The sequence below is a fragment of the Pseudomonas sp. H1h genome (assembly GCF_000633255.1).
GTDB lineage: Bacteria > Pseudomonadota > Gammaproteobacteria > Pseudomonadales > Pseudomonadaceae > Aquipseudomonas.
Window position 1 is genome coordinate 55,328 of record NZ_AYMJ01000006.1, and the last position, 56,856, is coordinate 112,183.

Sequence of the window (56,856 nt, forward strand, 5' to 3'; positions counted from 1 at the left end):
AGACCGACGAGAGCATGGACGCCTTCGCCACGCGTCTGAAAGAACATTCGCCATTGCTGCGCAGCGGTGATTTCCGCCTGCTCGGCTGCATCCCGTTTCAGCCGGAACTCAATGCGCCGCGCACCCGTGACGTCGCCGACCTGATGGGCGCGCAAGTGCTCAACGCCGGTGACTACGAAACCCGGCGCATGACCAAAATCATTATTTGCGCGCGGACCATGCGCAACACCGTGGAGCTGCTCAAGCCCGGCGTGCTGGTGGTGACCCCGGGCGATCGCGACGACATCATCCTCGCGGTCAGCCTCGCGGCACTCAACGGCGTACCGCTGGCCGGCCTGTTGCTGACCAGCGACACCCTGCCCGACCCGCGCATCATGGACCTGTGTCGTGGCGCGCTACAGGCCGGTTTGCCGGTGCTTTCGGTGAGCACCGGTTCCTACGACACTGCCAACCTGCTCAATGGCCTGAACAAGGAAATCCCCATCGATGACCGCGAGCGCGCGGAGATCATCACCGATTTCGTCGCCAGTCATCTCGATGCCAAGTGGCTGCACCAGCGCTGTGGCACGCCACGAGAAATGCGCCTGTCGCCAGCGGTATTCCGCTATCAACTGATTCAACGGGCGCAGTCAGCGAACAAACGCATCGTCCTGCCCGAAGGCAGCGAGCCACTCACCGTGCAAGCGGCGGCGATCTGCCAGGAGCGCGGAATCGCCCGTTGCGTGTTGCTGGCCAAACCCGAGGACGTCGAAGCCGTGGCCCGCGCCCAGGGCATCGAGCTGCCGCCAGGCCTGGAGATTCTCGATCCGGACCTGATCCGCGAGCGCTATATCGAGCCGATGGTCGCCCTGCGCAAAAGCAAAAGCCTCAATGCGCCAATGGCCGAACAACAGCTGGAAGACACCGTGGTGATCGGCACCATGATGCTCGCGCTGGATGAAGTCGACGGGCTGGTTTCGGGCGTGATCAACACCACCGCCAACACCATCCGCCCGGCCCTGCAACTGATCAAGACCGCGCCGGGCTGCACCCTGGTGTCGTCGGTGTTCTTCATGTTGTTCCCGGAAGAAGTGCTGGTCTACGGCGACTGCGTGATGAACCCGCACCCAAGTGCCACGGAGCTGGCCGAGATTGCCCTGCAAAGCGCCGACTCCGCTGCGGCATTCGGCATTACCCCGCGGGTGGCGATGATCAGTTACTCCAGCGGCGAATCCGCCAGTGGTGAAGAAGTCGAGAAGGTGCGCGAGGCCACCCTGCTCGCCCACGAGCAACAGCACTCGCTGCTGATCGACGGCCCACTGCAATACGACGCCGCCGCCAACGCAGAAGTCGCCCGGCAACTGGCGCCGAACAGCCAGGTGGCCGGTCGCGCCACGGTGTTTGTGTTCCCTGACCTGAACACCGGCAACACCACCCACAAAGCCGTGCAGCGCAGCGCCGATTGCGTCAGCCTCGGGCCGATGCTGCAAGGCCTGCGCAAACCGGTGAACGATCTGCCGCGCGGCGCGCAGGTCGACGACATCGTCTACACCATCGCCCTCACCGCGATTCAAGCTGCCAACCGACCTATGGATGTGTAAATGCTGGATTTTCTCCCCGCACCGCTGCGCGGCGTGATCGCCTCACTGCTGTTGGCGCTCAATACGATTCTGCTGTGCTCGTTTCTGTTCTGTGTGGCGCTGATCAAAGTGCTGCCCTTCGACCTCGCCCGACGCGCCTCGCTGTGGCTGATGAGCCACACCCACGAGGCATGGATCAGCAACAACAAAGCCTGGATGAACCTGGTGCGGCGCACGCGCTGGCACATCAGCGGCCTGCAAGGGCTCGACTATCAGCACTCGTATCTGATCACCAGCAACCATCAGAGCTGGGTCGACATTCTGGTGTTGCAGTACGTGCTCAACCGGCGTATTCAACCGCTGAAATTCTTCCTCAAGCAGGAACTGATCTGGGTCCCGGTGATCGGTCTGGCGTGGTGGGCGCTGGGCTTTCCGTTCATGAAGCGTTACTCCAAGGCGTATCTGGAAAAGCATCCGGAGAAGAAAGGCAAAGACCTGGAAACCACCCGCAAGACCTGCGCAAAATTTCGCGATAACCCGGTAGGAATTTTCAACTTCGTCGAAGGCACGCGCTTCACCGAAGGCAAGCATGCGCAGCAGCAGTCGCCGTTCAAATACCTGCTCAAGCCCAAGGCTGGCGGCATTGCTTTTGTGCTGGATGCGATGGGTGAACAGCTGGAATCGATCGTCAACGTGACCATTCACTATCCAGGCGGCCGCCCGGGGTTCTGGGACCTGCTGTGCGGCAATGTGCGCGACGTGGTAGTGCACTTTGAAGAACTGAAAATCCCGCAGCAATTCATCGGCAAGAACTACGATCAGGACGGCGAATACCGCCTGCAGTTTCAGGGCTGGATCAATCAGCTGTGGCAGGACAAGGATGCGCTGCTGGAACAGATGCACCGCGAATACCCGGAGCGCCGCTGACTCGGGATGATCTGTGCTGAACACCCTTGTGTATTCAATAGAGACCCCATGTCTTGCTCGCGAAAACGGTGAATCAGCCGGCAACGATGCCGAACGACACACCGCCTTCGCGAGCAAGCCCGCTCCCACAGTTTTGACCAGGTTGGCCCGAAACAAAAAGCCCGCGGATGATTGCTCATCGGCGGGCTTTTGTTTTCAGCTAACGCTTAGATCGCGCCACGCTTGCGCAGTAGATCGAGCACTTGCTTGACGCTTTCTTCCAGCGACAGCGACTGGGTGTCGATCACCAGATCAGCATTCAGCGGCACGTCATACGGGAAGGATTCGCCCGGAATGTTATCGCCACCGGCAGCATACAGCCCTTGCGGATCACGCTCGGCACATACCGCAGGCGAAGCCTGCACGTAGACGGTCAGCAGACGATCCTTGCCGATCAGGTCCTTGGCCTGTTCACGACCTTCAGCACTCGGCGCGACGAACGCGGCCAGGGTCAGCAGACCGGCTTCGTTGAACTGACGCGCCACGTGCGCGGCACGACGCCAGTTCTCGGTACGGCCGGCACGATCCTGTGGCAGACCTTTGTTCAGGTCGTGACGCAGGTTCTGCCCGTCGAGCACAAACACCGCACGGCCCATGTCGAACAACTTGCGCTCGACGGCGTAGGCCAGCGTGCTCTTGCCCGCGCCTGACAGGCCGCTGAACAGCACGGTCGCCGGTTGCTGACCGAAACGCTGTGCACGTTCTTCGGTAGCCACATGGGCCAGCTTGCCGTGGTGCGTGGCAGTACCGTGGCTCACAGGCTGAGCGACGATCATGCCGGCGCCGACGGTGCCGTTGGTCAAGCGGTCGATGATGATGAACGCGCCGGTGGTGCGGTTGCTGTCGTAACCGTCGAGGGCGATCGGTGCGTCGAGCGCGATCTTCACCTTGCCGATTTCGTTGAGCTGCAACGCGCTCGCAGGACCTTCTTCCAACGTATTCACGTCGACCTTGTTGACGATGCTGGCGATGGAGCCCGGCACGTAACTGGTGGCGCGCTTGATGTCGTATTTCTTGCCCGGCAGCATCGGCTCTTCAGCCATCCACACCAGCATCGCTTCGAAGCTGTCGGTGACCGGCGGCACGTTGTCGGCGTGCACCAGCAGGTCGCCCCGGGAGATGTCGATTTCGTCTTCCATGGTCAGCGTCACCGCTTGACCAGGACCGGCGTGCTCCAGCTCGCCTTCGAAGGTGACGATGGATTTCACGCGGCTGCTCTTGCCCGACGGCAGAACAACCACTTCGTCGCCCTTCTTGACGATGCCGCTGGCGAGGGTGCCGGCGAAACCGCGGAAATTCAGGTTAGGACGGTTGACGTACTGCACCGGGAAACGCAGATCGGTGAAGTTGCGGTCGCCCGCCACTTCCACGGTCTCGAGAATTTCCATCAGCGACTGACCTTTGTACCAAGGCGAGCGCTCGGATTTGTTCACCACGTTGTCGCCCTTCAGCGCCGACATCGGCACGAAGTGCATGCTGGTCGGCTTCATCTTCAAGCCTTCGGCGAACTTCAGGTAGTCGGCCTTGATCGACTCGAACACGCCTTCGTCGAAGTCCTTGAGGTCCATCTTGTTGATGGCAACAACGATGTGCTTGATGCCGAGCAACGAGGCGATGAAGCTGTGGCGACGGGTCTGGGTCTGCACGCCGTAGCGGGCGTCGACCAGGATGATCGCCAGGTCACAGGTGGATGCACCGGTGGCCATGTTGCGGGTGTACTGCTCATGGCCGGGGGTGTCGGCGATGATGAATTTGCGCTTGGCGGTGGAGAAGTAGCGGTAGGCGACATCGATGGTGATGCCCTGCTCACGCTCGGCCTGCAGACCGTCGACCAGCAACGCCAGGTCGATGTCGTCACCGGTGGTGCCGACTTTCTTCGAATCGCGGGTGATGGCTTCCAGGTGATCTTCGTAGATCATCTTGGAGTCGTGCAGCAGGCGCCCGATCAGGGTGCTCTTGCCGTCATCGACGTTACCGCAGGTCAAAAAGCGCAGCAGCTCTTTACGTTCGTGCTGGCCCAGGTAGGCGAGGATGTCCTCGCTGATCAAATCAGATACGTGCGACATGACAACCCCTTAGAAATAGCCTTGACGTTTTTTGTCTTCCATGGAGCCAGCGCCATCGTGGTCGATGACCCGGCCCTGGCGCTCGGAAGTTCGCGTCAGGAGCATTTCCTGAATGATGTCCGTCAGCGTCTCGGCTTCGGACTCCACCGCGCCCGTCAACGGGTAGCAGCCAAGGGTACGGAAACGCACTTTCTTTTTGACGATGCGCGCCTTGTCTTCATCAGACAGGTGCTCGAGGATGCGCTCGTCGTCAATCATGATCAGCGTGCCGTTCTTCTCGATCACTTCACGCTCGGCGGCGAAGTACAGCGGCACAATCGGGATGCCTTCGAGGTAGATGTACTGCCAGATGTCCAGCTCGGTCCAGTTCGACAACGGGAACACACGAATGGATTCGCCCTTGTTGACCTTGCCGTTGTAGACGTTCCACAGCTCAGGGCGCTGGTTTTTCGGGTCCCAGCGGTGCTTGCTGTCGCGGAACGAATACACGCGCTCTTTCGCGCGGGATTTCTCTTCATCGCGACGGGCGCCGCCAAAGGCTGCGTCGAAACCATACTTGTCGAGTGCCTGCTTCAGGCCTTCGGTCTTCATGATGTCGGTGTGCTTGGCGCTGCCGTGGGTGAACGGGTTGATGTTCTGCGCCACGCCGTCCGGGTTGATGTGAGTGATCAGGTCCAGGCCCAGTTCTTCGACCATCTTGTCGCGGAACTTGTACATCTCCTGGAATTTCCAGCGGGTGTCGACGTGCATCACCGGAAACGGCAGTTTGCCCGGGAAGAACGCCTTGCGTGCCAGGTGCAGCATCACGGCGGAGTCTTTACCGATGGAGTACAGCATCACCGGGTTGTCGAACTCGGCGGCCACCTCGCGGATGATGTGGATGCTTTCCGCCTCCAGCTGTTTCAGATGCGTCAGTTTGTCGACCATGGCTACTCACGAAAGCTTTCTTATGAACGGCCAGCGGGCCGTGTTCGAGCGGGGAATCCTAGCACAGCGTCCTTCTTCTAATCAGGGCGCAAGCTAGAACGAAAGGGCATATGAATATGCCCGCTGGTTCGGCCGTGAAACGCTGTCCCTGTGGGAGCGGGCTTGCTCGCGAAGGCGGAGGATCAGTCGAAATCATTGTTGAATGACACACCGCTTTCGGGAGCAAGCCCCCTCCCACATTGGAGAGATGTTTAACTTCAGATCGGGTTCGGGATGTCGATGAACATGTGTTCGAGTGCAAAGCGCTTCGCCAGATAGTCACCCAACGCCTGCACGCCGTAGCGTTCGGTGGCGTGGTGGCCGGCAGCGATGAAGCTGATGTCGTTTTCTCGGGCGCTGTGGAAGGTCTGTTCGGAAGCTTCTCCGCTGAGGAACAGATCGACACCCGCCGCCACGCCCTGATCGATGTAGCCCTGGCCGCCTCCAGTGCACCAGCCGACCCGACGAATCATCGCGCTGCCTTCGACCAGCAGTGGCTCACGGCCCATGGCGTCTTTCACCTTGCGGGCGAAGTCACGCGGGGTCATGGGCTCGCTCAACGAACCGACCAGTCCGACAATCTTGAGGTTGTCCGGGTCCAGCGGCCCTTCGACGGTAATGTCCAGCTGACGCGCCAGCTGCACGTTGTTGCCGACCTCCGGGTGCAGGTCCAGCGGCAGGTGATAGGCGAGCAGACTGATGTCGTGCTTGAGAAGCGTTTTCAAGCGACGCTGCTTCATGCCGGTGATGCAGGGGCTCTCGCCTTTCCAGAAATAGCCGTGATGCACCAGGATCAGATCGGCCTCGGCCTCCACCGCGGCGTCGAGCAAGGCCTGACTGGCGGTGACGCCACTGACGATACGCATCACTTGTGGACGGCCCTCGACCTGCAGACCGTTGGGGCAATAATCGGCAATTTTTGCACTGCCAAGGTAACGGTCGGCTTCTTCGACCAGGGTGCTGAGGGCGACGGCCATGAAAGACTCCTGAAAATCCCGTTCAGAGGCGCGCGCGGCCTCGTATAATGCGCGACATTATGGGCGGTCTGACCCCGCCTGCAACTTTTCCAGGACGTGCTTAATGCTCAAGGCGCTGCGTTTTTTCGGCTGGCCGCTGTTGGCCGGCGTGCTTATCGCTCTGTTGATTATTCAGCGTTACCCGCAGTGGGTCGGGCTCCCGAGCCTCGACGTCAACCTGCAACAGGCCCCACAAACCACCAGCGTGCAACAGGGGCCCGTGTCCTATGCGGACGCCGTGGTCATCGCCGCACCGTCGGTGGTCAACCTCTACACCACGAAGGTGATTGCCAAACCGGCGCACCCGTTGTTTGAAGATCCGCAGTTCCGGCGCTTCTTCGGTGACAACTCGCCGAAGCAGAAGCGCATGGAATCAAGCCTCGGATCCGGTGTGATCATGAGCCCGGAAGGCTACATCCTGACCAACAACCACGTGACCACTGGCGCCGATCAGATCGTTGTCGCGCTCAAGGATGGTCGCGAAACCCTCGCACGAGTGATCGGCAGCGATCCGGAAACCGACCTCGCGGTCCTGAAGATCGACCTGAAAAACCTCCCGGCCATCACCGTCGGCCGCTCCGACAACATTCGCATCGGCGACGTCGCACTGGCCATCGGTAACCCGTTCGGCGTCGGCCAGACCGTGACCATGGGCATCATCAGCGCCACCGGGCGTAACCAGTTGGGCCTGAACAACTACGAAGACTTCATCCAGACCGACGCGGCAATCAACCCGGGCAACTCCGGCGGCGCGCTGGTCGATGCCAACGGCAACCTCACCGGCATCAACACAGCAATCTTCTCCAAGTCCGGCGGCTCGCAGGGCATCGGTTTTGCGATCCCGGTGAAACTGGCGATGGAAGTGATGAAGTCGATCATCGAGCACGGCCAGGTGATTCGTGGCTGGCTCGGCATTGAAGTACAACCGCTGACCCAGGAACTGGCCGAATCGTTTGGCTTGTCCGGGCGTCCGGGGATTGTCGTGGCGGGGATCTTCCGCGATGGCCCGGCGCAGAAGGCCGGCCTGCAGTTGGGTGACGTGATTCTGAGCATCGACGGCGAGCCGGCGGGCGATGGTCGTCGGTCGATGAACCAGGTGGCGCGGATCAAACCGACCGACAAGGTGACCATTCAGGTGATGCGCAACGGCAAAGAGCTGAAGCTGACCGCTGAAATCGGTCTGCGCCCGCCTCCGGCGCCAGTGAAAGAAGAAGAGTAAGCACAAAGCAGTGTGGGAGCGAGCCTGCTCGCGAAGAGGCCTCGACGTTCAACATGGATGTTGAATGAGAAAGCGCTTTCGCGAGCAGGCTCGCTCCCACAGGTTCAGCCGTGCTTCAGAGGTCGCCGAGGCCGTAGATCAATGCCTGATTCTGCTCCGGCGTACCGATCGAAATCCGCAGGAACTGCGCAATCCGCGCCTGCTTGAAGTGGCGCACGATCACGCCCTGCTCACGCAGCTTGGCCGCCAGCCCCGCCGCATCATGCTGCGGATGCCGGGCAAAGATGAAGTTCGCCGCCGAAGGCAGCACTTCAAAACCTTTGGCCTGCAACTGCGCAATCACCCAGTCGCGACTCTCGATGACCAGACGGCAGGTCTTGTCGAAGTACTCGCGATCTTCGAATGCAGCGGCAGCGCCGACGATCGCCAGACGATCCAGCGGGTACGAGTTGAAGCTGTTCTTGATCCGCTCCAGCGCTTCGATCAAATCCGGATGCCCTACCGCCAGACCAACGCGCAGGCCGGCCAGCGAGCGCGACTTGGACAGGGTCTGGGTCACCAGCAAGTTCGGGTAGCGGTCCACCAGGCTGATCGCCGTTTCGCCGCCAAAGTCGATGTACGCCTCATCCACCACCACTACCGAATCCGGGCTGGCCTTGAGGATCTGCTCGACTGCCTCCAGCGCCAACAGACAACCGGTCGGTGCATTCGGATTCGGGAAAATGATCCCGCCGTTGGGTTTGGCGTAGTCGTCCGGGTCGATCTGGAACTGCGAGTTCAGCGGCACCGCGTCGAATTTTATGCCGTACAGACCGCAGTAAACCGGGTAGAAGCTGTAGCTGATGTCCGGGAACAGCAGCGGCTGATCGTGCTGTAGCAGACCGTGGAAAATGTGCGCCAGCACTTCATCCGAACCGTTGCCGAGGAACACTTGATTGTTTTGCACGCCGTAGTATTTCGCGACGGCCGTTTTCAGCAGATCACTGTTCGGGTCCGGGTACAAACGCAGGTTGTCGTTGAGTTCGACCTGCATCGCGGCCAAGGCCTTTGGTGAAGGGCCATACGGATTTTCGTTGGTGTTGAGCTTGACCAGTTTGGTCAGCTTCGGTTGTTCGCCCGGCACGTAAGGCACCAGATCCTTGACGAACGGGCTCCAGAATTTACTCATGTTCAGTTCCCCTTCTGTTCGTCTTTGATGCGGTATTCGGCGCTGCGTGCGTGCGCGCTCAGCGATTCGCCACGGGCCAGCACCGACGCAGTCTTGCCCAGCTCGGAAGCACCGGCTTCGGAGCAGAAGATGATCGACGAACGCTTCTGGAAGTCATACACGCCCAGCGGTGAGGAGAAACGCGCGGTGCCGGACGTCGGCAACACGTGGTTCGGGCCGGCGCAGTAATCGCCCAGCGCCTCAGAGGTATGACGTCCCATGAAGATCGCGCCGGCGTGGCGGATCTGTGGCAGCCAGGCTTGTGGGTCAGCGACCGACAACTCCAGGTGTTCCGGGGCGATGCGGTTGGCAACTTCGATGGCTTGCGCCATGTCTTTCACGTGAATCAGTGCACCACGGCCATTGATCGAGGTTTCGATGATGGTCGCGCGATCCATGGTCGGCAGCAGTTTGTCGATGCTCGCCGCAACCTTGTCGAGGAACTCGGCGTCCGGGCTGACCAGAATCGCCTGCGCGTCTTCGTCGTGCTCGGCCTGGGAGAACAGGTCCATGGCGATCCAGTCCGGATCGGTCTGGCCGTCGCACACCACGAGGATTTCCGAGGGGCCTGCAATCATGTCGATGCCGACCTGACCGAACACGTGGCGCTTGGCGGTGGCGACATAGATGTTGCCCGGGCCAACCACTTTATCGACTTGCGGCACGCTTTCGGTGCCGTAAGCCAGAGCGGCAACCGCTTGTGCGCCACCGATGGTGAACACCCGGTCAACGCCGGCGATGCACGCGGCCGCCAGCACCAGTTCGTTGATCTCACTGCGTGGAGTCGGCACAACCATGACCACTTCGGTCACACCCGCCACCTTGGCCGGAATCGCATTCATCAACACCGACGACGGATACGACGCCTTACCGCCGGGTACGTACAGGCCTGCGCGATCCAGTGGCGTGACCTTCTGGCCGAGGACAGTGCCGTCAGCCTCGGTGTAGCTCCAGGAATCCTGCTTCTGTTTTTCGTGGTAGCTGCGCACGCGGGCGGCGGCTGTCTCCAGCGCTTCGCGTTGCGCCACGGTGATGCGGGTCAGGGCCAGTTCCAGACGCTCGCGCGGCAGGATCAGGTCAGCCATCGAAGCGACTTCGAGGCCGTCGAACTTCTGGGTGAACTCGACCAGCGCCGCGTCACCGCGCTCGCGCACAGCCTTGATGATGTCCAGCACCCGCTGATTGACCGAGTCGTCAGACACACTTTCCCAGCTCAGCAGATGATCCAGATGATGCGCGAAATCCGGGTCAGCAGCGTTGAGTCGGCGAATTGCAGTCGGTGCGGTCATAGCGAGAGCCTCATAGGAATGGCAAAAACTCAGGCGCCCTAACTTAGCAGTCGTTTCCGCTTGGGCACCTGAGATTCTGGCTATGAGGCGGATAGACGGGCGCGACTCAAGGTCGCGCAGGTACATCAGCCGCGGTGTCGAGACTCCACTGCCTTGCGCAGGGTGTCGATCAACGCCTGGATTCGGGCGTGTTGCATTTTCATCGAAGCTTTATTGACCACCAGACGCGAGCTGATCGTGGCGATCAGTTCCTGAGGTTCCAGGCCGTTGGCGCGCAGGGTGTTGCCGGTGTCGACCACGTCGATGATCTTGTCAGCCAGACCAATCAGCGGCGCCAGCTCCATCGAGCCGTAGAGCTTGATGATGTCGACCTGACGGCCCTGTTCGGCGTAGTAACGCTTGGCCACGTTGACGAACTTGGTCGCCACACGCAGACGGCCCTTGGGCTCGGCAGCGCCGATCTTGCCGGCGGTCATCAGCTTGCACTGGGCAATCTGCAAATCCAGTGGCTCGTACAGGCCCTGACCGGTGTATTCCATCAGCACGTCTTTACCGGCGACGCCGAGGTCGGCCGCGCCATGCTCGACATAAGTCGGCACGTCGGTGGCACGCACGATCAACAGACGTACGTCATCCTGAGTGGTAGGGATGATCAGCTTGCGGCTCTTGTCCGGATTCTCGGTCGGCACGATGCCTGCTTCAGCGAGAAGCGGCAGGGTGTCGTCAAGGATGCGGCCCTTGGACAGTGCGATGGTCAACATGGGAAACGTCAGTCCTTATCAAGGTACTCATGTCCGGTCGCAATCGGCGCCAGACACACATCGAGCCGGAAACCGGCTCGACTCATAATCTCAGTGGACACGTCCCTGTGTCCCAATGCAGTGATTAGCCCGGAACGCGACGGATCTTGGCGCCCAGCATCTGCAGTTTTTCTTCGATGCACTCGTAACCACGGTCGATGTGGTAGATGCGGTCGATCAGCGTGTCGCCTTCGGCAACCAGTGCCGAGATCACCAGGCTGGCCGAAGCTCGCAGGTCGGTGGCCATTACTGGCGCGCCCTTGAGGACTTCAGTACCGGTAACGATGGCGGTGTTGCCTTCGACCTGGATCTTCGCGCCCATGCGGTGCAGCTCGTACACGTGCATGAAACGGTTTTCGAAGATCGTCTCGATCACTGCACCGGTGCCTTCGGCAATGGCGTTGAGCGAGATGAACTGGGCCTGCATGTCAGTCGGGAATGCCGGGTACGGCGCAGTGCGCACGTTCACTGCTTTCGGGCGCTTGCCGTGCATGTTCAGCTCGATCCAGTCTTCACCGGTGGTGATTTCTGCGCCGGACTCACGGAGCTTTTCCAGAACTGCTTCGAGAATGGTCGGATCAGTGTCCTTGACCTTCACTCGACCACCCGTGACCGCAGCGGCCACCAGGTAAGTACCGGTTTCGATACGGTCAGGCATGACCTTGTAGAAACACGAGCCCAGGCGCTCGACGCCATCAATGGTGATGGTGTCGGTACCAGCGCCGGACACCTTGGCGCCCATGGCGTTGAGGAAGTTCGCCAGGTCGACCACTTCGGGCTCACGCGCAGCGTTCTGCAGCACGCTGCGGCCTTTGGCCAGGGCCGCCGCCATCATGATGTTCTCGGTACCGGTCACGCTGACGGTATCGAAGAAGAAGTGTGCACCGCGCAGGCCGCCTTCTGGCGCCTTGGCCTTGATGTAGCCGCCTTCGACGTCAATGACCGCACCCATGGCTTCGAGGCCACGGATGTGCAGGTCGACCGGACGCGAACCGATGGCGCAACCGCCAGGCAGTGCGACTTCGGCTTCACCGAAACGGGCAACCATCGGGCCCAGTACCAGGATCGACGCACGCATGGTTTTCACCAGCTCGTACGGGGCGATCAGGGTCTTGATGGTGCGCGGGTCGATTTCGACGCTGAGCTTCTCGTCGATCACAGGCTCGATGCCCATGCGACCGAACAGCTCGATCATGGTGGTGATGTCGTGCAGGTGCGGCAGGTTGCCAACGGTCACCGGGCCATCGCACAGCAGAGTGGCAGCCAGAATCGGCAGGGCGGAGTTCTTCGCCCCGGAGATACGGATTTCGCCATCAAGACGAACGCCACCGGTAATAATCAATTTATCCATAAGAATCTCGACGCCCTAGGGCTCAGGTGCGCTCGGCCCAGGCCGCGCTGCTGAAAAATTTCATAGTGACCGCGTGGATGCTGCCATCAGCAATCCAAGGGTTCAAATGGGCATAGATGCTCTGCTGACGCTTGACCGGGCTTAACGCCGCCAGTTCATCGCTAATCACGTTCAGTTGGAAATTGCAGCCTTCGCCTTCAACTTCTACCTGAATTCCTGGCAGCTTCCCTTCAAGGAAGCTCTTCACTTCTACGGCCTGCATGCTCAACCTCAATCGGCGCCCTGTGCGCACGGGTCGGACATCATACAAAAAAGCCCCGCGCCTGCGAACCCCGCATTGGCAGGACTCTGACGGGGGGCTTCTTTATCGATGCGGGTTCAGGGGTGCGCCAGCAACTCGGTCAGCTCACTGACCTGAGCGATTTCGCGCATGTCTTCCGGCATCGCGCGGATGCTCACGGCCTTGCCGGCCGCCTGGGCATCGCGCATGAAGCACAGCAGCAACGACAAACCGACGCTGCTGGACTTCTTGACTGCCGAGCAATCGATCACCAGCGCTGCAGCCTTGCTGGACTTGATCAGCGCCTGGCCTTCCTTGCGCAGGTCGGGACCTGTGCGGTAGTCCAGCACTCCGCTGAGCAATAGCTCGTCGACATCACTCATACGAACTGCCGCCTCATTCATTGCGCTGGCTTCGCGGCAGCTTTGTCGGTTTCTTCCTTGGCCTTGGCGACTTCACCGGCCCAACCGTTGATGGTCTTGTCCAGATCGTTGCCATTGCGCTGCATCGCATCGGCGAACTGATCACGGAACAGCTTGCCGATGTTGATGCCGTTGATGATCACATTGCGCAGCTTCCACTCGCCATTGATCTTCTCCAGCGTGTACTGCACAGGGTAGATCGCGCCGTTGCTGCCTTTGACGGTCATGCCGACGCTGGTGCGATCGCCCGATTCGTCCTTGGCAGGATCAACCGTGATGCCTTGGTTGTTGTACTCGAGCAAGGCGTTGCCGTAGAACTGGAACAGGCCTTTCTTGAAGTTTTCCTGGAAGGTCTGCATCTGCGCAGGCGTCGCCTTGCGCGAATACTTGACCGTCATGATGCTCTTGGAAATGCCTTCGGCATCGACCACCGGACCGACAATCGTGTTCAGCGCGGCATAGAAGTCAGCCGGATCCTGCTTGTACTTCGCTTTGTTGGCCGACAGATCGGCCAGCATACGGTTCGTGGTGTCCTGAACCAGATCGTGCGCCGACTGTCCGGGCGCAGCGTTGGCCAGCAACGGCACTGCCGCGAGCAACACCAACAGGCCACGTCGCAAGGTAGAGATCATTCAAAAGCTCCTCATTTGGCGTCTTTGCTAACGGTATTGAGCAGGAATTTACCGATCAGGTCTTCCAGTACCAGAGACGACTGCGTGTCGTGGATGGTTCCACCATCCTTCAGGCGGGTGTCTTCCCCGCCTACGCTGATACCGATGTACTTCTCGCCCAACAGGCCAGCGGTCAGGATAGACGCTGTGGAGTCAGTCGGCAGGTTGTCGACCTTTTTATCCACTTGCAGGGTCACCCGACCGGTGAAGCTGTCGCGATCCAGATCGATTGCCGTGACCTTGCCGATGGTCACACCGGCCATGGTCACTTTGGCTCTGACCGTCAAACCGGCGATATTGTCGAAGTAGGCATACAGTTTATACGTGTCGGTGGTCGAAGTCGGAGACAGGCCACTGACCCGCAGAGCAAGCAGCAACAAGGCCAGGATCCCTGCCAGCAGGAACAGGCCGACACCGATTTCCAGGGTGCGGTTTTGCATCAGAAATCTCCAAACATCAAAGCGGTCAGAATAAAGTCCAGGCCCAGTACTGCCAGCGAGGCGAATACCACGGTCTTGGTGGTGGCACGACTGATACCCTCGGAAGTGGGCTCACAGTCATAGCCTTGGAATACGGCGATCCAGGTCACGACGAAGGCGAAAACGATACTTTTGATGACGCCGTTGAGCACATCGCTGGTGAAGTTCACGCTGTTTTGCATGTTCGCCCAGTAGGAGCCTTCATACACTCCAAGCCAGTCGACAGCCACCCACGAACCGCCCCAGATACCCACCACGCTGAAAATCATCGCCAGCACCGGCAGGGAAATGAAACCGGCCCACAGACGCGGGGCAATAATGTATTTGAGCGGATCGACACCGATCATTTCCAGGCTGGAAAGCTGTTCGGTGGACTTCATGTTGCCGATTTCGGCCGTCAGCGCCGAACCTGCACGCCCGGCAAACAGCAACGCCGTCACCACCGGCCCCAGCTCGCGCAGTAACGTCAGGGCCACCATCTGCCCCACCGCCTGCTCCGAACCGTAGCTCGACAGAATACTGAAGCCCTGCAGCGCCAGCACCATGCCGATGAAAATCCCGGACACGACAATGATCACCAGCGACATCACGCCGACCGAGTGCAGTTGCTTGACCAGCAGGCCGAAACCGCCGCTGATGCCACCGCGACCGAGCAGTGCGTGAAACAGGAACAGGGTCGCGCGGCCAAACACCGCAACGGCGTCGATCGCCGTCTCGCCGAATCGGCGTACGCGTTCTATTAATGAAATTCTGCGCATCAGCGCTTCCCCAGAAGATCTGCGCGGTAATCCGTCGCTGGAAAATGGTACGGCACCGGGCCATCGGGGTTGCCGGTCATGAACTGGCGGATACGCGGCTCATCCGAATTCATCAACTCGTCCGGCGTGCCCTGCCCCAGCACCTGACCATCACCCACTACATAGATGTAGTCAGCGATGCTCGCGGTTTCGGCCAGGTCGTGGGAAACCACGATACTGGTGATGCCCAGCGCATCGTTGAGCAGACGGATCAGGCGGACCAGTACGCCCATGGCGATCGGATCCTGACCGACGAACGGTTCGTCATACATGAGGATCTGCGGGTCGAGTGCAATCGCACGGGCCAGGGCGACACGACGCTTCATGCCTCCCGAAAGCTCGTCGGGCATCAGCTCGATCGCGCCGCGCAGACCGACCGCCTGCAATTTGAGCAGGACGATGTCGCGGATCATCTCATCCGGCAATTGGGTATGAACACGCAGGGGGAAAGCGACGTTCTCGAAAACATCGAGATCGGTGAACAGCGCGCCACTCTGAAACAGCACGCCCATGTGCTTTCGCGCATCGAACAGATCACTGCGCGACAGCGTCGGCAGGTTCTGACCGTTGACCCAGACTTCCCCGCTGGAGGGACGCAATTGCGCACCCATCAAACGCAGCAAGGTAGTCTTGCCACACCCGGAAGGCCCCATGATGCCGGTGACCTTGCCACGCGGGATGCGAATATCGACGTTATTGAAAATGCTGCGCGCACCGCGCTTGAAGGAGACTCCCTTCAGCTCGACCGCGTAGGCGTTATCGGCACTCATCTAAACTCCTTGCGATGCAGCCTCTCACTCGGACGCCTGGCTTTCCTTGGAAAGCACATACCTCGCGGGCGGGCCGAACTGGCGGCGAACTATATCACTGCAAACGCCAAGCGCCCAAGGCCCATGCCCGTCCGCGTTCAGCGATATGACAGGCCTGACGGCACTTTTTAAGTGTTTTGGTTACGAGGAATGACAAAGCACGACGAACTTACGTGAGGCTTTTCAACATAACCGCTATAATCGCCGCCTTTTCATCGGGCTATACGATTTCTGACATGAGCCAATCCAGCGACCTGATTCAATCGGCACAACGCACCATCCGCCTCGAAGTGGAAGCCGTACAAGGCTTGTTGCCCCATATCGACGCCGATTTCGTACGCGCTTGCGAGATGATTCTGGCCAGCAAAGGCCGTGTGGTCGTGGTCGGCATGGGCAAGTCCGGGCATGTCGGCAACAAGATTGCCGCGACCCTGGCCAGCACCGGCACCCCGGCGTTTTTCGTCCACCCGGCCGAAGCCAGCCACGGTGACATGGGCATGATCACCCGCGACGACGTGATCCTGGCCTTGTCCAACTCCGGTTCGACCAACGAAATCGTCACTCTGCTGCCACTGATCAAACGCCTGGGTATCCAACTGATCAGCGTGACCGGCAATCCCCTGTCGCCGCTGGCCAAGGCCGCCGAAGTCAACCTCAACGTGCATGTCGAGCACGAAGCCTGCCCGCTGAACCTGGCGCCGACTTCCTCGACGACCGCCGCGCTGGTCATGGGCGACGCACTGGCCGTGGCACTGTTGGAAGCCCGTGGCTTTACCGCTGAAGATTTCGCGTTTTCCCACCCGGGTGGTGCGCTGGGCCGACGTCTGTTGCTGAAAGTGGAAAACGTCATGCACGCAGGCCAGGAGCTGCCGCAGGTGCAACGCGGCACCCTGCTCAAGGACGCACTCATGGAAATGACCCGCAAGGGTCTGGGCATGACCGTGATCCTTGAGGCCGACGGCAAACTGGCCGGGATCTTCACCGACGGCGACTTGCGTCGCACGCTGGATCGCAGCATCGACATCCGCAGTGCCACCATCGACCAGGTCATGACCGCACACGGCAAGACTGCACGGCCCGAGATGCTCGCTGCCGAAGCCCTGAAAATCATGGAAGACCACCGAATCAACGCCCTGGTGGTCGTGGACGAAGAAGATCGCCCGATCGGCGCCTTCAACCTCTCCGATCTGCTGCGTGCAGGAGTGATGTAATGACAACCGACCTGCTGCAGCGCGGCAAAGCGATCAAACTGGCGGTGTTCGACGTCGACGGTGTGCTCACTGACGGGCGCCTGTATTTCCTTGAAGACGGCAGCGAATTCAAGACCTTCAACACCCTCGACGGCCAGGGCATCAAAATGCTGATGAACGCCGGTGTCGAAACCGCGATCATCAGTGGCCGCAAGACCCCGGTGGTTGAGCGCCGGGCGAAAAACCTCGGCATCCCGCACCTGTTTCAGGGGCGCGAAGACAAATTGGTGGTTCTGGACGGTCTTCTGCAGCAACTGGGCCTAAGCTATGAACAGGTTGCCTATCTCGGTGACGACCTGCCAGACCTGCCGGTCATCCGCCGCGTAGGCCTGGGCATGGCCGTCGCCAATGCCGCCGATTTCGTACGCGAGCACGCCCATGGCGTCACGCGGGCCCGTGGTGGCGAAGGTGCCGCCCGCGAATTCTGCGAATTGATCCTGCGCGCCCAGGGCCGCCTCGATGCGGCCAATGCCGCGTACCTGTGAGCCAAAACATGTTTAGCAAAAAATTTCGCAACTTCCTGCTGTTCGGCTGCATCGCTGCAATGTTTGCAGCGGTCGGCTACTGGAACATCAGCCCTGAACGCTTCCTCGACAAACTCCCGGTCAAGGTCGAAGACACGGCCATCGACTGGTACGCGACCAACACGCATACCCTGCAATACCTTCCGGACGGCAAGCTGCAGTACGAAATGACGTCCGACAAGGCCGAGCACCTGAAAGCGACGGACGTGACCCTGGTCACCAAACCCGACCTGAACATGTTCCGTGGCACCGAGTTCCCGTGGCACGTGACCAGCGAGCGCGGCGAAGTCAATCCTGACGGCACCCAGGTAGAACTGATCGACTCGGTACGCATCAAGCGCACCGATGAAAAGAACCGCGACACCCTGATCACCAGCACACGCATGACGGTGTTCCCTCAGCAGCAATATGCGCAGACCGAGCAACCCGTTAGAATCGACGGTGCTGGCGGTGTATCGACTGGCGTGGGAATGAAGGCGTATTTGAAGGAAAGCAGGATACACCTGCAATCGAACGTAAGAGGACAGTATGAGGCTCGTTAAAACCCTCCCTATTTTGCTCAGTCTGGGCGCAGCACTGGGAAGCGTGAGCGCCTGGGCTCTGCCGAACGATCAGCAGCAACCTATCCGCATTCAGGCCGACGACGCCCAACTGGACGACAAGAATGGCATCGCCACCTATAAAGGTGACGTGATCATCACCCAGGGTTCGATGATCGTTAAAGGCAACACGGTGACCATCACCCGCACCCCGACCGGTGACATCGACGTCGTGACGTCGGTGGGCAACCTTGCCTACTTCGAGCAACTGCAGACCCAGGGCGATACCAAGCCTGTACAGGGCTGGGGCGTGACGATCCAGTACCACGCTGCGCAAAACCGCGTCGTGCTGATCGACAAGGCCAAGGTTGTCGACAAGGACAACAACACCACCCAAGGCGAGAAAATCGTTTACGACACGGTGAGAAAACTGGCCAGCGCCGGTCGCGCTACCGGCAATAAAGTCACCGAAACGCGTCCGCGCATCGACATGGTGATCCAGCCGAAGAAGAAAACCGACGAGAAGACCCAGTAATGGCAACTCTGAAAGCTCAGCACCTGGCCAAGGCCTATAAAAGCCGCCAGGTCGTGCGTGACGTCAGCCTGTCGATCGACAGCGGCCAGATCGTCGGCCTGCTCGGCCCGAACGGCGCCGGCAAGACCACCTGCTTCTACATGATCGTCGGCCTGGTGCAGGCCGATCAGGGCCGCGTGCTGATCGATGATCTGGACGTCAGCCACCAGCCAATGCACGGCCGCGCCAAGGCCGGTATCGGCTATCTGCCGCAAGAAGCGTCGATCTTCCGCAAACTGTCGGTGGCCGACAACATCATGGCCATCCTCGAGACCCGCACGGAACTCGACAAGGCCGGTCGTCGCAAGGAGCTGGAAAGCCTGCTGCAGGAATTCCACATCAGCCACATTCGCGACAACCTGGGCATGAGCCTGTCCGGTGGTGAGCGCCGCCGGGTGGAAATCGCCCGCGCCTTGGCCACCGCACCGAAATTCATCCTGCTCGACGAACCGTTCGCCGGTGTCGACCCGATCTCGGTCGGCGACATCAAGCAGATCATCCACCACCTCAAGGCCAAGGGCATCGGTGTACTGATCACCGACCACAACGTGCGTGAGACCCTGGATATCTGCGAAACCGCCTACATCGTCAACGACGGTCAACTGATCGCCGAAGGCGACGCCGCGACCATCCTGGCCAACGATCTGGTCAAGGAAGTGTACCTGGGCCACGAGTTCCGCCTCTAAAGCGCAATCGCATTCGGCCAGCCGTCCGAGTGCTGTAACGTTGAAGCGAAGTTTTATACGCTTTTATTGTTACAGCGCTCTAGGCAAACACGACAGTTTCAGGCATATAATTTGCTTAAGTTTGGCGCTCCGGCGCCCTGTAGTGGATGGCGCATGCGCGCCGGCGAATAAGGTGTTAAGCCCCTGCCATGAAACCATCGCTAGTCTTGAGAATGGGCCAGCAGCTGACGATGACACCGCAGCTGCAACAGGCCATCCGCCTGCTCCAATTGTCGACCCTGGACCTGCAACAGGAAATCCAGGAGGCCCTGGAATCCAATCCGATGCTCGAACGCCAGGAAGAAGGCGACGACTTCGACAACTCCGATCCTTTGGCCGACAACGCCGAACAAAAGCCCAACACCGAGATTCAGGAACCCTCCTATCAGGAAACCGCACCGACGGTGGACAATCTGGAAGATGGCGAATGGAACGAGCGCATCCCTAACGAACTGCCCGTCGACACCGCCTGGGAAGACGTCTACCAGACCAGCGCCAGCAGCCTGCCCAGCAGCGATGATGACGAGTGGGACTTCACCACCCGCACTTCCGCCGGGGAAAGCCTGCAAAGCCATCTGCTGTGGCAATTGAACCTGGCGCCGATGTCCGACACCGACCGCCTGATCGCCGTGACCCTGATCGACTGCATCAATAATCAGGGCTACCTCGACGAAACCCTTGAAGAAATTCTCGACGCCTTTGATCCGGAGCTCGACATCGAGCTGGACGAGATCGAGGCCGTGCTGCACCGCATCCAGCAGTTCGAACCGGCCGGCATCGGCGCCCGCAACCTCGGCGAATGCCTGCTGCTGCAACTGCGCCAGCTACCAGCCAAGACCCCGTGGCTGAACGAAGCCAAGCGTCTGGTCAGCGATTACATCGATCTGCTCGGCAGTCGCGACTACAGCCAGTTGATGCGGCGCATGAAGCTCAAGGAAGATGAACTGCGCCAGGTCATCGAACTGGTACAGAGCCTCAACCCACGCCCGGGTTCACAAATCGAATCGACCGAAGCCGAGTACGTGGTGCCCGATGTCATCGTGCGCAAGGACAACGAACGCTGGCTGGTCGAGCTGAACCAGGAATCGGTGCCGCGCCTGCGGGTCAACGCCCAGTACGCCGGCTTCGTGCGCCGTGCCGACACCAGCGCCGACAACACCTTCATGCGCAATCAGTTGCAGGAAGCGCGCTGGTTCATCAAGAGCCTGCAAAGCCGCAACGAAACCCTGATGAAGGTCGCCACCCAGATCGTCGAGCATCAGCGCGGCTTCCTGGAATACGGCGACGAAGCCATGAAGCCGTTGGTCCTGCACGACATCGCCGAGGCGGTGGGCATGCACGAATCGACGATTTCCCGGGTCACCACCCAGAAATTCATGCATACCCCGCGCGGTATTTATGAACTGAAATACTTTTTCTCCAGCCACGTCAGCACCTCCGAAGGCGGCGAATGCTCGTCTACAGCGATCCGCGCGATCATCAAAAAACTGGTTGCAGCGGAAAATCAGAAAAAGCCGTTGAGTGACAGCAAGATCGCTGGTTTACTGGAGGCACAAGGCATTCAGGTGGCTCGCCGCACCGTCGCCAAGTACCGCGAATCCCTCGGGATCGCGCCTTCGAGCGAACGCAAGCGGTTGATGTAAGCCACGTTACAGCGTTCCAGTGGCAGGCTATTCAGCCTGCCGCTTTATGCACTGGCAACGAAGGAGAAGCTGTATGCAAGTCAACATCAGTGGACACCAACTGGAAGTGACCGAACCGCTGCGCACCTACATCAACGAGAAACTCGAACGATTGGAGCGCCATTTCGACAAGATCACCAACGTGCAAGTCACGATGTGCGTCGAAAAGCTGAAGCAGAAAATCGAAGCCACCTTGCATATTCCCGGCAGCGAAGTGGTCGCCAACGCAGAAGATACCGACATGTACGCTGCGATCGACTCACTGACCGACAAGCTGGATCGCCAACTCAAAAAGCATAAGGAAAAGACCCAGAGCCTCCTTCAGGGCGCAACAGGTCGTTAACACCCCCAACCCATGATCCGACTTGAAAGTATCCTGACCCCCGGCCGTTCCCTGGTGAACGTGCCGGGCGGCAGTAAAAAGAAAGCCCTCGAACAGATTGCCAACCTGATCGCCCGCGAAGTGCCGGATCTGGAGATGCAGGATGTCTTCGAAGCGCTGATCGCCCGTGAGAAACTCGGCTCCACCGGTTTCGGCAACGGCATCGCCATTCCCCACTGTCGCCTCAAAGGCTGCGAAGCGCCTATCAGCGCATTGATGCACCTTGATGCACCCATCGATTTCGATGCAATCGACGGCGCACCGGTTGACCTGCTGTTTGTTCTGCTGGTCCCGGAAGCGGCCACCGATGCTCACCTGGAATTACTGCGCCAGATCGCCAGCATGCTCGATCGCAAGGAAGTGCGCGAAAAACTGCGTAGCGCACCGAGTAACGAAGCCTTGTATCAGGTCGTCCTGAGCGAGCAGAACGGTCACTAATCATGCGTTTGATCATCGTCAGCGGCCGCTCCGGCTCGGGTAAAAGTACCGCCTTGGATGTCCTTGAGGACAACGGCTACTACTGCATCGACAACCTGCCGGCCGGCCTGTTGCCTGAATTGGCCGAGCGCGCCCTGATTCACACCGAACTGGCCCAGCCGCTGGTGGCCGTCTCGATCGATGCCCGCAACCTGCCGAGCCATCTGTCGCGCTTCCCGGAGCTGTTGGAAGAAGTCCGCAGCCGCCACATCCAGTGCGATGTGCTCTATCTGGATGCCGATGAGGAAACCCTGCTCAAGCGTTTCTCGGAAACCCGTCGGCGCCACCCACTGAGCACTGCCAATCGCTCGCTGGCCGAAGCCATCAATGACGAAACCGCCCTGCTCGGTCCGATTGCCGACCTGGCCGACCTCAAGGTCAACACCACCAACCTGAATCTGTACCAGCTGCGCGACACCATCAAGCTGCGCCTGCTGAACCAACCGGAGCCGGGCACAGCCTTTCTGGTCGAGTCGTTCGGCTTCAAGCGCGGCATGCCGGTGGATGCCGATCTGGTGTTCGACGTACGCTGCCTGCCCAACCCGTACTGGAAGCCGGAACTTCGCGCGCAATCGGGTCTCGATGCACCGGTCGCCGATTACCTGGCGGCGCAGCCCGAAGTCGAGGAGATGTTTCAGGACATCTACGGCTATCTGAATAAATGGCTACCGCGCTTCGCCGCGAGTAACCGCGCCTACGTCACCATTGCCATTGGCTGCACCGGCGGGCATCACCGCTCCGTTTACCTGACTGAACGCCTGGGTCAGGCCCTGCAGAAAACCCTGAAGAACGTCCAGGTTCGCCACCGCGACCTCACTTAAAGGATTCACACCGCGATGCCTGCTCTGGAAATCGAAATCATCAACAAACTGGGCTTGCATGCCCGCGCGTCGGCCAAGTTCGTTGGCGTGGCGGGCAAGTACCCGGATTGCACAATCAAAGTGGGTCGCACCCCTGAAACCACGGTGGACGGCAAAAGCATCATGGCGATGATGATGCTCGCCGCCGGCAAGGGCACGAAAATCTATCTGAGTACTGAAGGCCATCAGGAGCAGGAAGCGCTGGATGCACTGGTGGCGTTGATCAACAACTACTTCGACGAAGGTGGTTGATTCAGTGTGTCGAGGGAGCTTGCTCCCTCTCTTATCCTTCAGCCCAACGCCGTATCCATCACCATCATCAGACAGAAACCGATCAGCAAGCCAAGACTGGCGAGCTTGTCGTGACCATTGCGTCGCGACTCGGGGATCACCTCATGAGTCACCACCAGCAACATCGCCCCCGCCGCCAGCGCCAGTCCCAACGGCAGTAGCAGCTCTGCCAGGCCGACCAGCCACGCACACAGCAGTGCAAACACCGGTTCGACCAGACCCGATGCCGCGCCGATCAAAAACGCCCTGACCCGTGACATCCCCGCCCCGGCCAGCACCAGCGCAATCACCAGACCTTCCGGCACATCCTGCAAGGCAATGCCCATGGCCAGACTGTCGGCATCCGGCATGCCACCACCAGCGGAGACACCGACTGCCATGCCCTCCGGAATGTTGTGAGCAATGATTGCGAAGACGAACAACCAGATTCGCGGTGGAATTACCGGGTGCTCAAGGGTGCCAACAAGCGTTTCCGGTGAAGCGCCGGACAACCGCAAATCCACCAGGTAAAGGCCGAACGCACCGAGCATGATGCCCAGGCAGATAAGACCACTGGCGCCCCACGGGGACATGCCCAGGCTTTGCGCGGCGGCAATGCCCGGCACGATCAGCGAAAACGCCGTCGCGGCCAGCATCACCCCGGCGCCAAACCCCAGCAGGGTATCGCTGAGCATCTGCGGCATCCGCCGGATCACCAGTACCGGCACCGCACCGAGCGCCGTGCCGAGTGCGCAGATCGCCCCGCCTTGCAACGCCCGGGAAAGCCTCGGTTCCAGATCCAGCCATTGCAGTCCGTGAGCGACCAGCAAGGTCATGCCCGCCAACAGCAAGAGCGACCCCACCGCGTAACGAAACATACGCCCACTTCCGATCGCCAGTGTTTCAGTGCCCATAGCCAGCCTTGGATTGTTTTTATAGAAGACTTAAACCAGTGCGGCTTTGTAGCGCGCAGCGACTTCAGGCCAATTGATCACGTTGTAGAACGCATTGATGTATTCCGGACGACGGTTCTGGTAACGCAGGTAGTAGGCGTGTTCCCAGACATCGAGACCGAGAATCGGCGTATTGCCGTTCATCAACGGGCTGTCCTGGTTGCCGCTGCTTTCCACGATCAGTTTTTTCTCCGGGGTCACGCTGAGCCAGGCCCAGCCACTGCCGAAACGGGTCAGCGCGGCTTTGGTGAACGCCTCTTTGAAACTGTCCAGACCACCCAGTTGTTCATCGATGGCCTTGGCCAGTGCGCCATCGGGCTTACCGCCGCCGCTTGGCACCATGACTTCCCAGAACAACGAGTGATTGGCGTGACCGCCGCCCTGATTGATCACCGCTGCACGGAGTTTTTCCGGCAATTGCTGAACGCTGGCGACCAGTTTTTCCACCGGCCACTCGGCGTATTCAGTGCCTTCTACTGCGACGTTAAGGTTATTGATGTAAGTCTGGTGATGCTTGGTGTAGTGGATCTCCATGGTCTGCGCATCGATATGCGGTTCCAGGGCGTCATAGGCGTACGGCAAGGCGGGCAAGGTAAAAGCCATTTCAGTGGACTCCATGATGATGTGCGGCTGGCGCGCGGCGTGCGTTGCCGGTATCCGGATGCAGCAGGCGCTGGGTGCGCGGGTATTCGCCGTGTTCGCTGATGAAATTCAGCAGTTCGACATAGGTCTTGCTGCTCTGGCGCAACGCCGCTTCACGCAAGGCCGGGCGCAAGCGCTCGTCCTGCATGGTCTGCAACAGCCGTTGGTGGATCGCGCAGAGATACTCGGCGCTCTCCTCCGGCTGATTCAGGCGCAGGTGCAGGTCCGCCAGGTTGTGATGAGAGATGACACAGGCCGCCACCGCTTCGTCGGCATCGGCCCAGCGCTCGAACAACACTTGCGCCAGGGCCAGGGCTTGCAGGTAAGCCTCGCGGGCATCGATCAGCTCGCCCAGCATGAAGCAGCGATTGGCCCGTTCGATCGTGCGTTTCCAGTGCTCCATGGTGAGCCTCCAAAGCGGTTGCGGTGATTACACGCCGCCGGCGGTGAGTTTCTCGGGATTGAGCAACTCTTCCAGCTGATTGCGTGACAGGTCGGTGTGCTCCAGCGCGACGTCGATCACCGGGCGCCCCTGTTTGTAGGCCTGCTTGGCGATTTCCGCGGCTTTCTGGTAGCCGATGATCGGGTTGAGCGCGGTCACCAGAATCGGGTTGCGCGACAACGCTTCCTTGAGCCGCGACTCGTTGACCTTGAAGCTGGCGATGGCTTTATCACCGAGCAAACGACTGGAGTTGGCCAGCAATTCGATGCTGCTCAGCAGGTTCTGGGCGATGATTGGCAGCATCACGTTCAGCTCGAAGTTGCCCGACTGCCCGGCGATGGTGATCACCGAGTCATTGCCGATGACTTGTGCGGCGACCATCGCGGTGGCTTCCGGGATCACCGGATTGACCTTGCCCGGCATGATCGACGACCCCGGTTGCAGACCCTCAAGCTCGATTTCACCGAGGCCGGCGAGTGGGCCAGAGTTCATCCAGCGCAGGTCATTGGCGATTTTCATCAGCGACACGGCGGTGGCCTTGAGCTGACCGGAGACTGCGACAGCGGTGTCCTGCGAACCGATCAGCGCGAACAAGTCCTTGCCCGGGGTGAATTGCACATTGGTCAGTTGGCTCAACTGGCGGCTGAAACGTGCGGCAAATTCAGGATGCGCGTTGATTCCGGTACCGACCGCTGTGCCGCCCTGAGCCAGCGATTGCAGGCTTGGCAGCAAATCCTGCAAGTGACCGATGTTGGCCTTGAGTTGCTGCGCCCAGCCATTGAGCACCTGGCTCATGCGCACCGGCATCGCATCCATCAGGTGCGTACGGCCGGTTTTGACGTGGTGATGCACTTGCGCGGATTTCTTTTCGATCACCTGCACCAGGTGCAGCAGCGCTGGCAGCAATTGCTCGTGCAAAGCCAGGGCAGCGCTGACGTGGATGGTGGTCGGGATGATGTCGTTGCTGCTTTGGCCACAGTTGACGTGATCGTTGGCATTCACCGGCTCGTCGAGCAGACGGCTGGCGAGGGTGGCGATCACTTCGTTGGCGTTCATGTTGGAGCTGGTGCCGGAGCCGGTCTGGAAGATGTCCACCGGGAAGTGCTGCATGAAATCGCCTTCGAGCAGGCCCTGGGCCGCGTCGCTGATGGCTTTGCCTTGAGCGGCGCTGAGCTGATTGAGTTCGACGTTGGCCCGGGCAGCGGCGGCTTTGGCAAGAATCAACGCGCGAATGAATTGGGTTGGCATCGGCTTGCCGCTGATCGGGAAATTATCCACTGCGCGCTGGGTTTGCGCGCCGTAGAGAGCGTCCACCGGCACCTGCAGTTCGCCCATGCTGTCGCGCTCAATACGTGTCTTGGTCATCTGAAAATCCTTGCACCAGTTCAATAAGAGGAATCGAGGGAAGCAGTTCGCAGGTGGCGAGCTGCCAGGTGTAGCGCTGCCAACGCTGGAGCCGGCAGTTGCACAGCGACAGGCGCTCCATTTCACGTAACGGGCGCCAGGCTTGATCGAGACAGAGGCTGCGCCAGTGCCACGGCAACGCGATGTCGGTGGCCGTGTCGAGCAGCAAACGCAAGGAGGTTTCAGCGATGGTCCAGGGAGACGTTGCCGTACAGCAGGCCAGATAACGGCCTTCGGCCAGGTAGTGTTCGATCAGGCGCGGCTCGTCAGGATCCATCGCGCAACGGATCTGGCGACTCATCCAGCGCCAGCTTTCGAGGTACGGCTGCTCGTGCAAGGCAGAACTCATGATCCGGGACTCGTTCGGAGATGAGATTTATTATTAGATGATAATGAGAACCAAAACAAGCGTGACGAATTACGAAGAGTCCATTGTGGGAGCGAGCCGGCCCGCGAAGGCGTCGTGTCAGTACCCCTGCGGTCGGCAGTCAAATCGCTTTCGCGAGCAGGCTCGCTCCCACATGGTTTTGTGTGCGGCCAATAAAAAAGGCGCGCCATCCGAGGGGATGGTGCGCCTTTTTGCGTAACGGAATCGGGGCTTAGCTGCCCGCGACCGTCATCCGCTCGATCAACACCGAGCCCGTACGAATGTTGCTGCGCAGCTCCAGATCATTACCGACCGCAACAATCTGCTTGAACATGTCGCGCATGTTGCCGGCGATGGTCACTTCCTGCACCGCGAACTGGATTTCGCCGTTCTCGACCCAGAAACCCGCCGCTCCGCGCGAATAGTCGCCGGTGACCATGTTCAAGCCATGGCCCATCAATTCGGTGACCAGCAGCCCACGGCCCATACGGCGCAGCAGCGCCGCCTGATCCTCATCGCCGTGCGTCACGAACAGGTTGTGCACGCCGCCAGCGTTGGCGGTACTTGGCATGCCGAGTTTGCGTCCGGAGTAGGTGCCGAGAATGTACGACACCAATTCGCCCTTCTCGACGAACGGTTTGGCGTAGGTCGCCAGGCCATCACCGTCGTAAGACGCACTGCCCATGGCGCGCATCAGGTGTGGACGTTCGTCGATGGTCAGCCACTCCGGAAACAGCTTCTGCCCCAGCGTGCCTTCCAGGAACGACGATTTGCGGTACAGACTGCCGCCAGACACCGCCGACAGGAAGCTACCAAACAACCCGCCCGCCAGCTCTGCGGAAAACAGCACCGGCACTTCGCAGGTCGGCACAGGACGCGCGCCCAGACGGCTCGCCGCCCGTTGCGCGGCACGTTGGCCGATGCTCACCGGATCGGCCAGCAAATTGCCCTGACGGCTGACGTCGTACCAGTAATCGCGCTGCATCTGGCCGTCGGCCTCGGCGATCATTACGCAACTGAGGCTGTGCCGGGTCGACGCATAGCCACCGATGAAACCGTGACTGTTGCCATACACACGGCAGCCCTGATGGGTGCTGAGGGTAGTGCCGTCGGCGTTCTTGATCCGCGCATCGGCGTCAAACGCGGCGGCTTCACACAGCAACGCCTTCTCGATGGCCTGCTCCGGAGTGATGTCCCATTCGTGGAACAGGTCGAAATCCTGCTGATCCCTGGCCATCAGTGCCGCATCGGCCAGGCCCGAGGCTTCATCTTCAGAGGTATGCTTGGCGATGGCCAGCGCCGCCGCGACCGTTTCGCGAATCGCATCAGGCCCGGTGGCAGACGTGCTGGCCGAGCCTTTGCGCTGCCCCACGTACAGGGTGATGCCAAAGCCCTGGTCACGGTTGAACTCGACCGTCTCGACCTCACGCTGGCGTACTGACGTCGACAGCCCCTGCTCCAGCGACACCGCTACTTCGCAGGCACTGGCGCCCTGGCGCTTGGCTTCGGCGATGATCTGCTCGACCTGTTCCTGCAGTGCCGGCAATGCCTGCGGGCCGACGCTTTGAACTGCACTCATGCTCATCTCCACTCAAATTCTGCTTTCGGCTGGGGTCATCGAGCGACCGGGCCGGACAAGCGGCCCCCGACTGGTTATCATGGCGGCGTTTCTTTGCGGACTGCCACCATGGTTGATTCTTACGACGACTCCCTCGATACGGGAGAAAAAAGCAAATCTCAGGTCAAACGCGAGCTGCATGCTCTGGTTGACCTTGGCGAGCGCCTTACAACACTCAAGCCCGACTTGCAGGCAAAACTGCCATTGACCGACGCTTTGCGCCGAGCCTTGGCCGATGCGCCCAAGCACACCGCGAACATTGCGCGTAAACGGCACTTGCAGTTCATCGGCAAACTGATGCGCGATCAGGACACTGACGCGATTCTGACGTTGCTCGATCAACTCGATGCCTCCACCCGTCAGTACAACGAGCGTTTCCACAACCTCGAACGCTGGCGTGACCGCCTGATCGCCGGTGACGATGCCGTGCTGGAAAAATTCGTCGTCGAGTACCCGGACGCCGATCGCCAGCAATTGCGCTCCCTGATCCGTCAGGCTCAGCACGAGGTTGCGCAAAACAAACCTCCTGCTTCCAGCCGCAAGATCTTCAAGTACATCCGTGAGCTGGACGATACCCAACGCGGCCTGCGTTGATATTCGCCATCGGGTGGCCGCACTGTGCGCCACCCGCAGCTCCATCCCCTTTTATGCGCCCGTGCCGCCCACGGTGATCGCATCAATCTTCAGTGTTGGCTGACCTACACCCACCGGCACCGACTGTCCGTCCTTGCCGCACGTGCCCACACCGCTGTCCAGCGCCAGATCGTTACCGACCATCGACACCCGGCTCATCGCCTCGGGGCCATTGCCGATCAACGTCGCACCCTTCACCGGAGCGGTAATCTTGCCGTCCTCGATCAGGTACGCCTCGCTGGTGGAGAAGACGAACTTGCCGCTGGTGATGTCGACCTGACCACCGCCAAGGTTGGCGCAGTAGATGCCTTTCTTCACCGAAGCGATGATTTCCGCCGGATCGCTTTCGCCACCGAGCATGTAGGTGTTGGTCATGCGCGGCATCGGCAGATGCGCGTAAGACTCGCGGCGACCATTGCCGGTACGGGCCACGCCCATCAGACGCGCGTTGAGCTTGTCCTGCATGTAGCCCTTGAGCACGCCGTTTTCGATCAGCGTGGTGCACTCGGTCGGGGTGCCTTCGTCGTCGACGCTCAGCGAACCGCGACGACCACTCAGGGTGCCGTCATCGACGATGGTGCACAGCTTGGAGGCAACCATTTCGCCCATGCGGCCGCTGTAGGCGGAGCTGCCCTTGCGGTTGAAGTCGCCTTCCAGACCGTGGCCGACCGCTTCGTGCAGCAGCACGCCAGACCAGCCCGAACCCAACACCACCGGCAAGGTACCGGCCGGGGCGGGAATCGCTTCCAGGTTCACCAGCGCCTGACGCAGCGCTTCACGGGCATAGCCCATGGCGCGGTCTTCGGCGAGGAAATAACGGTAGTCGGTTCGCCCGCCGCCGCCATGCCCGCCGCGCTCGCGACGGCCATTCTGCTCGACGATCACGCTGACGTTGAAGCGCACCAGCGGGCGCACATCGGCGGCCAGGCCACCGTCGGTGGACGCAACCAGAATCCGCTCCCAGACCCCGGCCATGCTCACGCTGACCTGCTGAATACGTGGATCAAGGGCGCGGGTGGCAACATCGATGCGCTTGAGCAGCTCGACTTTTTCGGCGCGGCTCAGCACTTCCAACGGGTTGTCCGGCGCATATAACTGCGCGACATCCTGGGTGCTGAACGCCTGCACCGTGCCGTTCTGCCCGGCACGGGAGATCGAGCGCGCGGCACGGGCCGCAGCGCCGAGGGCTTCGAGGGTGATCGCGTTACTGTAGGCGAAACCGGTTTTTTCACCAGACTGCGCACGCACGCCGACGCCTTGGTCGAGGTTGAAACTGCCTTCCTTGACGATTCCGTCTTCCAGCGACCACGACTCGGAGATCTGGCCCTGGAAATACAGGTCGGCAGCATCAATGCCCGGGCCGGCCAGGTCGCCGAGCACGCCTTGCAGGCTCTCGATCGTCACGCCACCGGGCGCCAACAGGTGATCACTGACTGAGGACAACAACTCGCTCATAGGTTTACGCCTTAAATTCATGTTCTGAAGCAGGTCGCTGTGCGCCCTGCGAGAAAAACCGCCGATGATTCGTCACCGGCATTCGCGCCCTGATAGACGCTTGTTCATCACTGTCGCGTTCGGCCAACAACACCGCTTCGCCTTGATCCTGATGCGCCAGCACACGGCCCCACGGGTCGACGATCGCCGCATGACCGAAGGTTTCCCGTGGCCCCGGGTGGGTTCCGCCCTGTGCTGCCGCCAACACATAACATTGAGTCTCGATGGCCCGGGCGCGAATCAGCACGTCCCAGTGCGCCGCACCGGTCACCGCGGTGAAGGCCGACGGGGCGGTGATCAACTCGGCACCGGCAGCGCGCAACTCGCTGTACAGCTCCGGGAAACGCAAGTCGTAACACACCGTCAGACCGACTCGGCCGACCGGCGTGTCCGCCACCACGACGCCGCTGCCATAAGCATAGTCATCGGATTCACGATACCGCCCGCGATTGTCCGCCACATCGACGTCAAACAGGTGCAACTTGTCATACCGCGCAACGGTTTCACCCTGATCGTTGACGAGCAGCGAACAGGCGTGGGACTTGGCATCCGGCTGCCCGAGCGGCGGCAACGGCAACGTGCCGGCCACTATCCATAACTTGAGGTCGCGGGCGGCCTGTTTCAACCATGGCAGGATCGGCCCATCGCCGAGCGCTTCGGCGCGGCCGATGTCGGCGATATCGCGACGGCCCATGGCGGCGAAGTTTTCCGGCAGCACTGCCAGCTTCGCGCCGCCGGCCGCGGCCTGCTCGAGCAGGCGTCGGGCCTGGGCCAGATTGGCCAGCACATCGCTCTGGCTGACCATTTGAATCACCGCTAAAGACATGGCGCACTCCGCAACAGGTATGCGGCCATGCTACTCCATAGGCTTGGGATGTGGCTGTTCAAAAAGGCTTGTCGAAGGTGATTTTCGGCTCTTTCCACGGGCCTTTGACGGTGTATTTGACGCTGGCGAAGCGCGCCACGCGGTCACCGATCAGCTTGTCGATCAGGAACAACGCCCCGCCGACCGCCGGTGCGCCGACGATCAACGCGGCAATCGGCAGGTTGTTGGTCACCGGCAACGTCACCAGCAACTTGGCATCGACCTGTTCACGGACCAGATCCAGCGTGCCGTTGAGCTCAATGTTGCTCGACGGCCCGGTCAGGCGGATCGGCTCGCGGGTGTCATAGACACCGGCGTTGGCCACCAGCAGGCCCTTGACCCGGTCATAGCTCAGCCCCTTGCCAAACAGGTCGGAGAAGTCCAGACGCAGACGGCGGCCGATAGAGTTGAAGTTGAGCAGACCGAACACCCGCAGCGCCTGCGCGCCCCCCTCCACTTCAACGAACTGACCTTTATTGAGCGAGGCGTCCAGCGTGCCGGAGAAGCGTTTGGTCGCCAGCCATGCCGGCGAGCCTGGCCAGCGGCCATCGACGTCCATGTGGAACTCTTCGCTGGTCACGCTCGGTGCGAAACCCCAGCCCTTGAGCACATCGGCGAGGTTCTTGCCGCTGATCCGCCCCTTGAACCAGCTGTTTGTCGAGCCCGGGGCACCTTCCCAGCCGCCATTGCCCTGCAACAGGATGCCCTTGAGGCCCATGTCGAGGTTGTTCAAGGCGATGCCTTTGGCGGTCGGGCGGACCTTCAGCGACCAGCCACCGACCAGATCCTGGCCCTGGTACAACTGATTGATGGTGATATCCAGCGCGGGAATCTTCGTCGGGTCGACGGAAACCAGCGGGTCGGGCGAATTCTCGTCGGCCTGCACCGTCGGATCCGGCGCCGGTAGCCGCACGTATTGCAGATTGACCGCAATCGGTGCGCCTTTGGCATCGGGAAGGCTGGCCGAGCCCTTGGCCTGCTGACTGTCGAGCGACAGATTCCACGCCCATGGCTTGCGATTGACCTGCACTGCGGCCTGATCAAGCGTGGTGCCAAATGCGGTGAGCTTGCCCACTTTGAAGTCGGCGCTGTTAAGCAGTTGCTTGGCGCTGCCCCCCGGATCGTTACCGGCGTATTTATTGACCAGATCCTGCCACGGCGCGACGTCCAGCTCCGACAACACACCGCGTATGCGCAGGCCTTTGGCGTCCGGCAGGACCGCGTCGCCGGTGCCGAGGAACAGCTCGCCCCGACCATCGGCGATATTGCTCGGCGGCGCGGCGAAGGTGAAGCTGGCCAACTGATCGTAACTGACCCAGTAGCGCCGCTCCGGGCCTTGCAAGGTCATGCGGAACACCGTGTCACGCCCCTGCTGGGCCGACATGCCGAACGGTGCCGGCAGATCCACCGCAACACCTTTCATGCTGGAACTGACCGTCAGTTGACTGTCAGTGCCGTCCAGGTTGACCTGCAACTGATAGGGAATAGTCCCTGACACCGGCAACGGCTGGGTCACACCCAGCCAGTCAGTGAGCTTTTTGACCTCGACCTGCCCGGATGCCGCGACCCGAGTCTTGAGCCTGTTCGGGCTGCCATCAGCGAAAATCTGCGCCGTCACTGGCTTGTCGAAAGCCCTGGCGGCGATATTCTGCCCGCTCAAACCCTTGGCACTGTCGAAGCGGAAATCGCCCTTGAGCTGGCTCAGTTCAAGCTTCGGCTCGGCCAGTTTCAGGCGCGCATTGGCCGTTTTGAAGTCGACGAGAATCTTTGGCAGATCGCCCTTTTCCAGCGGAATGTCGAGTTTGACCTTGCCCTGCAGATCGCCCTCGCCTTCCCATCCGGCAAAGGTTTCGCCAGTACCGATCGGCGCGGTCTGCAAAATTTTCAAGCCATCGCCCAGCCCGCCGGCAAACCCGCCATCGAGGAACAGATGCGTATGTTGCCCGGCCGGCACATGGGGAATGTTGACGAAAACATCGCTGACCCGGGTGTCGAGCAACTGGCCCTTGTCGGCGACAATGCGAACACCGCTGTCCTCGATGAACACGTCGCCGCTGACCTTGCTCACGTGCGGCCAGCCCGGCTGGAATGCCAGCTCGGCGTCATGCACCTTGAAGAACAGACTGATGCTGCGATCGACGTCTTTGGCGTTCTTGTTCAGCGAGCCCTGGTACTGGAAGAAGCCCTGGTCCACCGCGCCCTTGAGGATTGCCGTGCGCAGCCACTCGTCGAGCGCCGGGCTGAGGACTTCTGGCAGATACTTGGCGGTGTAGCGTCCGTCGCCATCGACCAGGCCGACGCGCAGATCCATGTAGTCTTCCTGGGTATGATCAAAGTGCAGGCGGATCAGGAAGTCGCCGGCAATCTTGCCTTCTTCGCCCAGCACTTTCAGGTACGGCGCGATCAGGGTGAAACCGTCTTTGTCGAGTTTCCAGGTCAACCGGGCGTTGGCCTGAATGTATTGCCATGGCTTGGCGAAGATCGGGTCCAGGTGCAGGACGAAATCCTTGCTGTCCATGCGCAACTCGCCACCGTCGAGGTTGCCGCTGAGACTGCCACTGACGTTTCGCGCCGCCGGGGCACCGTGATAGGCATCGAACCCGACCTGATCCAGATTGGCAGCGAAGCTGAATTTCGAGCCGTCGGTGGCATTGGGACGAAAATCCAGCAGCACGTTGCGCAGCCCACCCGTCACCTTCAAGTGCTCGACGACAGCGGCGAAGCCTTCCGGCAGTGGCCCCAGCGCATTGAGCAGCGGGGTGATCGGCGTCAGATCGAGGCGGTCCGCCTGCAGATGCCAGAGTTCGTCGACTTTATCGGTGACCGCCGTCTGCTTGAGCTGCACATGGGATTCCCAACGGGTCTCTCCGAGGTTCATTGCCAGTGAGTCGAGGGTCACCGTCGCGCCGTCATCGTCGCGCTGGTAATAACCGTTGAGCGCCAGATTGTTGATCCGGATCGGCTTGCGTTCGGCGTAGGCGCCGGTCAGTTGTGGCGCGTTCAAACGAATGGCGGCGCTCTGCAGGGCGCCGTCGTTCCAGTTCACCCAGAGCTCGCCGCCGGCCTTGATCTCGGAAAAATTCCACTGCTGGGTCAAACGCTCGGGCAACCACTTCGACCAGTCGCTTTGCGGCAGGCTGACATAACCTTCCACCGAGCTGTCCGGCAACTGCTTGGGGCGAATCCGGGTGCGCAGGCTCATGGCCACTGGCTGCCCGTCGGGCAAGGTCAAACGCGCATCGAGACGCTGACGACTGGCACCGGTATTCAGATTGAGGCCGACGTAGGTGAAGGTCATCGGGGCCTGATCCAGCGGCTGCAAGGTCACCTGACTGTCGAGCACCGACAGCTGCTGAATCATCTGCGAGCGATTGAACAGTTGCTCGGGATCCAGCGGCTGATCGTTCTGCACCGGCAAGCCTTCCAGCGCCCAGCTGCCATCCTGCGCTTCCTTGAGGCTGATTTTCAGGCCGTTCAATTCCAGATGGGCGATACGCACTTCGCGCGCCAGCAGGCTGCCCCAGAGGTCCGGCACCGCGCGTACCCGGTCCAGACGCAAGGCATTCGCGCCATCGCCGACCATCACGTCATGGGCCAGCAGGATCGGCGCAAATCCGCTCCAGTTACCTTCCAGCTCGCCGATGCGCAGCGGCATGCCGAGGGCCGCACTGGCCTTGTCTTCGATGTCGGTGCGGTACTCCGCCACCAGCGGCGTCAGTTCCCGACCGAGGCTGACGTACAACGCCATCAACACCAGAACCAACGCGCACAGGCCCAGCCCCCAGCGGGTGAGTGCGGCCAAAATGCGTGTCAGACGCTCCATGTCAGTTGGCTCCCATGGCGAAAAAACTGCGAAAAGCTGAGGCCAGCCGTTGTGGATTAAATGTGCCGCAGGGGATCAGAGCAGCACCACATCATATTGTTCCTGGGAATACATGGTTTCGACCTGAAAGCGTATGGTGCGCCCGATGAATCCTTCAAGCTCGGCGACGTTACCGGATTCTTCATCGAGCAGTCGATCCACCACTTTCTGGTTCGCCAGGACGCGATAGCCCTCGGCCTGATAGGCGCGGGCTTCACGCAGAATCTCGCGGAAGATCTCGTAACAGATGGTTTCCGGGGTCTTCAGCTTGCCGCGCCCCTGGCAACTGCTGCATGGCTCGCACAACACTTGCTCCAGACTTTCGCGGGTGCGCTTGCGGGTCATCTGCACCAGGCCCAACTCGGTGATGCCGATGATGTTGGTCTTGGCGTGGTCGCGCTCCAGCTGTTTTTCCAGGGTACGCAGCACCTGGCGCTGGTGCTCTTCATCTTCCATGTCGATGAAGTCGATGATGATGATCCCGCCCAGATTGCGCAGCCGCATCTGCCGGGCAATCGCGGTGGCGGCTTCGAGGTTGGTCTTGAAAATGGTTTCTTCGAGGTTGCGATGACCGACGAACGCCCCGGTGTTTACGTCGATGGTGGTCATGGCTTCTGCCGGATCGACCACCAGATAACCGCCGGACTTGAGCGGTACTTTTCGCTCAAGGGCTTTCTGGATTTCATCTTCGACGCCGTACAGGTCGAAAATCGGCCGTTCGCCAGGATAATGTTCCAGACGGTCGGCGATCTCCGGCATCAGCTCTGCGACGAACTGCGTGGTTTTCTGGAAGGTTTCCCGGGAGTCGATGCGGATTTTCTCGATCTTCGGGCTGACCAGATCGCGCAGCGTGCGCAGGGCCAGGCCGAGGTCTTCATAAATCACGCTCGGCGCGCCGATGGTCTGGATCTGCGCGTTGATCTGATCCCACAGGCGCCGCAGGTAGCGGATGTCCATGAGGATTTCATCGGCCCCGGCGCCTTCGGCGGCAGTACGCAGGATGAAGCCACCGGCCTCTTTGATCCCTTCCTTGGCCACGCAATCGCTGACCACCTGCTTGAGGCGCTCGCGCTCGGCTTCGTCCTCGATCTTCAGGGAAATGCCGACGTGAGCGGTGCGCGGCATGTACACCAGATAGCGCGAAGGAATAGACAGCTGTGTAGTCAACCGCGCGCCTTTGGAACCGATCGGGTCCTTGGTGACTTGCACCACCAGGCTCTGACCTTCGTGCACCAGCGAGCTGATGCTCTCGACCGCCGGCCCTTCGCGCAGGGAAATTTCCGAAGCATGAATGAACGCCGCGCGATCCAGACCGATGTCGACGAAAGCCGCCTGCATGCCCGGCAGCACACGCACGATCTTGCCTTTATAGATGTTGCCGACGATCCCGCGTTTTTGCGTGCGCTCGACGTGGACTTCTTGCAGCACACCGTTTTCGACCACCGCCACACGCGATTCCATCGGCGTGATGTTGATCAGAATCTCTTCACTCATGGCAGGGTCTCGTTCAGGCATGTTCACGATAATGGCCGCATCTTGATTCGTACGACGCTCATTGCGCGTGCAGGTTTTGCCAACAGGGTATGCCGAAATGGCCCAACAGTTCTGCGGTTTCGCAAACCGGTAGCCCGACCACGGCCGAATAGCTGCCATTGAGGCCCGCGACAAACACCGCGCCCAGGCCCTGAATGCCATAACCGCCGGCCTTGTCCCGAGGCTCGCCGCTGGCCCAATAGGCGGCGGCTTCGTCGCGGCTGATCGGGCGAAAGCGCACCAGGCTGCGCACCACTCGCGACTCACAACGCTCGCCTTCGAGCACGGCAATGGCCGTCAGCACTTCATGCTCCTTGCCGGACAACATCATCAGCATGGCGCATGCCTCGGCTTCGTCCACCGGTTTGCCAAGAATTTTGCCGTCGAGCACCACGGCGGTGTCCGCCCCCAGCACGCAAAACGCCGCGGCAGATGCGAGCGTGCGCCGACCGGCCTCGGCCTTGCCGCGCGCCAGGCGCTCGACATAGGCCGAAGGCGATTCTTCGGCTAGCGGGGTTTCATCGATGTCCGCACTGATGGCGGAGAACGGCACGCCGATCTGCGTGAGCAATTCACGCCGGCGCGGCGATCCTGAGGCGAGGTACAGCGGCTTCATCAAAACATCTCCCTGTTCAGTGCCCAGCCTCACCGGATCAATTGATTTTGTAGCGCCGGCGCAATCCACGCAAAGCGAAGCTGACCCAAGGCCAGAGCAGCGCACTGGTCAATGCCGGCAACACCAGTGCCAGGGTTGGCTGGCGGTTGCCGGTCAGGGCACTGAGCCACAGCTGAACCAGTTGCGCGAGACCGAAGATGACCAGGATGACCAGGCATTGCTGCCATATCGGGAACATCCGCAGGCGTTGCTGCAATGACAGCACCAGGAACGTGATCAGGGTCAGGATCAAGGCGTTCTGACCGAGCAGATCGCCCTGCAGCACGTCTTCGGCCAGCCCCAGGCAAAACGCCGTGACCATGCCGACCGTATGCGGCATATACAAGGCCCAGAATGTCAGGAGCAAGGCCAGCCACAGCGGACGCAGGATTTCCATGAAAATCGGTAATGGCGACACGCTAAGCAGTATGCCAATCAGAAACGTCAGCCAGACAATCCAGCTGTTACGCGATGCGGTAGCCCCGACCATTATTCTTGTCTCCCGGTAGTTGCCGGCGCGGTGACAGGCGGTTTGGCCGCCGGTCGGGCAGCGGGCTGACTCGCTGGTGGCTTACTGGCTGCAGGTGGTTTTGCAGCAGTGGGCGGTTTGCTTGCAGCGGGCTTGGCCGGTGGAGTACTGGCAGCCGGGGCAGCCGCTGGCGTCGCCGTGGCAGGCGTGATTGCGGCGGCCGGCGGGGGCACGGTTTTAGGCACTGTTGCGGGAATCACCGGGCCACCACCCTGCGCATCGAGGCTTTCCTGGGCCTGCGCCGCATCGTTGGCACGCTCTTCGGCCGTGCGGTTGTCGCTGAACACCAGCAGCATGTAGCGGCTGCGGTTCAGCGCAGCCGTCGGTACGGCACGGACGATGGCAAACGGCTGGCCGGAATCGTGGATCACTTCCTTCACGGTCGCGACCGGGTAGCCTGCCGGGAAGCGTTGCCCGAGGCCGGAGCTGACCAGCAGATCGCCTTCCTTGATGTCAGCCGTGTCGGCGACATGGCGCAATTCCAGGCGTTCAGGGTTGCCAGTGCCGCTGGCAATCGCCCGCAAACCGTTGCGATTGACCTGCACGGGAATGCTGTGGGTGCTGTCAGTGAGCAGCAGCACGCGGGAGGTGTACGGCATCAACTCGACTACTTGCCCCATCAGACCACGCGCATCGAGCACCGGCTGACCGAGGACCACGCCATCACGCTCACCTTTATTGATGATGATGCGGTGGGTGAAGGGATTGGGGTCCATGCCGATCAACTCGGCCACTTCAACCTTTTCGTTGACCAGCGCGGAGGAGTTGAGCAACTCGCGCAGCCGAACGTTCTGCTCGGTGAGGGCGGCAAGCTTCTGCATGCGGCCCTGCAGGAGCAGGTTTTCGGTCTTGAGTTTTTCGTTTTCGGCGACAAGCTCGGTACGACTGCCGAACTGGCTGGCGACGCCTTCCCACAAACGTCCGGGCAGGTCGGTGATCCAGTAGGCGTCCATCAGCACCAGCGACATCTGGCTGCGTGCTGGCTTGAGCAGACTGAAACGGGCATCGACCACCATCAGTGCAACCGATAACACGGCCAGCACCAACAGGCGGACGCCCAACGAAGGGCCCTTGGCGAAAAGCGGTTTAATAAGCCGCTCCTCCCAGGCAAATGTTCTGTTTATTCATACGGCATCAAACCGGCCTGGATGAAGACTGACAGAAGATAAACGCCAACAGGCAGCACTGCAAAGTGCTGCCTGCGCGCTCACCCACGTATTGCAAACCGGCGAGTTATTCGCTGGAGAGCAGGTCCATGGTGTGTTTGTCCATCATTTCCAATGCACGGCCACCGCCGCGAGCGACGCAGGTCAGCGGGTCTTCGGCAACGATCACCGGCAGACCGGTTTCCTGGGCCAGCAACTTGTCGAGGTCACGCAGCAGCGCGCCACCACCGGTCAGCACCAGGCCACGCTCGGCGATGTCGGAAGCCAGTTCCGGCGGCGACTGCTCCAGCGCACTTTTCACGGCCTGAACGATGGTTGCCAGGGACTCTTGCAGAGCTTCCAGCACTTCGTTGGAGTTCAGGGTGAATGCGCGTGGAACGCCTTCGGCCAGGTTGCGGCCGCGAACGTCGACTTCGCGAACTTCGCCGCCCGGGTAGGCCGTGCCGATTTCCTGCTTGATGCGCTCGGCAGTCGATTCACCGATCAGGCTGCCGTAGTTGCGGCGCACGTAGGTGATGATCGCTTCGTCGAAGCGGTCGCCGCCAACGCGTACGGATTCGGCATACACCACGCCGTTCAGGGAGATCAGCGCGATTTCAGTGGTACCACCACCGATATCCACGACCATCGAGCCGCGAGCTTCTTCGACCGGCAGGCCGGCACCGATCGCAGCGGCCATTGGCTCTTCGATCAGGAACACTTCACGAGCACCGGCACCAAGGGCCGATTCACGGATGGCACGACGCTCAACCTGAGTGGATTTGCATGGAACGCAGATCAGCACACGAGGGCTAGGCTGCAGAAAACTGTTTTCGTGAACCTTGTTGATAAAGTATTGCAGCATCTTTTCGCAGACGCTGAAGTCGGCAATGACGCCGTCCTTCATCGGACGAATGGCAGCAATGTTGCCCGGCGTACGGCCGAGCATGCGCTTGGCTTCGGTGCCGACAGCAACGACACTTTTCTGGTTACCGTGTGTCCGAATGGCCACAACCGATGGCTCATTCAGGACGATACCGCGCTCGCGCACGTAAATAAGGGTGTTGGCAGTGCCCAGGTCAATGGAAAGATCGCTGGAAAACATGCCACGCAGTTTCTTGAACATGGGAAAGGGACCCTAGGCAACGCGTGGGTAAAAAAGTGCGGCAAACTCTAACAACGACAGGGATTTTGGGCAAGGCGCCAATATGTTAAATTGGCCGCTTTTCTGTGCACCAAGCCCCACAATCGCGGCCTTATGACCGTAGAAGTGCGGTAGTGTTCCGACAATCTAACACACGGACGCCGTCCGTTCTGTTTTCCACAGGAGAATCCCGATGGCGCTAGAACGCTCCGACGTGGAAAAAATCGCACATCTGGCCTGCCTTGGCCTCAATGATGCCGATCTTCCACACATTACTTCCGCCCTCAACAGCATTCTCGGGCTGGTCGACGAAATGCAGGCCGTCAATACCGACGGTATCGAGCCTTTGGCCCACCCGCTGGAAGCCAGTCAGCGCCTGCGCGCCGACGTCGTGACCGAGACCAATCACCGCGAGGCTTACCAGTCCATCGCACCAGCGGTCGAAAACGGCCTGTATCTGGTTCCGAAAGTCATCGACTAAAGGGAAAGAGCCTGCAATGCATCAAATGACTCTGGCCGAGATCGCCCGCGGTCTCGCCGATAAAAAGTTTTCCTCCGAAGAGCTGACCAAAGTCCTGCTGGCGCGTATTACCCAGCTCGATCCGCAGCTCAACAGTTTCATCAGCCTCACCGAAGAGCTGGCCCTCGAGCAGGCGAAAGCCGCCGACGCACGCCGGGCCAACGGTGAGAGCGGCGCCCTGCTCGGCGCGCCGATCGCCCACAAAGACCTGTTCTGCACCCAGGGCATTCGCACCAGCTGCGGCTCGAAGATGCTCGACAATTTCAAGGCGCCCTACGACGCCACCGTGGTTGCGAAACTGGCCGCTGCCGGCGCTGTGACCCTGGGCAAGACCAACATGGACGAGTTCGCCATGGGCTCGGCCAACGAGTCGAGCTGGTACGGCGCGGTAAAAAACCCGTGGAACCTGGAACACGTACCGGGCGGCTCGTCCGGCGGTTCGGCGGCGGCCGTTGCCGCTCGTCTGTTGCCGGCGGCGACGGCTACCGACACGGGTGGTTCGATCCGTCAGCCGGCGGCATTCACCAACCTCACCGGCCTGAAACCGACATACGGTCGCGTTTCGCGCTGGGGCATGATCGCTTACGCCTCCAGCCTCGATCAGGGCGGCCCGTTGGCGCGCACGGCCGAAGACTGCGCAATTTTGTTGCAAGGTATGGCCGGCTTCGATCAGAACGACTCCACCAGCATCGATGAGCCAGTGCCGGATTACTCCGCCAGCCTCGGCGATTCGCTGCAAGGCCTGCGCATCGGCGTGCCGAAGGAATACTTCAGCGCCGGTCTCGACCCTCGCATCGCCGAGCTGATCCAGAACAGCATCAAAGAGCTGCAGAAGCTCGGTGCCGTGATCAAGGAAATCAGCCTGCCGAACATGCAGCACGCAATTCCTGCGTACTACGTGATCGCGCCGGCAGAGGCCTCCTCGAACCTGTCACGTTTCGACGGCGTGCGTTTCGGCCATCGCTGCGAGCAGCCGAAAGACCTGATTGACCTGTACAAGCGTTCTCGTGGCGAAGGCTTCGGCCCGGAAGTCCAGCGCCGGATCATGGTCGGTGCCTACGCCCTGTCCGCCGGTTACTACGACGCCTACTACCTGAAAGCGCAGAAGATCCGTCGCCTGGTGAAGAACGACTTCATGGCTGCCTTTAATGAAGTCGACATCATCCTCGGCCCGACCACGCCAAACCCGGCCTGGAAGCTCGGCGCCAAGAACAGCGACCCGGTCGCTGCCTATCTGGAAGACGTCTACACCATCACCGCCAACCTCGCGGGCCTGCCGGGCCTGTCGATGCCGGCCGGTTTTGTCGACGGTCTGCCGGTTGGCGTGCAGTTGCTCGCTCCATATTTCCAGGAAGGCCGTTTGCTCAATGTTGCGCACCAGTATCAGTTGAACACTGACTGGCACACCCGCACCCCAACCGGCTTCTGAGGAGACACACATGCAATGGGAAGTCGTGATCGGGCTGGAGATTCACACTCAGCTCACTACCCGGTCGAAAATCTTTTCCGGTAGTTCCACCACGTTCGGTTCCGAGCCGAACACTCAGGCCAGCCTGATCGACCTGGGCATGCCTGGCGTGCTGCCGGTGCTGAACCAGGAAGCCGTGCGTATGGCGGTGATGTTCGGTCTGGCGATTGATGCCGAGATCGGTCAGCACAACGTGTTCGCCCGCAAGAACTACTTCTACCCGGACCTGCCGAAGGGCTATCAGATCAGCCAGATGGAATTGCCGATCGTCGGCAAGGGCCACCTGGACATCGCGCTGGAAGACGGCACCGTCAAACGTGTCGGCATCACCCGCGCGCACCTGGAAGAAGACGCCGGCAAGAGCCTGCACGAAGAATTCAACGGTGCCACCGGCATCGACCTGAACCGTGCCGGCACGCCGCTGCTGGAAATCGTTTCCGAGCCTGACATGCGCAGCGCCAAGGAAGCCGTGGCTTACGTCAAGGCGATCCACGCGCTGGTACGCTACCTGGGCATCTGCGACGGCAACATGGCCGAAGGCTCGCTGCGTTGCGACTGCAACGTGTCGATCCGTCCCAAGGGCCAGGTCGAGTTTGGCACGCGCTGCGAGATCAAGAACGTCAACTCGTTCCGTTTCATCGAGAAGGCGATCAACTCCGAGATCCAGCGTCAGATCGAGCTGATCGAAGACGGCGGCAAAGTGATCCAGCAAACCCGTCTGTACGATCCGAACAAGGACGAGACCCGTCCGATGCGTTCGAAAGAGGAAGCCAACGACTACCGTTACTTCCCCGATCCGGACCTGCTGCCAGTGGTCATCGAAGAGTCGTTCCTGGGCGAGGTGCGCGCCACCCTGCCGGAACTGCCACCGCAAAAACGCGAGCGCTTCCAGAGCCAGTTCGGTCTGTCGGCCTACGACGCCAACGTGCTGGCCACCAGCCGTGAGCAAGCGGACTACTTCGAGAAAGTCGCAGCCATCGGCGGCGACGCCAAACTGGCGGCGAACTGGGTGATGGTCGAGTTGGGCAGCCTGCTCAACAAGCAAGGCCTGGACATCGACGAGTCGCCGGTTTCGGCCGAACTGTTGGGCGGCATGCTGCAGCGCATCAAGGACAACACCATCTCCGGCAAGATCGCCAAGGTGGTGTTCGAGGCGATGGCCAACGGCGAAGGCAACGCAGACGAAATCATCGACAAGCGCGGCCTCAAGCAAGTGACCGACACCGGCGCGATCTCCGCGGTGCTGGACGAAATGCTCGCGGCCAACGCCGAGCAAGTTGAACAATATCGTGCGGCTGATGAAGCCAAGCGCGGCAAAATGTTCGGCTTCTTCGTCGGCCAGGCCATGAAAGCCTCCAAAGGCAAGGCCAACCCGCAGCAAGTGAACGAACTGCTGAAAAGCAAGCTCGAAGGCTGATGTAAATGGAGCCAGCCTTAAAGCCTGGCGCCATCCCTTGTAGGAGTGAGCCTGCTCGCGATAGCGATTTGACAGTCACTTTTCCGGTGTCTGACATTGCGCTATCGCGAGCAGGCTCACTCCTGCATTTGATTCGGAAATCCTTTGAATGAAGCGTCTGTTCAGCCTTTGCGCCCTGCTCTCTTTACTGGCGGGTTGCGCCAGCAACGACATCATCGACCCGCACGGTTACGACCAGACCGGCGTCGCCTCCTATTACGGCGCCAGACACCACGGTAAACGCACCGCCAGCGGCGAAGCGTTCAACCAGCATTCCCTGACCGCCGCCCATCGCCAACTGCCGTTCGGCACGCGGGTGAAGGTCACCAACCTGAAAAACGACAAATCCTGCATTGTGCGCATCAACGATCGCGGACCGCACACCCGCGGCCGCCTGATCGATGTCTCGCGTGAGGCGGCCGAGCGTCTCGGCATGCTCGGCAGCGGCACGGCGCGGGTTCGCATACAGGCTCTCGACGACTGATGGAGCGCTGACTATTTTTGCTCTGGCCGATTTACCGCTGATCAACGTGATCGAACTGCTCAGCGGCCTGTTTCTGCTGATCATCGGCGCCGAACTGATGGTACGCGCCGCCGTGCGTCTGGCTGCGCGCTTGCATGTGCGCCCGCTGATCATCGGCCTGACCATCGTCGCTCTCGGCAGCAGCGCCCCGCAAATGGCCGTCAGCCTGCAGGCGACACTGGCACACAACCCCGACATCGCCGTCGGCAGTGTGATCGGCAGCAGCATCTTCAACATCCTCGTGACCCTCGGTCTGTCGGCGCTGATCATTCCGCTGCGCGTCTCGCGGCAACTGGTGCGCCTGGACATCCCGCTGATGATCGGCGCCAGCCTGCTGGTGTTCGTCCTCGCGTGGAATGAACAGATCGGCCGCCTCGACGGCATTCTGCTGCTCGCGGCGCTGGCGCTGTATCTGGGCCTGCTGCTGCGCCAGTCGCGGCACTCGGCCCGGCCGCATTCCGAGTTACCGCACACGCCGCACGCATCGTGGTTCGGCAGCTTGCTGATGATCGCCGCCGGCCTGGCGCTGCTGGTGTTCGCCGGGCATTTGCTGCTGGGCGCAGCGGTGGTGGTGGCGACCGACCTGGGCTTCTCCGAGCGAGTGATCGGCCTGACCGTGGTCGCGGTCGGCACCTCACTGCCGGAACTCGCCACCTCGCTGATCGCCGCATTGCGCGGCCAGCGTGACATTGCGGTGGGCAACGTGATCGGTGCCAACCTGTTCAATCTGCTGGGGGTGCTCGGCATCACCGCGCTGATCGCGCCGACGCCATTATCGGTGTCGCCCAACGCGCTGGATTTCGACTTGCCGGTGATGCTCGGCGTCGCTGCGCTGTGCCTCCCCGTGTTCTATTCCGGCTACCGCGTGACCCGCGCCGAAGGTTTGCTGCTGCTGGGTTTGTACCTGGCGTACGGACTGCATGTGGTGTCGTTCACCACCGGTATGCCGCTGGCCGGCAAACTTGAAAAGCTGATGCTGTTTTACGTGCTGCCAACGCTGCTGGCGTTCCTGTTGTTCACGTCCGTACGCGCCTGGCGCCGCCAACACCACAAGAGGGATGTGCCATGACCGATTCGAAGAAATCCGGGGTTGAAATCCGCCGTCAGGTAATGGGCGATGCGTTCGTTGATCGCGCGCTGGACAATGCCACCGAGTTCACTCAGCCGCTGCAGGATTTCGTCAATGAACACGCCTGGGGCGGCGTGTGGAATCGCGAAGGCCTGCCGCTGAAAACCCGCAGCCTGATCACCCTGGCAGCACTGACGGCATTGAAGTGCCCGCAGGAATTGAAAGGCCACGTGCGCGGTGCGCTGAACAATGGCTGCACAGTGGAAGAGATCCGCGAGGCGCTGCTGCACTGCGCGGTGTATGCCGGGGTGCCGGCGGCGATTGATGCGTTTCGCGCGGCGCAGGAAGTGATCGACAGTTATCAGAAACCCGAGTGATCGAACTGACGCCTTCGCGAGCAGGCTCGCTCCCACATCAGGAATGCATTTCCCTGTGGGAGCGAGCCTGCTCGCGAAGAGGCCCTTTCAGCCACTGAAGATCCGTCTGTCAGATCCAGCCACCCCACTGCAACACAAAGATCCCGACATTGGTGGTCACCGCCGCCATCAGCGTGGTCAGCACAATGATCGCCGCCGCCAGTTCATGATTACCCTGCGCCGCCCGGGCCATGACAAAACTGGCCGCCGCCGTCGGGCTGCCGAAATACAGAAACAGAATCCCCAGCTCCGCCCCGCGAAAACCCCACAGCCACGCCCCCAGTGTTGCCAGCACCGGCAGGCCGATCATCTTCAGCAGGCTGGAGCTGAGCGCCATGCTGCCGCTCTGGCGCAGCGCCGCCAGCGACAACGTGCCGCCGATGCAGATCAGCGCCAGCGGCAAGGTGGTCTGCGCCAGATACTGGCCGGAGGTTTCCAGCCAGCCCGGCAGGCTGATCTTGAACCAGGCAAACGGCGCCGCGGCAATCACGCTGATGATCAGCGGGTTGCTGAACACGCTTTTGCAGATGCTCCACGGATCGGACTTGATCACCGGGCTGTACACCGCCAGCACGATAGTCGACAGGGTGTTGTAGAACAGGATCACCAGCGCCGCGAGAATCGCCCCGAGGGAAATCCCGTAGTCGCCGTACATGCTCGCCGCCAGCGCCAGGCCGATCACTCCGTTGTTGCCGCGAAACGCGCCCTGGGTGTAGATGCCGCGATCCTCGCGCGGGCAACGGAAAATCGCCCAGCCCCACGCCAGGGCGAAACTCGCCAGCGTGGCGAGCGCGAAGTAGATCAGCAGTGCTGGTTGCAAAGCAGCGTGCAGATCCGCATGCAGGATCCCGAGAAACAGCAGCGCCGGCATGCTGACGTTGAACACCAGCGACGAGGCGGTGTGAATGAAGTTGTCGTTGATCCAGTCGATGCGTTTGAGCAACACCCCGAGAAACAGCATGGCGAACACCGGCGCGGTGATGTTCAGGGTTTCGAGGAAGATTGCCAGCATGCCGTGGGAGCCTTTGGGTGAGCGTCGTCAGGGGGCTAATGATAAGCCAGCCGATCCTTCGGCGTCTGTGAGAACGCTTTCGCGAGCAAGCCCGCTCCCACAGGGATCTCATTTACACCGCAGATCCAATGTGGGAGGGGGCTTGCTCGCGAAGAACGATGACACGGTGTCAGGTAATCGGCGCCGGGTTGAACAGGGTGATGTCGTTATGCAGCTTGTGCTTCTCCGTCCAGGTCTGCTGCTTGCCGCTCGCCACATCCAGGTAGTAGTGAAACAACTCCCACCCCAACTCCTCGATGGACGCACGCCCGGTCGCAATCCGCCCGGCGTCGATGTCGATCAGATCCGGCCAGCGTTGCGCCAACTCGGTCCGGGTCGAAACCTTGACCACCGGCGCCATCGCCAAGCCATACGGGGTGCCGCGCCCGGTGGTGAACACATGCAGGTTCATCCCCGCCGCCAGTTGCAACGTGCCGCAGACAAAATCACTGGCCGGCGTCGCGCAGAAGATCAGGCCCTTGTGCTTGAAACGTTCGCCCGGGCCGAGCACGCCGTTGATCGCGCTGCTCCCGGATTTGACAATCGAGCCCAGCGACTTCTCGACGATGTTCGACAACCCGCCTTTCTTGTTGCCTGGCGTGGTGTTGGCGCTGCGGTCCGCTTCGCCCTTGGCCAGGTAACGGTCGTACCAGTCCATCTCGCGCACCAGTTCCTCGGCAACGGTCCTGGTTTCGGCGCGGGAGGTCAGCAGGTAGATCGCATCGCGCACTTCCGTGACTTCGGAAAACATCACCGTCGCCCCGGCGCGCAGCAGCAGGTCCGAGGCATAACCCAGAGCGGGGTTGGCGGTGATTCCGGAAAACGCGTCACTGCCACCGCACTGCATGCCGAGGATCAGCTCGGAAGCCGGCACGGTTTCGCGGCGGCGCTGGTCGAGCTTCTTCAAACGGACTTCGGCCAGCGCCATGATCTGCTCGATCATCTCGGTGAAACCGTGACTGGAATCCTGCAGGCGATACAGCCACGGCTCGCTCAGATCGACCGACGCATCGTCCTCGTGCATCACCTGCCCTGCCTGCAACTTCTCGCAGCCGAGGCTGATCACCAGTGCTTCGCCGCCCAGGTTCGGGTTGCGCGCCAGGTTGCGCACGGTGCGGATCGGGATGTACGCATCGGTAGCGGTGATCGCCACGCCGCAGCCATAACTGTGGGTCAGTGCCACCACGTCATCGACGTGCGGATATTTCGGCAGCAGCTCGTCCTTAATGCGTTTCACCGCGTGATCGAGCACGCCGGTGACGCACTGCACGGTGGTGGTAATCCCGAGAATGTTACGCGTGCCGACAGTGCCGTCGGCATTGCGATAACCCTCGAAGGTGAAGCCTTCCAGCGGCGCCTGTGCGGCCGGCACTTCGGTGGACAGCGGCAGGCTGTCCAGCGGTGGCGCGGTCGGCATGCGCAGTTGATCTTCCTTGACCCAACTGCCACGCGGGATCGGCTGCAACGCATAGCCGATGGTCTGGCCGTAGCGAATCACCTGGCCGCCCTCGGGAATGTCTTCGAGGGTGACCTTGTGGCTCTGCGGCACAAAGTCCACGGTCAGCAGACCGTCCGGGAATTCGGTGCCGGCCGGCACGCCCTGGTCGTTGACCACAATCACTACGTTGTCCCGCTCGTGCAGGCGGATGTAGCGCGGCGAGTCGGAATGTTCAATCAACTGCATGACGCCGCTCCTCAGGAATGCGCTTGAGACAATTTGCCGGTGATTGCAGAACCACCGTTGGTTGGCGGCTCTTTGAGCACCACCCGTTTGATCGGACCGACGATTACCAGATAGCTGAACACCGCGACCAGGGCGTTGGCGCCAACAAACACCAGCGCCCATTTGAACGAACCGGTGGAGCTGATGATGTAGCCGATCACGATCGGTGTGGTGATCGACGCGATGTTGCCGAACATGTTGAACAGACCGCCACTGAGGCCGGCGATCTGCTTCGGCGACGTGTCGGAAACCACCGCCCAGCCCAGCGCACCGACGCCTTTGCCGAAGAAGGCCAGGGCCATGAAGCCGACCACCATCCATTCGATATCAACATAGTTGCAAGCGACGATGCTGCTCGATACCAGCAAGCCGCCAATGATCGGCGCCTTGCGAGCGAAGGTCAGCGAATGGCCCTTGCGCAGCAGGTAATCGGAAATCACCCCGCCGAGCACGCCACCGATGAAACCGCAGATTGCCGGCAGCGAAGCAATGAAACCGGCCTTGAGAATGGTCATGCCGCGCTCCTGCACCAGGTACACCGGGAACCAGGTCAGGAAGAAATAGGTGATGCCGTTAATGCAGTACTGGCCCAGATACACGCCGAGCATCATGCGGTTGGTCAGCAACTGGCGGATGTAGTCCCACTTCGGTCCATCAGACTTTTTGCCTTGCTTCTGGTCCATGTCGACCATGCCGCCGTTGTCAGCGATGAACTGAACTTCGGCGTCGTTGGCCATAGGATGTTGACGCGGGCTGTGGATAACCTTCAGCCAGATCAGCGAGAAGACGATGCCGAACACCCCCATGACGATGAACACGTGTTCCCAGCCGAAGGTGTAGACGATCCAGCCCATCAGCGGAGCGAACAGCACGGTGGCGAAGTATTGCGCCGAATTGAAGATCGCCGAGGCGGTGCCACGTTCTGCGGTCGGGAACCAGGCGGCGACAATACGCGCGTTACCGGGGAACGATGGCGCTTCGGCCAGGCCCACCAGAAAGCGCAGCATGAACAGCGCGACAATCGCCGTGGACATGCCGAACTCACCGACAAAACCTTGCAGCACGGTGAACAGTGACCAGCAGAAGATGCTCAGGGCATAGACTTTTTTCGAGCCGAAGCGATCGAGCAGCCAGCCACCGGGAATCTGCCCGGCGACGTAGGCCCAGCCGAATGCCGAGAAGATATAACCGAGGGTGACCGCGTCGATACCGAGGTCTTTTTGCAGGCTGGAACCGGCGATGGCGATGGTCGCGCGGTCGGCGTAGTTGATCGTGGTCACCAGGAACAACATGAGCAGGATCAAATAGCGGACGTGAGTCGGCTTGGACGATTGCATGTAGATGTACTCCCACTGATTATTTTTATGCGCGGGTGAATCTTCTTTGGTCTGTCATCTGTGGGGGCTGCAAGCCAGCCCCCACAGCTATTGCAGGTATCAGGAGCCGATGTAGGCAGTTTTCACAACCGTGTAGAACTCTTGCGCATAGCGGCCTTGCTCACGTGAGCCATAGGATGAACCCTTACGGCCACCGAACGGAACGTGGTAATCGACACCGGCCGTCGGCAGGTTGACCATCACCATCCCGGCCTGGGAATGACGCTTGAAGTGGTTGGCGTATTTCAGCGAGGTGGTGGCGATACCGGCCGACAAGCCGAACTCGGTGTCGTTGGCCATCGCCAGCGCGGCGTCGTAATCGGCGACGCGAACAATGTTGGCCACCGGGCCGAAGATCTCTTCACGGCTGATGCGCATCGACGCCTCGCTGTCGGCAAACAGCGTTGGCGCGAGGAAGTAGCCTTCGGTGTCACAGGTCACCAGACCACCGCCGCTGACCACGCGCGCACCTTCGCTCTGGCCGATGTCGATGTACTTCAAGTCCTGTTCCAGCTGCGCTTGCGAGACCACCGGACCGATGTCGGTGCCGGACTTCAGCGCGTGGCCGACCTTGATCGACTGCATGCGCTCAGCCATCGCTGCGACGAACTTGTCGTGAATCCCGGCGGTGACGATCAAGCGGCTCGACGCCGTGCAACGCTGGCCGGTGGAGTAGAACGCGCTCTGCACCGACAGCTCGACCGCTTGTTTGAGGTCAGCGTCGTCGAGAATGATCTGCGGGTTCTTGCCGCCCATTTCCAGCTGCACCTTGGCTTGGCGCGAGACGCAGTTGACCGCGATCTGCCGGCCCACGCCCACCGAACCGGTGAAGCTGATGCCGTCGACTTTCGGGCTGTTGACCAGCGCTTCCCCCACCACCCGACCGCTGCCCATCACCAGGTTGAACACGCCGGCGGGGAAGCCTGCGCGAGAGATGATTTCGGCCAGCGCCCAAGCGCAACCCGGCACCAGATCCGCTGGTTTCAGTACCACGCAATTGCCGTAGGCCAGGGCCGGTGCGATTTTCCATGCCGGGATCGCCATCGGGAAATTCCACGGGGTGATCAGGCCGACCACGCCAAGGGCTTCGCGGGTCACTTCAACGTTAACGCCGGGGCGCACCGACGGCACGTAGTCGCCGGACAGACGCAGGCATTCACCGGCGAAAAATTTGAAGATGTTGCCGGCGCGGGTCACTTCGCCGATGGCTTCGGGCAGAGTCTTGCCCTCCTCCCGGGCCAGCAAAGTGCCAAGTTCTTCGCGACGGGCAAGGATTTCCGAGCCGACTTTATCCAGCGCATCGTGACGGGCCTGAATGCCCGAGACCGACCAGGCCGGGAACGCCGCACGCGCCGCTTCGATGGCCGCGTGCACCTGAGTCAGGTCAGCCTTGGCGTAGTCGCCAATGGTGTCGCTCAACTCGGACGGGTTGATGTTGGCCGAGTAATCGGCACCGGCGACCCATTCACCGTTGATGTAGTTGTCGTAACGCTTGGAATCAGCCACAGAACATTCTCCTCTCTACGCAAAAGCCGCTGATTGCTCAGCGGCCTTGTGGGTCGGTGTTATTGCGCGCCTTGTTTGTCGATCAGCGCGGCGAGCATTTCGTATTCTTCGCCGGTCAGGTCAGTCAGCGGCGCCCGCACCGGGCCTGCGTCATAGCCGGCAATTTTTGCCCCGGCCTTGACGATGCTCACGGCGTAGCCGGCCTTGCGATTGCGGATGTCGAGGTACGGCAGGAAGAAGTCGTCGATGATCTTGCCGACGGTGGCGTGATCTTCACGGGCAATCGCGTGGTAGAAGTCCATCGCGGTTTTCGGGATGAAGTTGAACACCGCCGACGAGTAAACCGGCACGCCGAGGGCCTTGTACGCGGCGGCATAGACTTCAGCGGTCGGCAGGCCGCCGAGGTAGCTGAAGCGATCGCCGAGGCGACGACGGATCGACACCATCAGCTCGATATCACCCAGGCCGTCCTTGTAACCGATCAGGTTCGGGCAGCGCTCGGCCAGACGTTCCAGCAGCGCCGCGTTCAGACGGCAGACGTTGCGGTTGTAGACCACCACGCCGATGTTCACCGATTTGCACACCGCTTCAACGTGGGCGGCAACGCCGTCCTGGCTGGCTTCGGTGAGGTAGTGCGGCAGCAGCAGCAAACCTTTGGCGCCCAGGCGCTCGGCTTCCTGTGCGTACTCGATGGCCTGACGGGTCGAACCGCCGACACCGGCGAGAATCGGCACGCTGCTGGCGCAGGTGTCGACCGCGGTCTTGATGATCTGCGAATACTCGCTGGCCGCCAGGGAGAAGAATTCGCCGGTACCACCCGCCGCGAACAAGGCCGAAGCACCGTACGGGGCCAGCCATTCCAGACGCTTGATGTAACCGGCGCGGTGGAAATCGCCCTGGGCGTTGAAATCGGTGACCGGGAACGACAGCAGACCGGCGGAGAGGATGGACTTCAGTTCTTGTGGATTCATTTTTCGAACACCCTGGGTAGCAACATTTCTTGTGAGTTTTATCGTTCAGCCAGCGCTGAAGTTGTAGGTCATCGTACAACCTAAAAAATAACCGTCAACTGCATTTCATCGTCGCCCGGCATTTTTTGTCAGACAAGATTCTTTCTTGACGTAGGAAAAATCTCGTCTAGGATCGATTTAGCTGTATGTATATACAGTTAAATTGAATCCACCGACGACATATCAAGGAGAAAGAAATGTCCGGACTGCACCCCAAACCACAGGAAAGACCCAAGCCGGTTATCGCCCGTTTCGATGATCTGTTCACCCCAACCGGCATCCACTTCAGCGCCGACAACCCGCATCTGGTGCTGCACATCGCCGACGCCCACAGCGATGTCGAACCGGCCACCGCCGTGCCGGGCAAAGCGCTCAAAGGCAAACCGCAATTACGCTTCGAAGGCGGCGAACACACGGCCATTGGCGACAACACACTGCTGCGCTTCGTCGAAAACGCCGAACCGATCCGCGCGCAAAATGTGCAATTGCACTTGCCTAACGGCCTCGCCCTGACTTACGGCCAAGTCGTGGCGCTGGCCGGAGATTTCTACGCCGTGGTCGACCGGCCGATCAACGAAGGTGCGACCCCGGCCGATCGCCTGAACCGCTTCAACGCTGCATTCGATTCCCTCGCGGTGCTGCCGGCCTCCCGCGCCGAGGCGCCGCAGATCCTCGCGGTCATGCAAAAAGAGATCGACGCGGTTAAACAGGCGATCAAGGATGGCAAACAACCGCACGAAGCCTACGACGCACTAGGAGATACGTTGTCCGAAGAGTGGAACAAACTCACCGGCGGCGGCAGTTTCGTCTCCGCGCTGTTCCCCCTTGGGCGTTACCTGAAACTGGCGGCGAACAACGCCGATCACTTCGGCGAATGGGCAAAACTGGCTTACATCGCCGGCCATACCGCTGCATTGCAGACCGCCGTCGCGGCCCGCGCCAATCACGATGAACAACAACTGGAACGGGCCTACGCAATGAACGCGTTCGCCGACCACTTCCTCACCGACCTGTTCTCCTCCGGCCACCTGCGCGTGCCACGCAAAGAGATGGCCGCGGTGGTGACCCCGAGCGATCTCGGCTCGCTGGTGACCCGTTTCATGCACGACGAAGACAGCAAATTCGGCCTCAAGGTGCGCAATGCTCATGGCGATCAATGGCGCGCCTATGGTGACAAACGCTACTTCGAGGCCAGTGATGCGGACAACCGCACCCAGGTCAATCTGGCGGTGCAGGCCTCGGCGGATGAGATCTTCGCCGCCTACCTCAGCGGCAACGTGCCCGCGCCTTCGGCGTTCGCCGCGCTGCAACGGCTGCCGGACCTGACGGCGGTACTGAATCTTTCCGGCAACTTCTCGCCGCTGTTCCGCGTCGAGGGCGGCAAGGTGCTGCGGCGCAAAGACGTGAACAACCTCAACGATACCGCCACCATCGACGACTGGTGGGGCTGGAGCACGTACCTGCTGCTCAAGGACTACCACCCGACCGGTAACGTCAATTAAGGAGAATCACCATGACGATCAAATTGAAACTGGAACTGGCGTCGGGCCAGTCGCTGCAAGGTGCACCGCTGGAGTTGCTGGCCGACGGCAAGCCGATTGCGCGAGGGGTTGTGGATAAATCGGGAGAAGTGGCGTTTGCTGCCAAGCCTGGTAACGCGAAACTGGCAGTGAGGGTGGATCGTTCGATATTGCCGCGCTGAACTCACCGGCCCCTTCGCGAGCAAGCCCGCTCCCACACTTGAAATGCATTCCAAAGTGGGAGCGGGCTTGCTCGCGAAGGCGGTATATCAATCAACACATGAATTAAATCTGCAAACTCAACCCCGCTGCGCCTGTGCCTCTTCATGCGCCTGACGTAACCGTTCACGGCTATTGGTCAGGTGCAGACGCATCGCCGCCCGCGCCGCATCGGAATCCTGGCGGGCAATTGCTTCGTAGATTTCCTCGTGCTCACGGCTCAGGCGGTTCATGTAGCGCTGCTGATCATCATGGGCCAGCCGCGCCGAATTCAGCCGCGTACGCGGAATGATGCTGGTGCCCAGGTGAGTCATGATGTCAGTGAAGTAACGGTTGCCGGTGGACAGGGCGATTTCCAGGTGAAAGGCGAAGTCCGACGCCACCGCATCACTGGCGTGGGCCACGCTGTCGTTCAGCGCATCGAGGGCCGCGCGCATGGTCGCCAGTTGCTCGGGGCTGCGACGTTGCGCGGCGAGGCCGGCGGACTCCACTTCCAGGCTGATGCGCAATTCCAGAATCGCCAGCACGTCGCGCAGGGTGACCACCGTGGCCGGGTCGATGCGAAAGCCGCTGGGGCTTGGCGTATCCAGCACAAACGTGCCGATACCATGACGGGTTTCCACCTGGCCTGCGGCCTGCAAACGGGAAATTGCCTCGCGCACCACGGTGCGGCTGACACCATGCTCCTGCATGATCGCCGACTCAGTGGGCAGCTTGTCGCCACGCTTGAGCAGACCGTCGCGGATCTGCTCGGTCAGCACCGTCACCAGCTCCTGAGCCAGGCTGCGGCGCTTGCGCGGGAGGCGCGGGGTGTCGATCGGGTTTTCCATGGTCAACGTCTGGTCTCGAAAATTCGGCTTGGTTCGCATCATAGCGCAGGCGGGTTGTACGATCACTGTCGAGTCACAACAGCGCTCCTTGCAGGAGTGAGCCTGCTCGCGATTGCGGTTTCACATTCAACAAAGATGTCGACTGTTGCGCCGTTATCGCGAGCAGGCTCACTCCTACAGAGGCATGGTGGTGATCAGGCGGTCACGGCCTGTTCGACCAGATGCCCGCTGTCGATCCGCACATGCCGCGGATGGAAACGTTTGAGGCTACTGCGATGGCCGACGCTGACGATGCTCAACCCTGGCAACTGATCGATCAGCGCCTGATACAACGTTGCCTCGTCTTCTTCATCCATCGCCGATGTCGCTTCGTCCATGTACAGCCATTGCGGTGCGTAGAGCAGCGCGCGGGCAAAGGCCAGGCGTTGCTGCTCACCCGGCGACAGCATGCGCTGCCAGTGATTGGCTTCATCCAGACGCGCGACCAGGTGCGGCAGACGGCAGGTTTCCAGAACCTCGACGTAACGCTGCGGCGCGTAAGTGTCGCCCGGTTGTGGATAACTCAACGCCTCGCGCAGGGTGCCGATCGGCAGGTACGGTTTCTGCGGCAGGAACAGATACCGCGCCGCCGGCAAGCGGATGTTGCCGTGGCCCGCGGGCCACAAATGCCCCATCGCCCGCAGCAGAGTGGACTTGCCGCTGCCGGATCGGCCGCTGAGCATCACCCGGTCGCCTGGCTCCACTGTCATGTCGGCATTGGTCAGCAGGTGACGACCGTCGGCCAGGTCCAGGCCAAGGTTGTGCACTTTCAGCGCGCTGCCCTGATTCTGCACATCGATGGCCGGGCTGCGGTCTTCGTTGTCGGTCATGGCCTGACGGAAACTCAGCAGACGATCACAGGTAGCGCGCCAGGAGGCGAGGTTCTGGTACGCACTGATGAACCAGCTGAAGCTCTCCTGGACATTGCCGAATGCCGAGCTGATTTGCATCAGCTCACCGAGTTCGATCTTGCCGGCGAGGTAACGCGGCGAGGCCACGATGAACGGGAAGATGATGGCTGCCTGGCTGTAACCGGCGGTGAAGAATGTCAAACGCTTGGACACTTTCATGATGTCCCAGAAGTTATGCCAGACATTGCCGAAACGACCGCTCAAACGACGATTTTCGTTCGGTTCGCCGTTATACAACGCGATGCTCTCGGCATTTTCGCGAATCCGCACCATGGAAAAACGCAGGTCGGCTTCAAAGCGTTGTTGTTGGTTGTTCAGGCCGATCAAGCGACGACCGATCAAGTGCGTCAGCCAGCTGCCCACCACCGCATAGACCAGCACGCACCAGAACATGTAGCCGGGAATGGTGATGCCATAGACTTCGATACTGCCCGACACACCCCACAGAATGATCGAGAACGACACCAGGCTGACGATATTGCGCAGCAGGCCGATCCCCAGCTCAAGGGTATTGGAGGTGAAATTGTTGAGGTCTTCGGAAATCCGCTGATCCGGGTTATCGGTATAACCGCCCTGCTCCAGCTGGTAGTAGTTCTTGTCCGCTAGCCAACGGGAGAAATGCTTTTCGGTCAGCCAGGCCCGCCAGCGAATCGTCAGCATCTGGGTCAGATAAAGCCGGTACACGGCACCGACAATCGCCACCGCTGCAATTGCGCAGAAATACAGAATCAGCTGCCAGAAAGCCGCTTCATC

General features: G+C 60.7%; 56 protein-coding genes (2 of these 56 only partly in view). 22 read left to right on the forward strand and 34 right to left on the reverse strand.

What is annotated here, in order from left to right:
• Positions 1-1,580, forward strand: partial view of a phosphate acetyltransferase gene (pta, locus tag U862_RS0105330; protein WP_025109441.1) — the 3' portion only. It extends 520 nt beyond the left edge of the window; the window shows 1,580 of its 2,100 coding nt (coding positions 521-2,100); its start codon lies beyond the left edge, outside the window; its stop codon occupies positions 1,578-1,580.
• The gene (locus tag U862_RS0105335; RefSeq protein WP_025109442.1) at positions 1,581-2,486 is read left to right on the forward strand and encodes an acyltransferase; all 906 of its coding nucleotides are present in this window, start codon (positions 1,581-1,583) and stop codon (positions 2,484-2,486) included.
• Positions 2,487-2,692: 206 nt separating this feature from the next.
• Here U862_RS0105335 and cysN read toward each other — a convergent pair whose 3' ends face one another.
• The 3 genes from cysN to U862_RS0105350 form a co-directional block, all read right to left on the reverse strand.
• Complete coding sequence (gene cysN / locus U862_RS0105340; protein ID WP_025109443.1) at positions 2,693-4,591, reverse strand: sulfate adenylyltransferase subunit CysN; 1,899 nt, start codon at positions 4,589-4,591, stop codon at positions 2,693-2,695.
• A 9-nt stretch (positions 4,592-4,600) separates the two neighbouring features.
• Entirely contained in the window at positions 4,601-5,518 is a 918-nt protein-coding gene (gene cysD / locus U862_RS0105345; RefSeq protein ID WP_025109444.1) for a sulfate adenylyltransferase subunit CysD, read from the reverse strand.
• A 257-nt stretch (positions 5,519-5,775) separates the two neighbouring features.
• Positions 5,776-6,534, reverse strand: coding sequence for a Nif3-like dinuclear metal center hexameric protein (locus tag U862_RS0105350; RefSeq protein ID WP_025109445.1), 759 nt, complete (start codon positions 6,532-6,534; stop codon positions 5,776-5,778).
• A gap of 103 nt (positions 6,535-6,637) precedes the next feature.
• On the opposite strand from U862_RS0105350, the gene algW reads away from it, so the two are divergent.
• Entirely contained in the window at positions 6,638-7,792 is a 1,155-nt protein-coding gene (algW, locus tag U862_RS0105355) for a Do family serine endopeptidase AlgW (protein WP_025109446.1), read from the forward strand.
• 115 nt (positions 7,793-7,907) lie between these two features.
• Here algW and hisC read toward each other — a convergent pair whose 3' ends face one another.
• The 10 genes from hisC to U862_RS0105405 all read right to left on the reverse strand — a co-directional run bounded on the left by hisC (position 7,908) and on the right by U862_RS0105405 (position 15,858).
• On the reverse strand, positions 7,908-8,960 hold the full coding sequence (gene hisC / locus U862_RS0105360) for a histidinol-phosphate transaminase (protein WP_025109447.1): 1,053 nt from the start codon (positions 8,958-8,960) through the stop codon (positions 7,908-7,910).
• A 2-nt stretch (positions 8,961-8,962) separates the two neighbouring features.
• Positions 8,963-10,288, reverse strand: coding sequence for a histidinol dehydrogenase (hisD, locus tag U862_RS0105365; RefSeq protein ID WP_025109448.1), 1,326 nt, complete (start codon positions 10,286-10,288; stop codon positions 8,963-8,965).
• Between the two features lie 125 nt (positions 10,289-10,413).
• Entirely contained in the window at positions 10,414-11,049 is a 636-nt protein-coding gene (gene hisG, locus U862_RS0105370; protein ID WP_003221711.1) for an ATP phosphoribosyltransferase, read from the reverse strand.
• Positions 11,050-11,173: 124 nt separating this feature from the next.
• Positions 11,174-12,439, reverse strand: coding sequence for a UDP-N-acetylglucosamine 1-carboxyvinyltransferase (gene murA, locus U862_RS0105375; RefSeq protein ID WP_025109449.1), 1,266 nt, complete (start codon positions 12,437-12,439; stop codon positions 11,174-11,176).
• Positions 12,440-12,461: 22 nt separating this feature from the next.
• Entirely contained in the window at positions 12,462-12,701 is a 240-nt protein-coding gene (locus tag U862_RS0105380; protein WP_008070578.1) for a BolA family protein, read from the reverse strand.
• Positions 12,702-12,817: 116 nt separating this feature from the next.
• Positions 12,818-13,123, reverse strand: coding sequence for a lipid asymmetry maintenance protein MlaB (locus tag U862_RS0105385; RefSeq protein ID WP_025109450.1), 306 nt, complete (start codon positions 13,121-13,123; stop codon positions 12,818-12,820).
• The gene (locus U862_RS0105390) at positions 13,120-13,773 is read right to left on the reverse strand and encodes a phospholipid-binding protein MlaC (RefSeq protein ID WP_025109451.1); all 654 of its coding nucleotides are present in this window, start codon (positions 13,771-13,773) and stop codon (positions 13,120-13,122) included. Before U862_RS0105390 ends, U862_RS0105385 begins: the two co-directional genes overlap by 4 nt.
• A gap of 11 nt (positions 13,774-13,784) precedes the next feature.
• The gene (gene mlaD / locus U862_RS0105395; protein ID WP_007967220.1) at positions 13,785-14,252 is read right to left on the reverse strand and encodes an outer membrane lipid asymmetry maintenance protein MlaD; all 468 of its coding nucleotides are present in this window, start codon (positions 14,250-14,252) and stop codon (positions 13,785-13,787) included.
• Positions 14,252-15,049 carry a lipid asymmetry maintenance ABC transporter permease subunit MlaE gene (gene mlaE, locus U862_RS0105400; protein ID WP_025109452.1) on the reverse strand — a complete coding sequence of 266 codons (798 nt, stop codon included), beginning with the start codon at positions 15,047-15,049 and terminating at the stop codon, positions 14,252-14,254. The genes mlaD and mlaE overlap by 1 nt, the downstream gene beginning before the upstream one ends.
• Positions 15,049-15,858: an ATP-binding cassette domain-containing protein gene (locus U862_RS0105405; RefSeq protein ID WP_003221703.1), complete on the reverse strand. Its 810-nt coding sequence runs from the start codon at positions 15,856-15,858 to the stop codon at positions 15,049-15,051. The genes mlaE and U862_RS0105405 overlap by 1 nt, the downstream gene beginning before the upstream one ends.
• Positions 15,859-16,133: 275 nt before the next feature.
• On the opposite strand from U862_RS0105405, the gene U862_RS0105410 reads away from it, so the two are divergent.
• The 10 genes from U862_RS0105410 (at position 16,134) to U862_RS0105455 (ending at position 23,162) form a co-directional block, all read left to right on the forward strand.
• On the forward strand, positions 16,134-17,108 hold the full coding sequence (locus tag U862_RS0105410; protein WP_025109453.1) for a KpsF/GutQ family sugar-phosphate isomerase: 975 nt from the start codon (positions 16,134-16,136) through the stop codon (positions 17,106-17,108).
• Positions 17,108-17,632, forward strand: coding sequence for an HAD family hydrolase (locus U862_RS0105415; protein ID WP_025109454.1), 525 nt, complete (start codon positions 17,108-17,110; stop codon positions 17,630-17,632). The genes U862_RS0105410 and U862_RS0105415 overlap by 1 nt, the downstream gene beginning before the upstream one ends.
• Positions 17,633-17,640: 8 nt before the next feature.
• The gene (gene lptC, locus U862_RS0105420; RefSeq protein ID WP_025109455.1) at positions 17,641-18,213 is read left to right on the forward strand and encodes an LPS export ABC transporter periplasmic protein LptC; all 573 of its coding nucleotides are present in this window, start codon (positions 17,641-17,643) and stop codon (positions 18,211-18,213) included.
• On the forward strand, positions 18,200-18,745 hold the full coding sequence (gene lptA, locus U862_RS0105425) for a lipopolysaccharide transport periplasmic protein LptA (RefSeq protein WP_025109456.1): 546 nt from the start codon (positions 18,200-18,202) through the stop codon (positions 18,743-18,745). Before lptC ends, lptA begins: the two co-directional genes overlap by 14 nt.
• Positions 18,745-19,470 carry an LPS export ABC transporter ATP-binding protein gene (gene lptB, locus U862_RS0105430; protein WP_007967211.1) on the forward strand — a complete coding sequence of 242 codons (726 nt, stop codon included), beginning with the start codon at positions 18,745-18,747 and terminating at the stop codon, positions 19,468-19,470. Before lptA ends, lptB begins: the two co-directional genes overlap by 1 nt.
• Before the next feature lie 188 nt (positions 19,471-19,658).
• Complete coding sequence (locus U862_RS0105435) at positions 19,659-21,152, forward strand: RNA polymerase factor sigma-54 (protein ID WP_025109457.1); 1,494 nt, start codon at positions 19,659-19,661, stop codon at positions 21,150-21,152.
• A gap of 73 nt (positions 21,153-21,225) precedes the next feature.
• A complete protein-coding gene (gene hpf / locus U862_RS0105440; protein WP_025109458.1) occupies positions 21,226-21,534 on the forward strand; it encodes a ribosome hibernation-promoting factor, HPF/YfiA family in 309 nt (102 codons plus the stop codon).
• Positions 21,535-21,546: 12 nt separating this feature from the next.
• Complete coding sequence (ptsN, locus tag U862_RS0105445) at positions 21,547-22,011, forward strand: PTS IIA-like nitrogen regulatory protein PtsN (protein WP_025109459.1); 465 nt, start codon at positions 21,547-21,549, stop codon at positions 22,009-22,011.
• A 2-nt stretch (positions 22,012-22,013) separates the two neighbouring features.
• Positions 22,014-22,871 (forward strand): RNase adapter RapZ, encoded by an 858-nt coding sequence (rapZ, locus tag U862_RS0105450; protein WP_025109460.1) that lies wholly within the window; start codon positions 22,014-22,016, stop codon positions 22,869-22,871.
• A gap of 15 nt (positions 22,872-22,886) precedes the next feature.
• Positions 22,887-23,162, forward strand: coding sequence for an HPr family phosphocarrier protein (locus tag U862_RS0105455; protein ID WP_025109461.1), 276 nt, complete (start codon positions 22,887-22,889; stop codon positions 23,160-23,162).
• 38 nt (positions 23,163-23,200) lie between these two features.
• Here U862_RS0105455 and U862_RS0105460 read toward each other — a convergent pair whose 3' ends face one another.
• The 6 genes from U862_RS0105460 to pmbA all read right to left on the reverse strand — a co-directional run bounded on the left by U862_RS0105460 (position 23,201) and on the right by pmbA (position 28,567).
• Positions 23,201-24,094, reverse strand: a complete 894-nt coding sequence (locus tag U862_RS0105460; protein ID WP_025109462.1) for a ZIP family metal transporter — start codon at positions 24,092-24,094, stop codon at positions 23,201-23,203.
• A 30-nt stretch (positions 24,095-24,124) separates the two neighbouring features.
• The gene (locus U862_RS0105465) at positions 24,125-24,736 is read right to left on the reverse strand and encodes a superoxide dismutase (RefSeq protein WP_025109463.1); all 612 of its coding nucleotides are present in this window, start codon (positions 24,734-24,736) and stop codon (positions 24,125-24,127) included.
• Between the two features lies 1 nt (position 24,737).
• The gene (locus U862_RS0105470) at positions 24,738-25,178 is read right to left on the reverse strand and encodes a hypothetical protein (RefSeq protein WP_025109464.1); all 441 of its coding nucleotides are present in this window, start codon (positions 25,176-25,178) and stop codon (positions 24,738-24,740) included.
• 27 nt (positions 25,179-25,205) lie between these two features.
• A complete protein-coding gene (locus U862_RS0105475; RefSeq protein ID WP_025109465.1) occupies positions 25,206-26,582 on the reverse strand; it encodes a lyase family protein in 1,377 nt (458 codons plus the stop codon).
• Complete coding sequence (locus U862_RS0105480; RefSeq protein ID WP_025109466.1) at positions 26,563-26,970, reverse strand: hypothetical protein; 408 nt, start codon at positions 26,968-26,970, stop codon at positions 26,563-26,565. Before U862_RS0105480 ends, U862_RS0105475 begins: the two co-directional genes overlap by 20 nt.
• Before the next feature lie 250 nt (positions 26,971-27,220).
• Entirely contained in the window at positions 27,221-28,567 is a 1,347-nt protein-coding gene (gene pmbA / locus U862_RS0105485) for a metalloprotease PmbA (RefSeq protein ID WP_025109467.1), read from the reverse strand.
• A gap of 108 nt (positions 28,568-28,675) precedes the next feature.
• Here pmbA and yjgA point away from each other — a divergent pair, with 108 nt between their 5' ends.
• Entirely contained in the window at positions 28,676-29,200 is a 525-nt protein-coding gene (gene yjgA, locus U862_RS0105490; RefSeq protein WP_025109468.1) for a ribosome biogenesis factor YjgA, read from the forward strand.
• 51 nt (positions 29,201-29,251) lie between these two features.
• Here yjgA and tldD read toward each other — a convergent pair whose 3' ends face one another.
• The 8 genes from tldD to mreB all read right to left on the reverse strand — a co-directional run bounded on the left by tldD (position 29,252) and on the right by mreB (position 40,448).
• Positions 29,252-30,694 carry a metalloprotease TldD gene (tldD, locus tag U862_RS0105495; protein WP_007961588.1) on the reverse strand — a complete coding sequence of 481 codons (1,443 nt, stop codon included), beginning with the start codon at positions 30,692-30,694 and terminating at the stop codon, positions 29,252-29,254.
• A 4-nt stretch (positions 30,695-30,698) separates the two neighbouring features.
• Entirely contained in the window at positions 30,699-31,559 is an 861-nt protein-coding gene (locus U862_RS0105500; protein WP_025109469.1) for a carbon-nitrogen hydrolase family protein, read from the reverse strand.
• Positions 31,560-31,617: 58 nt separating this feature from the next.
• Entirely contained in the window at positions 31,618-35,421 is a 3,804-nt protein-coding gene (locus U862_RS0105505) for a YhdP family protein (protein WP_025109470.1), read from the reverse strand.
• 75 nt (positions 35,422-35,496) lie between these two features.
• Positions 35,497-36,954: a ribonuclease G gene (gene rng, locus U862_RS0105510; RefSeq protein WP_025109471.1), complete on the reverse strand. Its 1,458-nt coding sequence runs from the start codon at positions 36,952-36,954 to the stop codon at positions 35,497-35,499.
• A 58-nt stretch (positions 36,955-37,012) separates the two neighbouring features.
• Positions 37,013-37,609 (reverse strand): nucleoside triphosphate pyrophosphatase, encoded by a 597-nt coding sequence (locus U862_RS0105515; RefSeq protein WP_025109472.1) that lies wholly within the window; start codon positions 37,607-37,609, stop codon positions 37,013-37,015.
• Positions 37,610-37,646: 37 nt separating this feature from the next.
• Positions 37,647-38,138 (reverse strand): rod shape-determining protein MreD, encoded by a 492-nt coding sequence (gene mreD / locus U862_RS0105520; protein ID WP_025109473.1) that lies wholly within the window; start codon positions 38,136-38,138, stop codon positions 37,647-37,649.
• Complete coding sequence (mreC, locus tag U862_RS0105525) at positions 38,138-39,268, reverse strand: rod shape-determining protein MreC (protein WP_081794847.1); 1,131 nt, start codon at positions 39,266-39,268, stop codon at positions 38,138-38,140. Before mreC ends, mreD begins: the two co-directional genes overlap by 1 nt.
• Positions 39,269-39,410: 142 nt before the next feature.
• Positions 39,411-40,448, reverse strand: coding sequence for a rod shape-determining protein MreB (gene mreB / locus U862_RS0105530; protein WP_002555108.1), 1,038 nt, complete (start codon positions 40,446-40,448; stop codon positions 39,411-39,413).
• 211 nt (positions 40,449-40,659) lie between these two features.
• Between mreB and gatC the strand changes: the two genes are divergently transcribed.
• The 6 genes from gatC (at position 40,660) to U862_RS0105560 (ending at position 45,879) form a co-directional block, all read left to right on the forward strand.
• Positions 40,660-40,947: an Asp-tRNA(Asn)/Glu-tRNA(Gln) amidotransferase subunit GatC gene (gene gatC / locus U862_RS0105535; protein WP_007901429.1), complete on the forward strand. Its 288-nt coding sequence runs from the start codon at positions 40,660-40,662 to the stop codon at positions 40,945-40,947.
• Between the two features lie 16 nt (positions 40,948-40,963).
• The gene (gene gatA / locus U862_RS0105540) at positions 40,964-42,415 is read left to right on the forward strand and encodes an Asp-tRNA(Asn)/Glu-tRNA(Gln) amidotransferase subunit GatA (protein WP_025109475.1); all 1,452 of its coding nucleotides are present in this window, start codon (positions 40,964-40,966) and stop codon (positions 42,413-42,415) included.
• Between the two features lie 10 nt (positions 42,416-42,425).
• Complete coding sequence (gene gatB, locus U862_RS0105545; RefSeq protein WP_025109476.1) at positions 42,426-43,871, forward strand: Asp-tRNA(Asn)/Glu-tRNA(Gln) amidotransferase subunit GatB; 1,446 nt, start codon at positions 42,426-42,428, stop codon at positions 43,869-43,871.
• Positions 43,872-44,019: 148 nt separating this feature from the next.
• On the forward strand, positions 44,020-44,394 hold the full coding sequence (locus U862_RS0105550; protein ID WP_025109477.1) for a septal ring lytic transglycosylase RlpA family protein: 375 nt from the start codon (positions 44,020-44,022) through the stop codon (positions 44,392-44,394).
• Between the two features lie 46 nt (positions 44,395-44,440).
• Entirely contained in the window at positions 44,441-45,502 is a 1,062-nt protein-coding gene (locus U862_RS0105555; RefSeq protein ID WP_025109478.1) for a calcium/sodium antiporter, read from the forward strand.
• On the forward strand, positions 45,499-45,879 hold the full coding sequence (locus tag U862_RS0105560; RefSeq protein ID WP_025109479.1) for a carboxymuconolactone decarboxylase family protein: 381 nt from the start codon (positions 45,499-45,501) through the stop codon (positions 45,877-45,879). The genes U862_RS0105555 and U862_RS0105560 overlap by 4 nt, the downstream gene beginning before the upstream one ends.
• Before the next feature lie 109 nt (positions 45,880-45,988).
• Here the strand turns inward: U862_RS0105560 and U862_RS0105565 are convergent, their stop codons facing one another.
• From U862_RS0105565 to kdgD, 5 genes are all read right to left on the reverse strand, one after another.
• A complete protein-coding gene (locus U862_RS0105565; protein ID WP_025109480.1) occupies positions 45,989-46,930 on the reverse strand; it encodes an AEC family transporter in 942 nt (313 codons plus the stop codon).
• 169 nt (positions 46,931-47,099) lie between these two features.
• Complete coding sequence (gene garD / locus U862_RS0105570; protein WP_025109481.1) at positions 47,100-48,653, reverse strand: galactarate dehydratase; 1,554 nt, start codon at positions 48,651-48,653, stop codon at positions 47,100-47,102.
• 11 nt (positions 48,654-48,664) lie between these two features.
• Positions 48,665-50,029, reverse strand: a complete 1,365-nt coding sequence (locus U862_RS0105575; RefSeq protein WP_025109482.1) for an MFS transporter — start codon at positions 50,027-50,029, stop codon at positions 48,665-48,667.
• Positions 50,030-50,128: 99 nt separating this feature from the next.
• Positions 50,129-51,574 carry an aldehyde dehydrogenase family protein gene (locus U862_RS0105580; RefSeq protein WP_025109483.1) on the reverse strand — a complete coding sequence of 482 codons (1,446 nt, stop codon included), beginning with the start codon at positions 51,572-51,574 and terminating at the stop codon, positions 50,129-50,131.
• A 59-nt stretch (positions 51,575-51,633) separates the two neighbouring features.
• Positions 51,634-52,545 (reverse strand): 5-dehydro-4-deoxyglucarate dehydratase, encoded by a 912-nt coding sequence (gene kdgD, locus U862_RS0105585; RefSeq protein WP_025109484.1) that lies wholly within the window; start codon positions 52,543-52,545, stop codon positions 51,634-51,636.
• A 236-nt stretch (positions 52,546-52,781) separates the two neighbouring features.
• On the opposite strand from kdgD, the gene U862_RS0105590 reads away from it, so the two are divergent.
• Complete coding sequence (locus tag U862_RS0105590) at positions 52,782-54,086, forward strand: hypothetical protein (RefSeq protein WP_025109485.1); 1,305 nt, start codon at positions 52,782-52,784, stop codon at positions 54,084-54,086.
• A gap of 11 nt (positions 54,087-54,097) precedes the next feature.
• A complete protein-coding gene (locus U862_RS0105595) occupies positions 54,098-54,286 on the forward strand; it encodes a hypothetical protein (protein WP_025109486.1) in 189 nt (62 codons plus the stop codon).
• 117 nt (positions 54,287-54,403) lie between these two features.
• On the opposite strand, the gene U862_RS0105600 is transcribed toward U862_RS0105595, so the two are convergent.
• Both U862_RS0105600 and U862_RS0105605 read right to left on the reverse strand, forming a co-directional pair.
• Positions 54,404-55,153, reverse strand: a complete 750-nt coding sequence (locus U862_RS0105600; protein WP_177327316.1) for a FadR/GntR family transcriptional regulator — start codon at positions 55,151-55,153, stop codon at positions 54,404-54,406.
• A 194-nt stretch (positions 55,154-55,347) separates the two neighbouring features.
• Positions 55,348-56,856, reverse strand: partial view of an ABC transporter ATP-binding protein/permease gene (locus U862_RS0105605; RefSeq protein ID WP_025109488.1) — the 3' portion only. It continues 219 nt past the right edge of the window; only the last 1,509 of its 1,728 coding nucleotides appear in the window; the start codon falls outside the window, past its right edge — the gene reads right to left on this strand; the stop codon is at positions 55,348-55,350.

Coding starts and splice junctions, on each gene's coding strand:
- U862_RS0105595 (WP_025109486.1), top strand. CDS start 54,098: ATGACGATCAAATTGAAACTGGAACTGGCGTCGGGCCAGTCGCTGCAA.
- U862_RS0105590 (WP_025109485.1), top strand. CDS start 52,782: ATGTCCGGACTGCACCCCAAACCACAGGAAAGACCCAAGCCGGTTATC.
- cysD (WP_025109444.1), bottom strand. CDS start 5,518: ATGGTCGACAAACTGACGCATCTGAAACAGCTGGAGGCGGAAAGCATC.
- garD (WP_025109481.1), bottom strand. CDS start 48,653: ATGCAGTTGATTGAACATTCCGACTCGCCGCGCTACATCCGCCTGCAC.
- U862_RS0105565 (WP_025109480.1), bottom strand. CDS start 46,930: ATGCTGGCAATCTTCCTCGAAACCCTGAACATCACCGCGCCGGTGTTC.
- tldD (WP_007961588.1), bottom strand. CDS start 30,694: ATGAGCGAGTTGTTGTCCTCAGTCAGTGATCACCTGTTGGCGCCCGGT.
- U862_RS0105475 (WP_025109465.1), bottom strand. CDS start 26,582: ATGACCAAGACACGTATTGAGCGCGACAGCATGGGCGAACTGCAGGTG.
- gatB (WP_025109476.1), top strand. CDS start 42,426: ATGCAATGGGAAGTCGTGATCGGGCTGGAGATTCACACTCAGCTCACT.
- U862_RS0105500 (WP_025109469.1), bottom strand. CDS start 31,559: ATGTCTTTAGCGGTGATTCAAATGGTCAGCCAGAGCGATGTGCTGGCC.
- mreB (WP_002555108.1), bottom strand. CDS start 40,448: ATGTTCAAGAAACTGCGTGGCATGTTTTCCAGCGATCTTTCCATTGAC.
- U862_RS0105435 (WP_025109457.1), top strand. CDS start 19,659: ATGAAACCATCGCTAGTCTTGAGAATGGGCCAGCAGCTGACGATGACA.
- algW (WP_025109446.1), top strand. CDS start 6,638: ATGCTCAAGGCGCTGCGTTTTTTCGGCTGGCCGCTGTTGGCCGGCGTG.
- U862_RS0105405 (WP_003221703.1), bottom strand. CDS start 15,858: ATGAGTGCCGATAACGCCTACGCGGTCGAGCTGAAGGGAGTCTCCTTC.
- U862_RS0105380 (WP_008070578.1), bottom strand. CDS start 12,701: ATGCAGGCCGTAGAAGTGAAGAGCTTCCTTGAAGGGAAGCTGCCAGGA.
- mlaD (WP_007967220.1), bottom strand. CDS start 14,252: ATGCAAAACCGCACCCTGGAAATCGGTGTCGGCCTGTTCCTGCTGGCA.
- hisG (WP_003221711.1), bottom strand. CDS start 11,049: ATGTTGACCATCGCACTGTCCAAGGGCCGCATCCTTGACGACACCCTG.
- rapZ (WP_025109460.1), top strand. CDS start 22,014: ATGCGTTTGATCATCGTCAGCGGCCGCTCCGGCTCGGGTAAAAGTACC.
- U862_RS0105415 (WP_025109454.1), top strand. CDS start 17,108: ATGACAACCGACCTGCTGCAGCGCGGCAAAGCGATCAAACTGGCGGTG.
- U862_RS0105515 (WP_025109472.1), bottom strand. CDS start 37,609: ATGAAGCCGCTGTACCTCGCCTCAGGATCGCCGCGCCGGCGTGAATTG.
- cysN (WP_025109443.1), bottom strand. CDS start 4,591: ATGTCGCACGTATCTGATTTGATCAGCGAGGACATCCTCGCCTACCTG.
- murA (WP_025109449.1), bottom strand. CDS start 12,439: ATGGATAAATTGATTATTACCGGTGGCGTTCGTCTTGATGGCGAAATC.
- U862_RS0105575 (WP_025109482.1), bottom strand. CDS start 50,029: ATGCAATCGTCCAAGCCGACTCACGTCCGCTATTTGATCCTGCTCATG.
- U862_RS0105350 (WP_025109445.1), bottom strand. CDS start 6,534: ATGGCCGTCGCCCTCAGCACCCTGGTCGAAGAAGCCGACCGTTACCTT.
- hisC (WP_025109447.1), bottom strand. CDS start 8,960: ATGAGTAAATTCTGGAGCCCGTTCGTCAAGGATCTGGTGCCTTACGTG.
- gatC (WP_007901429.1), top strand. CDS start 40,660: ATGGCGCTAGAACGCTCCGACGTGGAAAAAATCGCACATCTGGCCTGC.
- mreD (WP_025109473.1), bottom strand. CDS start 38,138: ATGGTCGGGGCTACCGCATCGCGTAACAGCTGGATTGTCTGGCTGACG.
- lptB (WP_007967211.1), top strand. CDS start 18,745: ATGGCAACTCTGAAAGCTCAGCACCTGGCCAAGGCCTATAAAAGCCGC.
- U862_RS0105460 (WP_025109462.1), bottom strand. CDS start 24,094: ATGGGCACTGAAACACTGGCGATCGGAAGTGGGCGTATGTTTCGTTAC.
- U862_RS0105505 (WP_025109470.1), bottom strand. CDS start 35,421: ATGGAGCGTCTGACACGCATTTTGGCCGCACTCACCCGCTGGGGGCTG.
- U862_RS0105335 (WP_025109442.1), top strand. CDS start 1,581: ATGCTGGATTTTCTCCCCGCACCGCTGCGCGGCGTGATCGCCTCACTG.
- hisD (WP_025109448.1), bottom strand. CDS start 10,288: ATGACCGCACCGACTGCAATTCGCCGACTCAACGCTGCTGACCCGGAT.
- ptsN (WP_025109459.1), top strand. CDS start 21,547: ATGATCCGACTTGAAAGTATCCTGACCCCCGGCCGTTCCCTGGTGAAC.
- U862_RS0105600 (WP_177327316.1), bottom strand. CDS start 55,153: ATGGAAAACCCGATCGACACCCCGCGCCTCCCGCGCAAGCGCCGCAGC.
- U862_RS0105390 (WP_025109451.1), bottom strand. CDS start 13,773: ATGATCTCTACCTTGCGACGTGGCCTGTTGGTGTTGCTCGCGGCAGTG.
- lptA (WP_025109456.1), top strand. CDS start 18,200: ATGAGGCTCGTTAAAACCCTCCCTATTTTGCTCAGTCTGGGCGCAGCA.
- U862_RS0105455 (WP_025109461.1), top strand. CDS start 22,887: ATGCCTGCTCTGGAAATCGAAATCATCAACAAACTGGGCTTGCATGCC.
- U862_RS0105470 (WP_025109464.1), bottom strand. CDS start 25,178: ATGGAGCACTGGAAACGCACGATCGAACGGGCCAATCGCTGCTTCATG.
- U862_RS0105560 (WP_025109479.1), top strand. CDS start 45,499: ATGACCGATTCGAAGAAATCCGGGGTTGAAATCCGCCGTCAGGTAATG.
- mlaE (WP_025109452.1), bottom strand. CDS start 15,049: ATGCGCAGAATTTCATTAATAGAACGCGTACGCCGATTCGGCGAGACG.
- U862_RS0105385 (WP_025109450.1), bottom strand. CDS start 13,123: ATGAATGAGGCGGCAGTTCGTATGAGTGATGTCGACGAGCTATTGCTC.
- pmbA (WP_025109467.1), bottom strand. CDS start 28,567: ATGAGTGCAGTTCAAAGCGTCGGCCCGCAGGCATTGCCGGCACTGCAG.
- yjgA (WP_025109468.1), top strand. CDS start 28,676: ATGGTTGATTCTTACGACGACTCCCTCGATACGGGAGAAAAAAGCAAA.
- hpf (WP_025109458.1), top strand. CDS start 21,226: ATGCAAGTCAACATCAGTGGACACCAACTGGAAGTGACCGAACCGCTG.
- U862_RS0105480 (WP_025109466.1), bottom strand. CDS start 26,970: ATGAGTTCTGCCTTGCACGAGCAGCCGTACCTCGAAAGCTGGCGCTGG.
- U862_RS0105465 (WP_025109463.1), bottom strand. CDS start 24,736: ATGGCTTTTACCTTGCCCGCCTTGCCGTACGCCTATGACGCCCTGGAA.
- kdgD (WP_025109484.1), bottom strand. CDS start 52,545: ATGAATCCACAAGAACTGAAGTCCATCCTCTCCGCCGGTCTGCTGTCG.
- rng (WP_025109471.1), bottom strand. CDS start 36,954: ATGAGTGAAGAGATTCTGATCAACATCACGCCGATGGAATCGCGTGTG.
- U862_RS0105410 (WP_025109453.1), top strand. CDS start 16,134: ATGAGCCAATCCAGCGACCTGATTCAATCGGCACAACGCACCATCCGC.
- U862_RS0105550 (WP_025109477.1), top strand. CDS start 44,020: ATGAAGCGTCTGTTCAGCCTTTGCGCCCTGCTCTCTTTACTGGCGGGT.
- lptC (WP_025109455.1), top strand. CDS start 17,641: ATGTTTAGCAAAAAATTTCGCAACTTCCTGCTGTTCGGCTGCATCGCT.
- gatA (WP_025109475.1), top strand. CDS start 40,964: ATGCATCAAATGACTCTGGCCGAGATCGCCCGCGGTCTCGCCGATAAA.